Raw genomic sequence first — 57,671 nt, 5'->3', positions numbered from 1 at the left:
CCGCAGGTCAGGGGTCAGCACCAGTGGGTCCGGCGCCTGCTCGGGACGATGCAGCTCGCCGACGCGGCGCGGCAAATTGCGCGCGATAGCGGCGACAATTAGCAGCGCCAGCAGGCCGTAGGCAGCCCACGCCAGCGAGGCGGACGCCTGCGACGCATGCAGCTGCACCGCCAGCAGGCCGCTGATAAAGATGCCCGCGCCCGGCCCGGCGAACACCGCCGCCGACAGGCTGGGACGCCCGTAATGATGCAGCTGCTCGCTGCTCCAGGCGGCGACCAGCACCAGTGCCACGCCGCTCGCCCAGCCAATCAAAAAGCGCACCACCCCGTGCAGCCAGGGGCCGCTGACGCAGGCGGAAAGCAGCGTCAGGATGACTGCGCCCCATACGCCCAGCTGCAGGCGCAGCTCGACGCGGCGCCGCGCGCGCATTGCGTCAAAAGAGCCGCACAGGTAGCCGAGATAGTTGAGCGCCGCCACCAGACTGGCGCTGGTCAGCGTCAGCTGGCCGTCGTGTATCATCAGCGGCACCTGCGGCGTAAAGGCGAACCGTCCGATGCCCATCACCACCACCAGCGCCAGAAAGGCGCTGAGCGCCACGCGAAAAGCCATATTCCTGCTCCCGGGTATTTTTATGCTTGCTTATAAGATGCCAGCTTATTAAACTCACGAAAACTGAATAATTCATAGCAAGTTGTTTACGAGAAGAGAATATATGGATCTTGTCCAGCTACGCATGTTCTGTTCCGTGGCCGAAACTGGTTCGCTGGCGCGCGCTGCGGAACAGCTCCATCGCGTCCCCTCCAACCTCACCACGCGGCTGCGCCAGCTGGAAGAAGAGATGGGCGTCGATCTGTTTATACGCGAGAAACAGCGCATTCGCCTGTCGCCGATGGGCCATAATTTCCTTAACTACGCGCAGCGCATCCTGGCACTGAGCGACGAGGCACTGAGCATGGCGCGCGCGGGTGAACCGGCCGGCAACTTTGCGCTCGGCTCGATGGAGAGCACCGCCGCAACGCGCCTGCCAGGCCTGCTGGCGGCCTATCATCAGCGCTTCCCGAAGGTGTCGCTGTCGCTAATCACCGGCACCTCCGGCGAGATTATTGACAAGGTGCGCGAAGGCACGCTGGCCGCCGCGCTGGTAGACGGTCCCGCGCCTTATGACGATCTCAACGGCTGCATCGCCTTTCGCGAAACCCTGACGCTGATCACCAGCCTGGATCATGCGCCGGTCGAGAGCGCGCGCGACGCGCAAAATGACACCCTGTTCGCGTTTCGCAACAGCTGCTCCTACCGCGTGAAGCTGGAATCCTGGTACCGGGACAGCGGTGTCGCCCCCGGCAGCGTGATGGAGATCCAGTCCTACCACGCGATGATGGCCTGCGTGGCGGGCGGTGCGGGCGTGGCGATGATCCCCGACTCGGTGCTGAAGCAGATGCCTGAGCGCGCCCGCGTGCAGGCGCATCAGCTGCCGGCGGCTTACCGCGACACCGCCACCTGGCTGATGTGGCGCCGCGACGCCTTTACTCCCAACGTCGAAGCACTGAAGTATTTGATTATTGATATGTTCGACGACCGTCCGCAGGACGACCAGCTGCTGCATCCACTACAGATGGCAGAGTAGTGGCTGATTACGCGCTATTTTTATTGATATGACGACCATGGACGCGACCAGACCGGCGCGTCCCCATCTGACCGCAAGAGGGATTGCATGAACATGATTAAAACTCGCGCCGCCGTTGCCTGGGCCGCTGGCGAACCACTGAAAATCGAAGAAGTGGATTTGATGCCGCCGCAGAAAGGCGAAGTGCTGGTGCGCATCGTTGCTACCGGCGTGTGCCATACCGATGCCTATACCCTGTCCGGCAAAGATCCGGAAGGTGTATTCCCGGCCATCCTCGGCCATGAAGGCGGCGGCGTAGTAGAAGCGGTCGGCGAAGGCGTCACCAGCGTCGCAGTCGGCGATCACGTGATCCCGCTTTACACCCCGGAGTGCGGCAAGTGCAAATTCTGCCTGTCGGGTAAAACCAACCTCTGCCAGGCGATCCGCGCCACTCAGGGCAAAGGCCTGATGCCGGACGGCACCACGCGCTTCTTCAAAGACGGCAAGCCAATTTTCCACTATATGGGCACCTCGACCTTCTCCGAGTACACCGTGGTACCGGAAATTTCGCTGGCGAAAATCAGCAAAGAGGCGCCGCTGGAAGAGGTATGCCTTTTGGGCTGCGGCGTGACCACCGGCATGGGCGCGGTGATGAACACGGCGAAAGTGAAAGAAGGCGATACCGTGGCGATTTTCGGCCTCGGCGGCATCGGCCTGTCGGCGATTATCGGCGCGAAGATGGCGAAAGCGGGCCGCATCATCGCTATCGACATCAACACCAGTAAATTCGACCTGGCGCGCAAACTGGGCGCGACTGACCTGGTAAACCCGAAAGATCATGAGAAGCCGATTCAGGAAGTGATCGTCGAGATGACCGACGGCGGCGTCGATTTCTCTTTTGAGTGCATTGGCAACGTCAACGTAATGCGTTCCGCGCTCGAGTGCTGCCATAAGGGCTGGGGCGAATCGGTGATTATCGGCGTGGCTGGCGCGGGCGAAGAGATCTCAACCCGTCCGTTCCAGCTGGTGACCGGCCGCGTCTGGCGCGGTTCCGCCTTCGGTGGCGTGAAGGGCCGCTCACAGCTGCCGGGCATCGTGCAGGATTACCTCGACGGCAAGTTCGCGCTGAACGACTTTATTACCCACACCATGCCGCTGGAAGAGATCAACGACGCCTTCGATCTGATGCATGAAGGGAAATCGATCCGTTCAGTGGTGCACTTTAACAAGTAATCGGGAGGCGATATGGCATCCACGCTGGAACTGCTGGAAGAACACCGGATGTTCGGCGGCTGGCAGCAACGCTGGCGACATCAGTCAGCCGCGCTTAACTGCCCGATGACCTTCAGCATATTTTTGCCCAATCCGAAAGGCGACACGCCGCCGCCCGCGGTGTGGTTTCTGGCAGGCCTGACCTGCACGGATGAGAACTTCAGCACCAAATCCGGCGCGCAGCGCGTCGCGGCGGAGCTGGGTCTGGTGCTGATTATGCCGGACACCAGCCCGCGCGGCGAGGCGGTCGCCAACGACGAGGCTTACGATCTCGGCCAGGGCGCAGGGTTTTACCTTAACGCCACCCAGGCGCCCTGGTCGGCCCACTTTCGCATGTTCGACTACCTGAGTCAGGAGTTGCCAGCGCTAATCGCCAGCAACTTCAACATCAGCGAGCGGCAGTCGATTATGGGGCATTCGATGGGCGGCCACGGCGCGCTGATGCTGGCGCTGCGTCTCGGCAACCGCTTTGCATCGGCGTCCGCCTTTGCGCCTATCGTCAATCCAAGCGAGGTGCCCTGGGGGCAGAAAGCGTTCAGCGCCTATCTGGGCGAGGATCGCGCGGCCTGGCGTGAATATGACAGCTGCGCGCTGATGCGCGAGGTGCAGTCGCGCTTGCCGCTCCTGATCGATCAGGGCGACAGCGATCAGTTCCTGGCGGATCAGCTGCAGCCGGAGCGGCTGGATGTGGTGGCGAAAGAGGTTGGGTTTCCGCTGACGCTGCGCGTGCAGCCGGGCTATGACCACAGCTACTACTTTATTGCGACCTTCGTCGAGGATCATCTGCGCTTCCATGCGCAGCACCTGCTGGTGTAGGTCGTTCAGGGCCGCGATGCGGCCCTGAACGTTTGGCAAGGTGTGCAGCCGACAGGCATTGCGCACACGCGGTTGGCATGGCCCGATCGCAAAGACGCAAAAAACGGCATCCCTGCCAGCTCGTCCCGCGACATACGCACCTCATCCCTGAGGTGCGCCCGTCACCGGGCTAACGCGCTGCGTTGTGCAAAAACGCTCCCGGCGTTTTTGTCCCTGTCGCGGGACGCTTTGCTCTTCGGGCCATGCCAACCACCTTCTCAACTCCGCTGCGCGCGGTTTAAACCAGTTCCGCGCCGACCAGCCCGTCAATCATCACCTGCGGCATTCCCTGCGAGCAGTGTTCGATACGTCCTTTCACGCCGTATACCTGCGCCAGCGTCTCCGGCGTAATCACCTGCTCCGGCACGCCGTCCGCTATCAGCGCGCCCTCTTTCAGCATCAGCGCATGGTGCGCATGGCGTAAGGCAATATTGATATCGTGCACCACCACCACGGTGACGATATTGCGCTGGGCGGTTTCGCGCCGCACCAGGTCCATCACGTGGAACTGATAGTTCAGGTCCAGCGCGCTCAGCGGCTCATCCAGCAGCAGCAACTCCGGGCGACGGATCAGCGACTGCGCCAGGCCGACCAGCTGTTTCTGCCCGCCTGAGAGCTGATCGAGATAGCGCATCGCCAGATGCGAAATGCCAAGCTGCTCCAGCAGATACATCACTTCCGCTTCGCTGGCGGCGTTATGCAAACCGCCCGAGGCGCGCTGCGCCACGATAATCGACTCCAGCACGTGCAGATGCACGCCCGCCGGCAGCGTCTGCGGCAGATAGACCACGCGCTGGGCGCGGCGCGCGAACGGCTGCTGCATCAGCTCTTCGCCGTTCAGCCACAGCTCGCCCTGCCCTTTGTTCAGCCCGGCCAGCGCGCGCAGCAGCGTCGACTTGCCGCAGCCGTTCGGCCCCAGCAGCACGGTAATCTTGCCGCGCGGCAGCAGCGCCACGCTGAGGTCCTCAATCACTTTGCGTTTGGGATAGCCTGCGGTGAAGTGTTTTAACGTTAGCCCCTGGGTCATACATTCCCCCGGTGGCGCAGAATAATGCTCAGGAAGAACGGCACGCCCACCAGCGAGGTGACGATGCCAACCGGAATAATCACGCCGGGAATCAGGTTCCTGGAGGCGACCGACGCCATCGAGAGCACCAGCGCGCCGGTCAGGGCGCTGGCGGGGAGATAGTAACGATGATCTTCGCCGAAGATCATACGGGCGATATGCGGCGCCACCAGCCCGATAAAACCGATCGGGCCGACAAAGGCGACCGCCAGCGCGGAGAGAATACTGATGCGCAGCAGCGTCGCCAGGCGCAGGCGGCGCACGTCGATGCCGAAGCTGACGGCGCGATCTTCGCCGAGGCGCAGCGCGGTCAGCTTCCAGCTGCTGAGCAGCGAGAACGGCAGCAGCAGCGCGAAGGCGGCGCTCAGCACGCCGAGCTTCTCCCAGGAGGCGCGCGCCAGGCTGCCCATGGTCCAGAACACCAGCCCCTGCAGGGTATCTTCGCTGGCGATAAACTGCATCATCGACACCAGCGCGTTAAAGGTGAACACCAGCGCGATGCCGAACAGCACCACGCCCGAGGTGGAGACCCGCGTCCAGCGCGTAACGCCGTCGAGCATCAGCGCGGCGAACAGCGCGAACACAAAGGCGTTAGCGGAGATCAGCCACTGATCCGGCACGCCGGGAATGCCGATGCCGAGAATAATCGCCAGCGCCGCGCCGAACGCCGCCGCCGAGGAGACGCCGAGGGTAAAGGGGCTGGCCAGCGGATTATTGAGGATGGTTTGCATCTCGGCGCCCGCCAGTCCGAGACAGAAGCCGACCACCACCGCCATCAGCGCGTAGGGCAAACGAATATCCCAGACGATGACGCGCGTACCGGCGTCAACCGTGGCGGGATGGAGCAGCGATTGCCAGAGCGTCGGCAGTGAGAGGCCGGCCGGGCCAAGGGTAAAGTCCAGCACCAGCGAGGCGACAATCGCCAGCACCAGCACGGCAATCATCAGCATGCGGCGGCGCAGTACCTGATGATAGCGGCCCATAGCGCCCTGCGCGGGCAGAGTTGAGTCCGTCATAAAAAGCCTGTTTTAAAGGTTCGGTCGAAAACGCTGCCACAATAGAGCAGATGATAATAATTATCAATTCTTCGACCTAAACAAAACGGCACCTTAACGAAAAAAAGCGCGGCCAGGCCGCGCTTACTGTGATAGTGAAGGTTAACGTCACGCTTTATGGGTCGGGAATTCCATCTCGCTGTACTTCACGAAGCGCGTGCCGCGCGTCAGCTTATAGCCCATCCAGATCAGCAGAAACAGCGGCAGGCCAATATAGGTGGCGGCGACGCCGTACCAGTCGATGCTGTCGTTGAGGAACGCCTGATAGTTCTGACCCAGCGTGATGATTAGACAGAGCACAAAGGCGAAAATCGGACCGAGCGGGAAAAAGCCCGAGCGGTACGGCAGGTCGTCCAGGCTGCGGCCCTGCCTGATATAGCCGCGGCGGAAGCGATAGTGGCTAATGGCGATGCCCAGCCAGGCGATAAAGCCGGTCATGCCCGAGGTATTGAGCAGCCAGAGATAAACTTCCTGATTGCCGAACTTCGAGGTCAGGAAGCAGAGGCCCGCCACGACGGTGGTCGCCAGCAGCGCGTTACGCGGCACGCCGCCTTTCGACAGCTGCGCGAAAATGCGCGGCGCTTTGCCTTCGCTCGCCAGGTTATAGAGCATGCGCGTCGAGGCGTACATGCCGGAGTTGCCCGCCGACAGCACCGACGTCAGGATCACCGCGTTCATCACCGCCGCCGCAGAGAGCAGTCCCGCGTTCTGGAACACCAGGGTAAAGGGGCTGACGCTGATATCGGTCACGTCGTTGTGCAGCAGTTGCGGATCGGTGTAAGGCAGGATCAGGCTGATAATCAGAATCGCGAAGATATAAAACAGCAGAATACGCCAGAAGACCTGGCGCACCGCGCGCGGAATGTTTTTCGCCGGATCTTCTGATTCGCCCGCCGCGATGCCGATCAGTTCAGTCCCCTGAAAAGAGAAGCCGACAATCATCGCCACGCCGATCATGGCGGCGAATCCGCCCGCAAACGGCGCGTCGCCGACCTGCCAGTTATGCCAGCCAGCGTGCTCGCCGCCGCGCAGAATACCCACGATCATCAGTACGCCGACCAGGATAAAAATAATCACGGTGGCGACTTTAATTAATGAGAACCAGTACTCGGCTTCGCCGAAACCTTTTACCGAGATAACGTTAAGCAGGAACATCAGACCCAGGAACAGCGCACTCCAGATCCAGCCCGGCGTATCGGGAAACCAGTAAGTCATCACCAGCTGCGATGCGACCAGATCCACGGCGATGGTGACCGCCCAGTTGTACCAGTAGTTCCAGCCGAGAGCGAAACCAAAGCCCTCTTCCACATATTTTGCGCCGTAGGTGGCGAAGGAGCCGGAAACCGGCATAAAGGCCGCCAGCTCGCCGAGGCTGGTCATCAGAAAGTAGACCATCAGGCCAATCAGCGCGTAGGAGAGCAGCGCGCCGCCCGGCCCCGCCTGGGAGATGGTGGCGCCGGAGGCCACGAACAGGCCGGTGCCGATCGATCCGCCGATGGCGATCATCGTCAGGTGACGCGCCTTTAACTCACGTCGTAACGCAGGTTGTTGTGTTGTATTTGTGTCGTTATGCATGTGTAAACACTAGGCTCGCTAAAAATGAGGCGCGATTGTAGCAATTCACCCTGCTCTGTATAGCATTGACGCCGTGTTATTAGTTACCTTCATGATCGCCGCTGAATTATAAGCAAAAACCTTTTGTGGCTACTCGCGGCAGTAGGAGAGAAAGCGGTCAAGCGCTCTGGAAAGGTGCTTCTGACGATGATGGATGCGGTACAGCGTGCGCGTCAGGCGCGGCAGCGGAATGGTCAGCTCCACTAAGGTGCCCGCCTCCAGCAGATCGGCGATCACGCGCCGCGACAGGCAGCTGATGCCCATATTGTGCCGCACCGCATGCTTGATCGCCTCAGAGTTGCCCAGCTCCATGCCCAGCTGAAAGGCGGGCAGGTGCGAGAGCAGCAGATAGTCGACGATTTCGCGCGTGCCGGAGCCGTGCTCGCGCAGGATCCAGGGGGCGTTGCCGAGACTCTCCAGCGTCACCGGCTGGCGCAGGATTTCCGCATCAGGCGCGGCAAAGACCACCAGCTCATCCTCCAGCCAGGCATCGCTCACCAGCTCGGTCATATGGCACGGCCCTTCGATCAGGCCGACGTCGACGCGAAAATCGGCCACCGCGTTGATCACATCCTGGCTGTTGCCGACGCTCAGCTCCAGCGGCAGGCCGGGAAAGTCGCGGCGATAGGCGGCTATCATGCCCGGCAGCAGGTAATTGCCGATAGTGCTGCTGGCGTAGATGCGGATCGCGCCATTGTCCTCTTTAAACAGCTGTTCGATTTCGCTCGCCTGCTCCAGCAGGCCAATGGCGCGCGGATAGAGCAAGCGGCCATGTTCGTTGAGCACCAGCCGCTTGCCGACCCGATCGAACAGCTGAACCCCAAGCTGGCCCTCCAGATCCGCCAGCGCCGCGCTTACCGCCGACTGCGAGAGCGCCAGCACCTGCGACGCCTGCGTGGTTGAACCGCTTTTCAGCACTTCGGTAAAGACTTCTATCTGCCGCAGCGTGATATGCATGGCATCTCCTTACATCGCGTAGCGCTGCACAAGGTAGTACAGCACCGACAGCCAGATCAGCACCATCAAAAACAGGCCGAAGCCGCTGACCACTTTTTTGCCGCGCGCGCGCTGCACTTCGGCGCGCTCCGCGCTGCTGATACGAACGTCGCGCGGCAGCAGACGCAGCAGGATCAGCACGCCGAGCGGAATAATAATCGCATCGTCGAGCAGGCCGACGATCGGGATGAAATCGGGGATCAGATCGATGGGGCTAAGCGCATAGGCCACCAGCCCGAAGGCCAGCAGCTTGAACCACCAGGGCGTGCGCGGGTCGCGACAGGCGAACCACAGCGTCAGCACATCTTTTTTAATCAGGGCGGCCCAGCGGCGTAAACGTCCAAATAACATGTTTCGGCCTTATCGGTTTATCTGGTTAATTATAAATATATTATCAATTTCACTTTTAAGCCAGCGCGGCGCATGCTTTGCCCGACACAAGGAGCAGATTATGACAGAGCTGACTTTTCCCCGACTTCCCTTTTTTATGCAACACCGTTTTCCCGGCCTGCTGCTGACCGTCGCCATTGCCGGCGGCGCGGCCTGGCTGGCGCAGCGCCCGGCGATCGCTGGCCTGGGCCTCGGCGCGCTGACGCTGGCGATTATGCTCGGCATTCTGGTCGGCAACACGCTTTACCCTTCCCTCGCCCCGCACTGCGATGCGGGCGTGCTGATGGCGAAGCAGAAGCTGTTGCGCCTCGGCGTTATTCTGTTCGGTTTCCGCATTACGCTGCAGCAGATCGCTGACGTCGGCGCGAGCGGCGTGCTGATAGACGTGCTGACGCTGAGCTCAACCTTCTTTATTACCTGTCTGCTGGGCATCCGGCTGCTGAAGCTCGACCGCGAAACGGTCTGGCTGATCGGCGCGGGCAGCAGCATCTGCGGCGCGGCGGCGGTGCTCGCCACCGAACCCGTGGTGAGAGCGTCACCGACGAAAGTGGCGGTGGCCGTAGCGACCGTGGTGCTGTTCGGCACCCTGGCTATCTTGATCTATCCCCCGCTCTGGCTGCTGGCGCAACACCATTTCCCGCAGCTGAGCATCGCGCAGTTCGGCATCTTTACCGGTTCGACCATCCACGAGGTGGCGCAGGTGGTGGCGGCCGGTCATGCGGTCGGCCCGGAGGCGGAGAACAGCGCGGTGATCGCTAAAATGCTGCGCGTCATGATGCTGGCACCGTTTCTGCTCTGCCTGAGCGGCTGGCTGCGCCGCGCGCCGCAGCCAACGCAGCGCCAGGGCATCGCGTTTCCCTGGTTCGCGCTCGGTTTTGTCGGCGTGGCGCTGTTTAATTCTCTGCATCTGCTGCCGACCGCGTGGGTCGCCAATATTAATCAGGTCGCTAACCTGATGCTGGCGATGGCGATGGCGGCGCTCGGCCTCACCACGCGCTTCGGCGCGCTGCGTCAGGCAGGCGTGAAACCGCTGCTGCTGGGGCTGATGGTATTCGTCTGGCTGATCGTCGGCGGCGGCGCCATCAATCTGCTGGCGCAGCATTTCTTGCAGTAGACGCATCGGGTATGATGCGGGCTTCTTTTAGTCAGCCTTTTCAGGAGAAGCGGCATGAAATATATCGGCGCACACGTCAGCGCGTCTGGCGGCGTAGAGCAGGCAGTGATTCGTGCCCATGAACTGGAAGCCACCGCGTTTGCCCTGTTTACTAAGAATCAGCGGCAGTGGAAGGCGGCCCCGCTTTCGGCGGAGACCATCGACGCCTTTAAGGCCGCCTGCGAAAAATACTATTTCGGCCCGCAGCAGATCCTGCCGCATGACAGCTTCCTGATTAACCTTGGCCATCCGGAAGCAGAGCCGCTGGAGAAGTCGCGCGCCGCTTTTATCGACGAGATGCAACGCGCCGAGCAGCTGGGTCTGACGCTGCTTAACTTCCATCCCGGCAGCCATCTTAACAAGATCGACGAAGAGGCGTGCCTGAAGCGCATCGCCGAGTCGGTGAATATCGCGCTGGATAAGACCTCGCAGGTGGTGGCGGTCATCGAGAATACCGCCGGTCAGGGCAGCAACCTCGGCTTTCGCTTTGAACATCTGGCGACCATTATTGAGCACGTCGAGGATAAATCGCGCGTCGGCGTCTGCATTGATACCTGTCACGCCTTCGCGGGCGGCTACGATCTGCGTACCGAAGCGGCGTGCGAAGAGACCTTTGCCGAGTTCGAGCGTATCGTCGGCTTCCAGTATTTGCGCGGCATGCACCTTAACGACGCCAAGAGCGCCTTCGGCAGCCGCGTTGACCGCCATCACAGCCTGGGCGAAGGCAATATCGGCAAAACGCCGTTTAGCTGGCTGATGAAAGATGCGCGCTTCGATGGCATTCCGCTGATTCTGGAGACCATTAATCCGGATATCTGGAAAGATGAGATCGCCTGGCTGAAGGCAGAGCAGAAGAATTAACACCGCCTTGCTGCCTGCACACCGCACAAAAGTTAACAAGCGGGTGGCATGGGCCAAAGAGCAGAGCGTCCCGCGCTATGGGCAAAACGCCGGGGAGGCCGCAGAAGGAATTGTGGAGTAGCTATCGCTTTAAGGTAACAAGCTGATTATAAACTTAAATCCCAGTCAGCTTCGGCTGGGGTTGAATATTCAAGAGAGGGAAATTTTGACGGGTCGCGGATAACGATAGTGCCTTCACTCACCGCCGACGTCGTGGTGGAGTCCGCGCTGTCCGAGCCGTTCAGCCCCGCCAGCATCCCGTTCGCCATGTTTCCGGCGAACTGTCCGGCGAGGCCGCCGCCGGTGCTGATACCCGCGCTCTGATGCTCCACCTCATATTCCGCGTGATTGTGGATGTCGCCGAAGCCCAGCGTGCCGGTGTCGAGCGTATTCAGGCTGGCATCTGCTGTACTCGCAATGACCGCGCCGTTCAGCTGCGTGTGCTCACCCACCGTCACGTCAAAGCCGCCCTTGCCCGCAAAAATCCCGGTCTGCTCCGCCACGCTCTGCCAGGTGCTGTGCATCTTATCCCGGCTCACGTTCACGTTCGCCGAGCCGGGCGCTGAGCCGAAGGTGAAGCTGCCGCCCGCGCCGGCGCTCTGCTGTTTACTGTCGTAGCGGTCGCTGTCCTGCTCTGAGGTCAGCAGCAGGTTGCGGCCCGCGTCGACGGTGACCTTCTCACCGCTGGCCTGCACGCCCGTGAGCGTCGTATCACGCCCGCTGGTCAGGCTGAGCTGGCTGCCCGCGTCCAGCCTGGTTTCGCTGTGCGTCAGCCCGTTGCCTTTTTCACTGCCCTTCGCCGCGTTGACGCCCGCCGACACGCTGATGCCGTAGCCGCCCGACCCTGCGCCGATGCCCCCCCCGGCGCTGCCGCCCTTACTGCTGCTGGTGCTGTCGGTGCGCTGCGTGTTCTGCGCCGACTGCAGGTTAATGTCCCGCGCCGCGTCCAGACTCAGGTCGCCGCCCGCCTTCAGCTGGCTGCCGGTGATGCTGATGTCGCCACTTCCGTCCGTGCCGTTTTTGCCGGTCGCCGTAACGTTAAGGTTCCGGCCCGCCGTCAGCGTGCTGCCCTGCGACCGGCTGCTCTCGGTGCGCGTTTCGCTTTTCGACGACTGGCTGCCGTACGTGGCGCTGACGCCGACGGTGCTGGTCGCGCCCGTCTCATAGTCTTTATCGCCAGGACTCCGGCCTGCGGCGGCATTGCGCGCATCCGCTGAGGCCGTGTTCAGCCCCTCCATCTGCACCGCCTGCGCCGCCTGAGTGTTCTGCAGCGTGCTGCCGGTGCTGCTCTCGCTGTCCTGAGCGTGCAGGCTGAGCATTTTATCAGCACTGAAAATCCTGTTATTACCGGTTGCGGTAGAGATGTGATAGTGATTTTGCTGCCAGAGTAAAAACTGACTGATATGGATTCGCAGTATGAAAAACCTGCGTGTTTGCAGAGGGCATAAAAGAAGAAAAAGACACGAAGTATTAACCGAAAAAACAATCAATTTTCAGAGATGCTTCGCAGTTTATTACTTAGCTTTCAGCGGGTTTACACAGCATAGGGTGTATATTTGAACATGAGGAAAAAGGACAGGGAGAACGTAACGAGAGATTTTTTAGCGCGGGCTGAGGGTGATGCAACACTAACAGCCCGCTGACCATAAGCAACTAACGAGGAGTTGATCATGGCTGACACGCATCATAAGTCAGAGACACGCACACCCTGTCCCGCAGTTGAGCGGTAAAACCGTGCGCGGCCGTGGCAACCGCGCGGCAGACAATAGGCGAAAAAATCCCGGCGGCGGTGGCCGGGATTTGTCAATTAACTTTTCAGGCTCTTATAAAAATCTAAAACACTATCTAGATCCGTACTCCATTCAGATATTTTCATACCATCTTCATCATGAGTAGTTCGCTCATCAATAAATTCGTTTATCTTCTCCGGAGAAAAATTTTTGTGCTCCTCAAGAAAGATAATACTATTTTGCACATGAACTATTCCCGCCTTAAAGTATAAGGCCCAAACAAAAACAAAATTTGCTAGCTCAGGCTCATACATTGAGACAGCAAGAGCTGCATGGTTTTTCTTTGTTAATCCCTCGTCAAGTGACTTCAACCAACTTTTTTTATAATCATTAATATTCCAGTAAGTTAAGGGGATATTCATAGATTCTGTAAAGTCGCCAATAACGATTGACGCGGGCGCAAAAAGCGCACCCTCAATGTCAATCTGCTTATCCTCAGGGAAGATACCAAACATATATCAGTCCTTAATTTTGTTTAGCTCACTATCGTAAGTGCCAATTCGTTTACCTTTGCTGTTGAATAATTTCCAACCATTAGAAACATTATGACTATCAACATCAGGAGTGATGTAATTTTTTCCATTGTAAAACACAGGTTGACCATGTGAATCAAACGGTGCCTTTTGGGGTGGAATCCTACGATCAAAAGCCCTTGCTGCCGTTTTTGCTGTCGGTGACGGTGACGGTGATGATAAGATTTATTGAGTAGCGTCCATTATCAGGTAACTGGCTGGTTATAAAGTAAAACCCCAGCCGTGAAAACTGGGCGTTCTATTAACAAGATGTTATTGTTGGACTAACAGAAGACAGTACTTCAATAACATCATCTCCTGTAACTATTAAGTAATGATTTATATAACCCCCATCATGTATGTTGGCGCTTTGCTCATTAAACCATGATAAATAATGAGATCCTTCTACTGTATAAATTCCTGTAATCATCTGACCATTCAAATCATCTTGCATTTTTAGCAAGTCACCTTCATCTGTTACACGAAAGGAGTGTATCCATTCAAAAGTAACCAGAACATTACTTTTAACATACCCATCAGATAAGTTGAAAGTTAGCTCAAGTGTTCCAGAAAAATATTTAACATCCTTTAACTGACTATTTTTAAAGGAATTAAAACCGATATCAAGACTTAAAATTTTCTCAGTCATATGGCATCACTCATCATATCTAAATTTAACTCTATTCTTACCAGACTGTATTTCTAAAGTGGACCTACCATCTGTGCTACGCTCTCTGACAACTACAGTTCTTCCATTAGAAATTTTACCAACTCGGCCACCAGGAATATCTTTAATTTCAGTAAGTTTTAGCAGATCGAACTCTTTGTTAGCAGCTTCACTCCCACTTGTTCTTTCAAAAATTTTTAATCGACCTGTTGTTTCCTGACCTTTTGATGATGAAGACATCAGGTCATCAACAGTCGTCTTTTGTTCATTATTCCGCGCATTTTCTTCATCCTGCGGTTCCCATCCGCCCGGTGTTCCCGATCCAGCTCCCCCCAGTTCCGCTTTCTCCGCATCCGTCAGATCTTTGACCACATTCGGATCGCGTGAATTTGCAGCTTGGTCGCGTGCTTCAACAATTGAAGGGCCGTCAGTAATCTGCGGAGTATCCTCCTCAGTTCCTGACCCTTTCAGAGCCTTATCCAGCTCCGAGGCAATGTTGTTATTCGCACCCTGAACAACTTTATCACCCGGACTCATCGGCAGTCCCGGAAAAGGCACTGGCATGGGCCTCGGCAGTAAAAGGTTGTTGTTTTCCAGAGCGTTCTTACCTGCCCGTGCGCCCGCCACAGCATCCGCCGTGCTTTCTCCCACCACGCCGCCAGCCAGACCCGCCGCAAGCGTCCCCAGCGCGCTGATCGTCTGCCGCTGCTCTTCGCTCAGGTCGTCACGCTTGACGCCCGAATACAGCTGCTGCGCGATGTACTCGCCCATCACCGCGCCCGATGCGCCCGCCAGTGCTGAATTGCCCGCCGCATACGAGGTTACCGCACCCAGCACCGCGTGCGCCATCAGGTTCGCTTCGGTATTAACCTTACCGTTCGCGTCCGTCGTCAGCTCATGTATCTTTTCCGCCACATACGGCGCGGCCGCGCCGCTTATCGCCTGCGCCACGTTGCCGCCCGACAGGCCCTGCACCGCCGCCGTCACCGCGCTGATGGCCCGCTGCACCTTACCGCCCGTGCCCAACCCGCTGTCAACGAACGCCTGATTGTAAAAGTTGCTGTAAACCTGCTTACTGACGTCACTTTCGCTGTACTGCTTCGTCGGATCCTTTGCTTTCAGCTCCGCCAGCGCCCTGTCGCGGTCGGCCTGCGTGGCGCCGGACATCTTCTCGTTTGCGGTTTTCGTCGCGATTATCTGACCCTGCGTCCTGGCTATATCCCCTGCCTGTGTCCCTATCTCACCTATCAGACCAATCCCAACTCTATGGGTGAAGTTTTATCCTTTCTTCGATCTAAAAACCTTTAAGTTTAAATAGCCTGGCAATAACAAAAACCACACCAGCGAAAATGCCAATCACACAACCAATTTTAACAGTTTTAAGTACATTGGTTTTCGTCAAATCGAAAGTTCCTGTTAGCACCCAAACTAAAATGTCTATAGACAAAACTATACATAGGAAACTAACAACAATCCCTAACATACAGGCTAGAAATAGAATCAGAAGATTTAATAGCTTCTCATTTAAGGGTTTCATTTCAATTTATCCTCAATGATTGGCTCAAGTTTTTTTCCACCATACTCGGAAGAGAAAGATCCTCCTATGTCGCCAAAACTACCAGGAATGTTACTTGGCATTACTTCTTTTGAGATACCAAAATCACCTTTAATCTCTGTATACTTTTGCAAAACAGAATTAAACTGCGGATCCCAGCCATTTTTCCACCAGTTTGCTCCTGCACTAGTACCCCAAGAAATTCCTTTTCCTATACTGTAACCAATGCCTGCACCGATACCATTTGTTATTGCTCCAGTTAGTGGGTTTTTATCATCTATCCAGTTACCAAGCGCACCACCTGCGGCATTCCAGCCGACCGTACCAACCAGCCCATTGCCCATGGTGATAACGTTTACCCAGCCAGCAATTGCAGAATTCGCCGGGTCTATCGTGCCATCCGCCATATAACTGATACCTGCATTCGCACCGGCTCCGAGTCCCCACATAGCCTGAGCACCACCCGGTAATAGCGCTACACTCCCTGTTGCAAGTGCAAGCCCGACAGCATCACGCTCATTTATTGCCTTCTGGCATGCGTCTCCTCCGGGGTTATCAGAGCAACTAGCCATATCCACCCCATGCTGACGTATCCATGCAGCCTGACCCTCTTCCGTTCCGCCAAACAAGTTGTGATTAACTGCGTTCTGGCTCGCCTGCGCACCCGACACAGCATCAGCTGTACTGTCACCCACTACGCCGCCCGCAAGGCCCGCCGCCAGCGTCCCCAGCGCACCTATCGTCTGCTTCTCGGTTTCCGACAGGTCACCAACTGCTTTACCCGGATACAGCTGGTTCATAACCAGCTTCGCCATTACCTCACCGCTGACCGCACCCGCTGCGCCCGCCAGCGCTGAGTTACCGGATGCGTAAGACGCTACCGCACCAACAACCGCATGCGCCATCGCCTGAGCCTCCGGATTGCCTTCCGTCAGCTTATGTATCTGCTCCGCCAAATACGGACTGGCCGCGCCGCTCAGCGCTTGGCCGATATTCCCCCCTGACAGCCCCTGCACCGCCGCCGTTACCGCGCTGATGCCTTGCTGAAGTGCCGAACCCGTGCCGAACGGCTTCATCGCCGTGTCGTAAGCCTTCTTCGCTATCTCATCTGGCGTCGGGTTCAGATTCCCTTTTCCGGCCAGCTCTTCCCTCGCCGCCGCCAGCGCCGAAGGGTCCTGCTGCACCTTCATGCCCGCTATCTCACCCTGCGTCCGCGCGATATCCCCCACCTGACTGCCTATCTCCGCTATCAGCTGCGCCGCCTTCAGCCGGTTCTGCTCTTTCTCCTTGTCGAAGATGACGTCCAGAGCCGGATTGGCGTTCGCCACGTCGCGGCTTAAATCTGCAACGTCCTGCGCCTGCTTTTCCTTATCGCGGATAACGATAGTGCCTTCGCTCACCGCCGACTTCGTCACCGAAGAGGCGCTGTCGCCGCCGTTCAGCCCCGCCAGCATCCCGTTCGCCATGTTCCCGGCGAACTGACCGCCCACGCTGCCGCCGGTGCTTATCCCCGCGCTCTGATGCTCCACCTTATAGTCCGCGTGGTTCTCTGTGTCCCCGAACCCCAGCGTGCCGGTGTCGAGCCGGTTCTTACCGGCGGTGGCGGTGGAGCTGATGACCGTGCCGTTCAGCTGCGTGTGCTCACCAACCGTCACGTCAAAGCCGCCCTTGCCCGCAAAAATCCCGGTCTGCTCCGCCACGCTCTGCCAGGTGCTGTGCATCTTATCCCGGCTCACGTTCACGTTCGCCGACCCGGTCATCGAGCCGAAGGTGAAGCTGCCGCCCGCGCCGGCGCTCTGCTGTTTACTGTCGTAGCGGTCGCTGTCCTGCTCCGAGGTCAGCGTCAGGTTGCGGCCCGCGTCCACCTTCACGCTGCTGCCGCTCGCCTGCGCGCCCTGCAGCGTGGTGTCGCGCCCGCTGGTCAGGCTGAGCTGACTGCCCGCATCCAGCGTGGTTTCGTTGTGCGTCAGCCCGTTGCCCTTTTCGCTGCCCTTCGCGCCGTTGACGCTGGCCGATACGCTGATGCCGTAGCCGCCTGAACCCACGCCGATGCCGACCCCGGCGCTGCGGCCCCTGCTGCTGTTGTTGCTGTCGGTGCTCTGGGTGTTCTGCGCCGACAGCTTAAGCGTAGTGCCCATCAACCGGAAAAAGGTGGCACAGTGGCTGACGAATTTTCCCGGCGCGATGCACAGCACCAGCGATACGCCGAAGTTTAAGCGTGATAACGGGCATTTTGCGTGGGGGCTGGTAAAGCAATCCCGGCGATGAGGCCGGGATATGATATTTAAAAACCATTTAATACAACTTCACCATAATCAAAAGATTTTAATAGCTGATTATGAACTCTAAATTTACATAAATTATAATTACTTATCATAAGGTTACACCCTTCATCAACTACATCAGGCTCACCTGTATAAAACAAGGACAACCCATCGCTGAACTTAATTTCCAATCCTCGATCAGTTAGATTAACGGTCTTAACCAAGTACTGATTATCGAATGGACTTCCATAAGGTCCATCAGGCAAGAACAAGTAAAATGAATTTCTTTTTGATACCCATTCCTTAACTTCTTCTAAAGGCTTCATTTTTTATGATCCATTCATTATTTGGGTTTGGTAAAAATATTTGTGTCCCACCAACCAGTAATGTTGACTGAGTTCCTTCTGTACCAGTTTGTGCTGCCGCAGGACCTTCATAATATTTGGTTCCTTTAGGTATTTTTATAATAGCCTGACTCTGAAAAGTATTTCCCCACTCAGGCAACACAGCACTATCCATTTGTGACTGTAGTGGACCTTTAGATGGTTCAGGTGTCCAGAAGCGACCATCAGCTTTTGCTTTTCCTCCGTAATCCCTATAAAGATATATATCAGTTTCTGCAACTTCCTCTGTATATGTTCCACTCCTAAACGTTGAAGCCGGTGCTCGTGAATCGCTGGGATTTCCTAATGGCCCTGATTCATGTGGGCCATAAGAATTAATAATCTGCGAGGATTGACCGGTTTCAGCAGAAACGAGTTTATTCGCTAAAGAGCCTAATTTATCTGCTGCTGCATTACCTAATATAGGGGTTACTGAAGCAGCAACGATCTTCATTCCATTATACGTTGATACGTACTGCTCTGCCGTCGCCTTATCGACCCCAAGCTGAACCATGGCATAGTTCACCATCGCATCTTTCACCTGCTGCTGATTTTGCGCATCAACGCTGGTGATATTCAGCAGATTTAAGATTTTACCGTAAGCGTCTGCATACTGCTGGCTGATTTTCGAGTTGTAGGAGCCGGTTTCGTACTCGCCTTTTACTGCAATGACTTCCAGCCTTGCACTCGCACAGGCAGCGCTTCCTGCATTGCCGTTACCACACGCGTTCACGACTTTCACATCGCGGCTGATATCCAGCTCGTTCAGCTCATTTATCTTCTGCTGCGCCTGTTCGCGCTCTGTCGGATCTTTGCTGTTCTGAAGTTTCTGCTTCGCCAGCTCCAGCTCGGTCTTCTCCGATACATGCAGATGATTATTCTCAGCCTCATTCTCTGGAATTTATTTTATTGAAGACTTACCAAAAACGTAATAACACTATTTAAATCAGTAGTCCACTCTGAAACCATCACACCATCGTCATTGTGAGTTTCACGCTCACCAATAAAGTCATTTATGGTTTCAGGACTGAAATTTTGGCATTCATCCAAAAAAATAATTTTATTCTGAATATAGGCCATATCGCCATGGTAATACACCACCCAAACAAATATAAAATTAGTGAAATCAGGCTCATACATTGTCACTGCCAAGGCGGAGTGTTTTTTGTTATTAATACCTTGAGTAAGAGAAGAGATCCAGCTCATTTTATAATCCTTAAGTGACCAATAAGATATTGGGATATGCAACCGCTCAGTAAAGTCACCTATAATTATTGAAGAAGGAATAACTAACTCTCCATTCGCTTTAATTGGTTTACCTTCGGGAAAAATACCGAACATTTTCAATCCTTAATCCTGTTTAAACTGCTATCATAAGTTCCCAATCGGTTACCTTTACGGTCAAACATTTTCCAACCGTTAGTGACATTATGGCTATCGATATCAGGTGTGATGTAAACTTTACCATTATAAAATGCTGGTTGACCATGTGAATTAAATGGCACTTTAGGTGCTGGGATTTTTGTACCGAATCCCAAATCACTTGCAGCCTTCTGCGCTTCTTTCCCTTTTAATGCAAGATAAGCTAAATCATCCTTACTCGGCCCATCTGGAATTGGTGTAACCGTGGTATTGCTGTCCGTATCCGTTGCACCACTAGTATTCCCGGTATGGCTACTGCCGTTCTGATCACGTTGATTTGGTGAGGTTAGCGTTGTGGCTTTGTTCTGCCCCAGGATGGGGTTAGTCAGTGTATTGTCAACTAAAGGCCGGTCAAGCACCGGTAATGGAAGCAGAGTGCCTTTCTGAATCTCGACCATTTCCTTATATACTGCCTGTTGTGCCGGGGTCAGTCGCTCTATTTCGTCGGCTTTCCCAGTTATTGCCGCTGCCAGTATCACAGTACGATCGGTCTCGGAGAGATTGTCCATAACCGTTATTGTCACACGGATACCCAGCAGTGCGCCTAATCCTTTCTCCACTACCATATTACGGCACGAGGTGACCTCCGCGCATGCTGTGGCTCCAAGACGCACCATGGCTGCCAGGTTGTTATTCTCAACCGCATTTTTACCCGCCTGCGCGCCCGCAACAGCATCCGCCGTGCTGTCACCCACAACGTCGCTCGCCAGACCCGCCGCTAACGTCCCCAGCGCGCTTATCGTCTGACGCTGCTCCTCAGACAGGTCACTACGCTTAACGCCCGGATACAGCTGCTGCGCGATGTACTCACCCATCACCGCGCCCGATGCGCCGGCCAGCGCCGAGTTGCCCGCCGCATATGAGGTTACCGCACCCAGTACCGCGTGCGCCATCAGGTTCGCCTCGGTATTCACCTTACCGTTCGCGTCCGTGGTCAGCTTGTGTATCTGCTCCGCCAGGTACGGTGCCGCCGCCCCGCTTACCGCCTGCGCAACGTTCCCGCCCGACAGCCCCTGCACCGCCGCCGTTACCGCGCTGATGGCCTGCTGCACCTTACCGCCCGTTCCGAACCCGGTCTCCGCAAACGCCTGCTTATAAAGGTTGATGTAAACCTGGTTATTAACGTCACTTTTGCTGTACTGCTTCGTCGGATCTTTCGCTTTCAGCTCCGCCAGCGCCCTGTCGCGGTCGGCCTGCGTGGCGCCGGACATCTTATCGTTTGCGGCCTTCGTCGCGATGATCTGGCCCTGCGTCCGCGCAATATCCCCCGCCTGCGCGCCGATTTCGCCAATGAGCTGCGCCGCCTTCAGCCGGTTCTGCTCCTTCTCCTTGTCAAAGATGACGTCCAGCCCCGGGTTCGCGTTCGCCACGTCCCGGCTGAGGTCCGTCACATCCTGCTTCTGCTTCGAGGTATCGCGGATAACGATAGTGCCTTCGCTCACCGCCGACTTCGTGGTGCTGTCCGCGCTGCCGCTGCCGTTCAGCCCCGCCAGCATCCCGTTCGCCATGTTCCCGGCGAACTGTCCGGCGAGGCCGCCGCCGGTGCTGATACCCGCGCTCTGATGCTCCACCTCATATTCCGCGTGATTGTGGATGTCGCCGAAGCCCAGCGTGCCGGTGTCGAGCGTATTCAAGCTGGCATCTGCTGTACTCGCAATGACCGCGCCGTTCAGCTGCGTGTGCTCACCAACCGTCACGTTAAAGCCGCCCTTGCCCGCAAAAATCCCGGTCTGCTCGGCCACGCTTTGCCAGGTGCTGTGCATCTTATCCCGGCTCACGTTCACGTTCCCCGACCCGGTCATCAAGCCGAACGTGAAGCTGCCGCCCGCGCTGGCGCTCTGCTGCTTCGAGTCATAGCGGTCGCTGTCCTGCTCCGACGTCAGCGTCAGGTTGCGGCCCGCGTCCACCTTCACGCTGCTGCCGTTTGCCTGCGCGCCCGTGAGCGTGGTGTCGCGCCCGCCGGTCAGGCTGAGCCGGTTGCCCGCGTCCAGCGTGGTTTCGTTGTGCGTCAGCCCGTTGCCCTTTTCGCTGCCCTTCGCCGCATTGACGCTCGCCGACACGCTGATGCCGTAGCCGCCTGAACCCACGCCGATGCCGACCCCGGCGCTGCGGCCCCTGCTGCTGTTGTTGCTGTCGGTGCTCTGGGTGTTCTGCGCCGACCGCAGCAGGATGTCCCGTGACGCATCCAGGCTCAGGTCGCCGCCCGCCTTCAGCTGGCTGCCGGTGATGCTGATGTCGCCGCTCTGCGCCGTGCCGTTTTTGCCGGTCGCCGTAACGTTAAGGTTCCGGCCCGCCGTCAGCGTGCTGCCCTGCGACTGACTGCTCTCAGTACGCGTTTCGCTTTTCGACGACTGGCTGCCAAACGAGGCGCTGACGCCGACGGTGCTGGTCGCGCCCGTCTCATAGTCTTTATCGCCAGGACTCCGGCCTGCGGCGGCATTGCGCGCATCCGCCGCGGCCGTGTTCAGCCCGTCCATCTGAACCGCCTGCGCCGCCTGCACCCCGTTCAGCGCCGCTTGGGTGTTCTGCAGCGTGTTGACCCGACTGTCGCCCGACTTCCTGGCCTGCTGCGCGGTGCTCACCGCCGTGTTGAGCGCACTGCCCGCCGTGCCTGACAGGGCGATGCTCAGACCGCTCTGCTTCGTCTCGGTTTTCTCGGTGCGCGTCCGCTGGTCATAGCCCGGGTCGATGCTGACGCTGTCGCCCGTCAGGTTCATATCCTGACCCGCCACCAGGTCCGCGCCACCGACGTGCAGCCGGTTGCCCGCCGTAACGCTCACATTACCCTGGCTGCTGCCGACGGTGCTGACGCTCTGGCTCTGCGTGGTGCCCTTCTCATCGATTTCATGGCGGGTTGACTGCTTCCCGACCGTAAAGCCGATGCCGCCGCTGCTCATCAGCCCGCTCTTTTTCTTCTCCTCCAGCTGATAGTGGCTGTCGGTCTCGGTCGCCGCGCCGATCTCCACGTCCCGCCCGGCCCGCAGATTTACGTCCCGGTCGGCCGCCACCGCCGAGCCGGTCACCGTCAGGTCACGTCCGGCGATGACCGTGACGCTTTCGCCGCTCAGCAGGCTGCCGTTCTCACGCGTGGTAACGTCCTGCGTTACGCTGTGGCCGCTGCTTTTTTTCAGCAGACCTTTATTCTCTGAGCGCTCCTCGCTGTAGAACGACTCCCGTTCGGTGCCTGTATTCAGCACGACGTCCTGCTTCGCCTGCAGCCCGACCGCGCCCTGTTCGCTGTGCAGCGTGCTGCCGGTCACCGTGACGTCGCCCTCGCGCCCGATTACCGTTACGCCCTGCTGTCCGCTGAAGGTACTGCCGGTGCTGCTCTCGCGTGAGCTTTCCTCTTCGCGGTGGCTGCGGGTCTTGCCCTCGCGCTTGTTCTCGCTGTCCTGATCAAGCACGCTGGCGCGTGCATCCCTGATGGTAACGTTCTTCGCGCTGACGCCAGTTTGGCCCTGTGAACTGTCAACCTGCGCGCCTTCGGCCAGCAGATTATTGCCCGCTAGCAGCGTCACGCCCTGATCGCCGCTCAGGGTGCTGAGCAGCAGACGATCCTCCTGACGGCTGTTGCTGACCGATGAAGTCCGGCTGTTGGCCTCAAGATGGGTGGTGTTGGTGGTGGTTTCAGCGCCGATGCGAATGTCTCCCCCGGCCTCAACCCGCGCAGAGCCGGAGGCGCTTGCCTGGCTGCCGGTCAGCGTCAGGTCACGTCCGGCCAAAAGCCGGAGGTTGCCACCGGCTTTAAGCTCACTGCCCTGCGCCTGCTGCCACTCGCCGCTGACCTGCGCCATGCGCTTGCCCGCCTCTTCCATGCCGTCGCTGGTACGGTTGCCCATCGCACCGGCGATCACGTCCAGGCTGCCGCTGTGGCTGCTTTTCGCCGCACCAATATCAAGGTTGTTGCGTGCGCTCAGGCTAAGGTTATCGGTGGCATTAAGCTTCGCGCCCTGCAGCCGGATATCGGTGCCGCTGAGGCTGATATCGTCAGCGCTCATGGTTGCCTGGCGCAGGGCGTTCTGCAGATCGGTGCTGATCGTCAGCGTCTCCGCCCGCACGTCTATACTGCCCGCTTTGATGTCGCCGCCCAGGTGCAGGAACTGATTGCTGTCGAACGACAGTGCCTTGTCCGCAAACAGATTTCCGGCATTGGTCACGCTGTCGGCTGAGAGCTGCAGATTACCGCCGCCAATCACCGCGCCCGCGCCGGTCAGGCGCAGCGTAGTCTGCGCCAGATAGACTTTCGGCACCCAGACGGTCTGCGGGCCCGCTGCCGTATCAACGGTTTCGCCGACCAGCCAGACGATATCCTGCTGCAGCGCCGCAATCTGTTGCGGCGTCAGCGCCACACCCGGCATCAGATGGAAATCCTGCGCCACTTTTGAGCCATTGTTCATCAGCGCCTGATACTGCTCCATTGCATCCCAGCCGTTAACGGAAGGCCTGCCGGTCAGTTTCAGAACCTGTTCGCGCACCAGGCGCTGCTCATAAAAACCGTCGCCCAGGCGCTTATGCACCTGTGAAGGGTCATAGCCAACCCGTTCGAGCAGATAGTCACTGCTGATAAATTTATTACGACTGGTAAAGCGCTCGTCAGTCACGACCAGGAACGGACTGCCTGCCGCAGTATGCTGACTGAACAGGCCATTATTGGGGATCATCGTGGCGACTTTCTCCAGCTGTTGCAGCGCCGTCAGCGCCAGCTCAGCCGGTAACAGCGGGCGAACGTCGTCACCCGCCGCAAGCTCTGTGTCGCCGTCATGGTGAGCAACGCTGTCCACAGCAAAGGCCAGCGGGTTGCGTACATACTCCGCGCGCTCGGCGTCCACCGCCTGCAGCGCTGCCTCAAGCTGGCTTATCTGCGCCTGATTAACGGTGGTGTTATTGATGCTCGCTCCGCTGATACTGACGTTACCATTGCCAGTTATGATGCCGTCAATGGTGGCCAGGGCGGCGGTTTCGTCGAGACTGAAGGACGGATACCAGTGGCGCGTACTTCTGTCGTAATGATCAACGATAACCTCCTGACGTCTTTCGTTGACCGAATAGCCTCGGTTATCAACGCTGCCCCCGCCGTCCACGGTCAGATTGCCATTAGTCGTGATCACGCTCGCATCGTTAATTAACGCGCCAGTGATGCGCACCACCATGTCACCGCCCGCCAGAATACGCGCACCAATACCTTCACTGACAAGCCTGTCACGTGTGACTGTGCCGGTAGCACTGCGTTCACGTAATGCACTGTAGTCACTGATAAAAGGAGCACTGTCGATATCGATATGCTGCTCGGGGTTCCATTGTTCCAGACGACCACGATCATGCTCACGCCACACGGTATTCTGATAGGGTGTCGGCACATTTTTCTGCTTAAATCCGCGCGTTTCATAGAACGTCATGGCATAGCTGCCATCGGAATTAGGTTGAAGCGCCAGATAATTGACCCACAGATCGGTCAGCACGCCCTGATTATTCATGACACGTACCTGGGCACGTTTGCCCGCCGCGTCAATCGCCAGCAGCGTGCCGTAAGGATTACTCTGTGCCGCAGTCTCATCCTGAAAAGTCAGTTGCTGAGTGGTCGGAGCCATACTGCTCTTATCGGGCATTATCGTCGTACCAAACGAGCGCCAGTAGTAGTTATAACGATGCCAGCTGTAGTCGCTGCTCTCCGCCTCTCGCTCAATCACCAGCCCTTCACGCAGGTTGTCGAGCTGCCTCGCCTCCAGCGTCATATCACCGTCTGCTTCAATAAAGCTCGCCCGGTTCTCGATCAGGTCATCGCTGTGCAGGGACAGACGATCGCCGCTGTAAAGCAATGCGCCATCTTTGTTGCTCAGCCGCTCGCGGACCTGCAGCGTCAGGCTTTGGGTGGCCGCGATGACCGCAGGCTGTCCGTGGTTGTCGATAAACCGACCCAGCACGCTGATCTCATCGCCCATCACGGTCGCGCTGTTATCCAGCGAGTCGACATTCAGCGTCAGGTTGTCGGCTTCAAGCCGCCCGCTGTTCAGCAGTGCACCGGTCATGAGCTGAACGGTTTTACCCACCAGTATCGCCGGGTTGTTAATAGCCGTAGCATTCAGCACCAGATTCCCCGGCAGCAGCCAGTCGGCCAGATTAGTAAACGCCCCGCCAAGAGAGAACGTCACCGTGCCGTTGCTGCTGATGGTTTCACCCGTCTGGCGGATGTAATCCTGTTGCGCAGTCAGCGTCAGAGCCTGCAGGCCCAGCAGCGTGCCGCCCTGATTGTCGAAGGACTGTGCATGCACGGTCAATGCATCTGCACTCTCCAGCCGTCCGCTCTGATTGAGCAGCACCAGCGGTGAATCAGTCGGTGAGAGATCGGCGTTGAGGGTGAGATCGCCATTCGCCAACATCCGTCCCTGCCGGTTATCCAGCTGTGCAACACCCCGAAGCAGGAGCATTCCGGCGCTCTGCAGCCGTCCGCTGCTGTTATCGATGTCACGGGCAGCTATGTCGGTAAAAGTCGTGCCGAGTAACAGGCCGCCGTCGCGGTTACTCAGACGATCAGTTTGCAGAGAGAGTCCCGCCTGGCTGCTGAGCACCCCCTGTGTGCTGTTATCGAGCGCCGTGGCCTTCAGCATGAGATTCTGGGTCGCAACCAGCTGTCCGCCCTGGTTATTCAGCTGCGCGGCCACCAGCGTCAGCGCCGCGCCGCTGTGGACTTTGCCCTGCTGGTTGTTAAGCAGATTGATGGTGTAGAGACCCGCCCCCTGGCTGATCAGCGTGCCGCTGGCATTCTCCAGTTGCCCTGTTGTCAGATTAATCGCCTCACGGCTGCTGAACACGCCCTGACGGTTATCGATCGTCGAGGCATTAACCTGCTGTCCACCGTTGCTGCGCACCGCACCGCCGCTGTTATCTAACGAACCTGGCAGGTTTAGCGTGAGCTGTTGCTGGCTGTCGATGTTGCCGCCTGCGTTGTTCAGCGTCTTCGCATCCAGCTGGAGCGCGTCGCCGCTCTGCACTTTACCGGCCCGGTTATCCAGATCCCCGGCCAGGTTCAGCCTTAACTGCCGCTGGCTGTAGAGCAGACCGCCCTGGGTGTTGTCGAGATGGGCAGCGGTGATGGTCAGCCCCTCACCAGCCAGCCACTGGCCGCCCGCATTGTTAATGTTACCGGTGCGGCTGCCTCTGGTCTGACCCTGAACGGTCAGCAGCTGCTGAGCAGAGGCTTTACCGGCCAGGTTATTGATATCCTGTGCAACCCGCAACACCAGCCCGGCGGCTGACTGCAACACGCCGCTGGCGTTACTGAGCCAGGTTGCCGAGAGCTCAGCCTGCTGCTGACTTTGCACGCTGCCCGCCGTGTTATCGAAACCGGCAGTCGTGGCAGCCCAGCGCCCCTGACTACCCATCCAGCCCTGGGCGTTGCCAATTTCCTGCGACTGGAGCGTCTGGCTTAGCCGACTGAAGATGCGGCCATTACTGTTATCCAGACGGCCCGTGAACTGCATATCCAGCGTGTCCAGCGCATTGATCGCCCCCTGGGTATTAAACAGATTTGCAGCGCTGGCCTGCGTTCTGGCGTTGCCGGTCAGGGTGCCGCCCTGATTGTCCCAGTCGCCTGCCAGACTGAGCGTCAGCGACTGCTGGCTAAGAATCTGTCCTGACTGACGATTGTTTAGCGCGCCACCCTGCAGGAGCAGATCGCCGCCGCTTTGCAGCGACCCGCCATCGTTGTCAAACAGCGTCGCGGAGGTGCCATTGATCGCGAGGGCGTTTTGCGCCGTGAGTTTGCCACCCTGGTTAAGGATATCGCCACGGCTGGTCAGAGCCAGATCACCACCAGATTGTAACCGGCCGCTGGCGTTATTAAGTTGATCTGCCGTCGCCGTGACCCGCTCCCCACCCTGCGCCGTCCCACCGCTGTTCTGCCAGAATCCGCCGCTGTTGAGCGAAAGATGATGACCCGCTTCGATCCAGCCGCCGCTATTGTTCAGGTCCTGTGTCGTCGTCAGGCTCAGATCCTGCAGCGCAATCACTTTGCCCTCTGTGTTATCCAGCCCGCTTGCCGTCAGGCTCAGGTCGTCGCGTTGGCTGATAATCTCGCCCTGCGCATTGTTCAGATGCTGCGCGGTCAACGACAGCCGACCGCCGTTCAGGGTGCCCACGTGATTATCCAGATCGCCGCCCGCGCTAAGCGTCAGCGCATTACCGGCCAGCAGATTACCCTGCCTGTTATTAACCGCGTCGCGGGCAGTGATAGCCAGTGCGGACTGGGTTTTGACGGTGCCGCCCTGGTTATTCAGACTGCCTGCCTCAAGCGTCAGATCGCCGTTGCTACCCAGTTCACCCGTGGTGTTGTCGAGCAGTCCATCAACCCGCCAGTGCTGCGCCGCGTTATCGAGTGCAACCATCCGGCCACGCTGGTTGTTCAGCGAGACGGCCTGCAAACTGAGCTGCTGGCTCTCAATCGTGCCGTCACTGTTATCCAGCCCGCCAGACAACGTAAAGCGGCTTTCGCCACTGCCGGTCTGCGACCAGCCAGCCTGCTGGCTGAACAGGCTGCGTCCATCAATCTGCCAGCGTCCGACGCTAATTTGTGCCTGCTGCGCGTCAATATCACCTGAGGTGTTAATCACCAGCTCCGTGCCATCAATCATCGCCTGACGTACGGCAACACCGCCTTCCTGAGCTGTAAGGGTTGCACGGCTGGCGGCGACCTGAGCGCCACTGAGATCCAACCGGCGTCCGCTTGCACTGACCTCTTTTTTACTCAGCAGGCTGCCGCTGGCGCGAATGGCATCCTGGCTCTCCAGCTGCAGACTGGCTTCCTGCACAATCTGGCTGCTGGCGTCGCTGCCCGCCAGCAGGTGCCCCCTGCTTTGAATGCTGCCGGCTGCCGTCAGCCGTACATCCGCTGCCGCCGCCAGGGTGCCGGACTGGGTAATCCCACCTTTACGGCTCTGAACCGTCAGCTGACCGCCACTGTGGAGTTTGCCCTGATAGTCAATGCTGTCTCTGGCCGCCAGGCTGATGTCGCCTCCAGCCAGGGTGACGCCATCCTGTACCGCCGATTGCCAGACGAGCTTGCCTTCGCTGCTCACCACCAGCGATTTACCCGCCTGCACCTGGGCGTTCTGATTACGCACGCCAACGCCCGCTTCGGTGCCGATCATACGGATCTGGCCGCTGTACATGCCGCCCATCTCACCCATGTCGATCGCCAGTTCAGGTCTGGCGCTGCCATCATCAGCCAGCGATGTGACCCTCTGCGTGTCAGCACTTACGCGGTTACGACCGGCCACCACCGCCAGCTCTTTTTTAGCCCAGACGCCCGCGTTAATTTCTACCGCACGGGCCAGCACGTCGACGTACTCCGTATCATGACGGACATCGCCGTTGAGACCGCCGCCTTCAATGCGCACTACGCCGCGTTCGACCTGATAACCCGCCAGGCTGCCGTCAGCGTTAAGCTGTGGTTTGCCGGTGGTGAGCGTCATGCGCCCGGCGTTGATGGTGCCGCAGCCGTTGCAGACAATTCCGGCCGGGTTGGCCACGATCACCTGCGCCCGTCCGCCTGCCACTTCCATATAACCACGCAGCTGGCTGGGGTTGTTGCTGTTTACCTCATTAAGGATTACCCGCGCCGCTGGGGCGTTCGGCTTGAGGTTAGGGTTGCCCTGAATCATTCCGGCCAGCTGCGTGGAGGTCATTACCGCGGAGTTGTTCAGGATGGCGCCGTTCTGCGCCACGTCGAACTGCTGATACTGGTTATGCGAGATGCCCGCCTGATTGGGCGCGGTAATATTGACCTGCGGCAGCCCATTCTGGGTAGCGATGACCTCCGGCCGCTGACCTGGCGTCGCGTTATGATCGGCCACGATGCCGTTAGCCATTGCCGGCCCGGCAAACAGGGCCACTGCCAGCAGCCACGTTGCGCGACGTAAAGTGACCCAGAGACGCGGCGCGCTGTTGCCACGGCTCTGGCCCGGTTCAGCGCTGCAACTGCGAGCCAGTTCCGACACCACACGGCGTTCTCCATGGGTGCGGCTGAAGATAATGCGATAGCAATGTTTATTCATGGTTCACATCCGTGTGAAAGTCAGTGGTTCAGAAAGCTGGATTTCCCGCTTTGATGGTCAGATGTCCAGGTTAATGCTGAAACCCGCCGTCGCGCCTGAAGTATGAAAACCAGCGGGTTTATAGAGCGGTACACCCGCAAACAGGTCGTAGCTGAACCGGCCCAGGAGTGAGCCACGCACGCCTAGTGCACTGCCTGCCAGCTGATGCCCGACCAGATAGCGCGTGCCCGGCCCGGCTACCCGACCATAATCGGCGGCCAGATAGAGCTCATGTCCGCGCGAGAAAAGATTCCAGCCAATTTCGTTGCGCCAAAGCAGGCCTTTTTCCCCCGACAGCATCTGCTCACCGTCGAAGCCGCGCACCGTATAACGCCCGGCAATCGCCATGCGCTCCTGCGGCGTCAGGGCATTCGGACTCCATTGTCCCCGCAGGCTGCTGTAAATCCGCCAGGGCTGCTCGCCCACTGCCAAAGGATGGATGATGCCGAGATCGCCCAGCAGTATGCCGGTACGCGCGCTGCCCTGATGACGCGACTCTTCCGGTGCAGGTAATGCATTGAACGCACCGGTACCGCGCCGCCAGGCGATATTTGCGTCCAGCGTACTGCTGCCGAAATAACTGTGCTGATTCAGGCCCAGCTCCCAGCCCGCGGTGCGCCGCTTTTGCTGCTCAATATCGATATCGTTGACGGCGTTGGTCGAGTGTTTGCGGTAGCCTCGCAGATTAAGCGTGGTTTTGATCGACTGGTCGCGGTAGAGCAAGCGGGAGACCGTCAGCTGAACGTTGTCGCTCTTGCCGCTGTAGCGCAGCACCTCGTTGGCATTAGGGATGTTCTGGTGATAGGTATAGTCGTTGTAGTTGGCGGAAACAGCCCAGTAACCGATGGGGAAAAAGTAATTCAGGGTATGGGAACGGTTGCCGAACGGACCCTGCTCAAACAGATTTTTGCCGATGCTGGCGTAAAACAGATCGTTCTGGGCAAAAGGCGCGTCCACGGCCAGCGTGGCTGAACCGAGGTAGCGTCCGGTGCTTTTAGATCCGCTGTCATCCAGCCCCATACTGAGCCGCACCGGCCGACCTGCGTGCCAGCTGACCAGCAGATCGCTGGTGGCCTCCTGCTGGCCCGGTACGATGCTGATGTCGGCGCTGGCGCTCGGCACCCGCTTGATGTTCTCCAGCCCCTGCTCAATATCCCGCAGGTTGAGAATGTCGCCTGATGAGGCGGGAATGGCATTCCACAGCCGGCCGCGCCAGGAGACCGGCTCACGGAAAGCGATTCGATCGATGCGCCCCGGCTGCAGGGTCAGGGTCAAGACGCCGGTGGTCAGGTCCTGTTCCTGCGCCATCACGCGGGTGGTGACATACCCTCTGGCGAGAATAACGTTCTGCACCTTGTTTATCGCCAGTACGATGCCCTGACCGCCCAGACAGCGGCCCATCGCATCGGCAGCAGCGTCAAGCGCCCATTGAAACTGGCTGGCGGACTCGCCGGTCAGAACGAGCCGGTTGATGGTAAAGCAGGGGCGCTCGCTAGCTGGATAATCAGGCAGGAGCCTGTCGGGGCGCGGCAGCCACTCACTTGCCTGCGGCGCATTCTGCTGCTGCAGCTCGCGTTCGCGTGCCTGCTGGCGTAGTTGCTCGCGGGTATCGATCACTTGACCCACCTCGCGTAGATCGCTGCCCGCCGTGGCCGCCAGCAGCGGGCAGGTGCTGATGAGTAAAAGCCCGACGATCATAGATCGCCGGCATATCGCCGACCTCTGCCTGTGTAAAAACAGCATCCCTGTCATGAAAAATCCATTTCACCAAATGTAACTACATGTAAATTTATGGCGAATTATCCAGCGGGAAGAGAAAAAAACAAGCGAGCAGCCCGTTTTTCAGGCGGTTTCTTAAATCAGATGGCGTGGCAGCGATCGGGAATATCTCCCTGAGACTGTTACCAGAGAGCGCGGATGAAGAGGGTCAACGGCATACCTAAAAATGGACTGCCGCTCACTCATCTGGCAGAGCCTGAGCAGGCGGTAAAGAGGGTGAAGGATCTATAACGGTCAGCGCCCGCCTCTGTCGCTGAAATACAAAACGCCTGATGCGGTGCATCAGGCGTTTTGAAGGCTGATAAAGGTCAACCTGTATCAGGGGGAGTCAGACAAGGATCAGGCTTTCGCCAGCTCCTCTTCCGGGCGTTTCAGGATAGCGTAGCCCAGTCCCGCCACCGCCGTGCCGACAAGAATCGATACCAGATAGCCCAGCACCGGCGTAATCGCGCCAGGAATCAGCAGCACGAACAGGCCGCCGTGCGGCGCCATCAGCTTCGCGCCGATATACATCGAGATAGCGCCGGTCAGTGCGCCGCCGACGATACAGCACGGCAGGACGCGCATCGGATCGCGTGCCGCAAACGGAATCGCGCCCTCGGAGATAAAGCAGAGCCCCAGCACCAGCGCCGCTTTACCGCCCTCCTGCTGCCCCTTATTAAACTTACGGCGCGCCACCAGCGTCGCAACGCCCATCGCCAGCGGTGGCACCATGCCCGCCGCCATAATCGCCGCCATCGGCGCGTAGGTCTGCGAACTCAGCAGGCCGACGCCGAAGGCATAGGCCACTTTATTCACCGGCCCGCCCATATCGGTACACATCATGCCGCCCAGGATCGCGCCCAGCAGCACCGCGTTCGCCGTGCCCATGTTCGCCAGCCAGGCGGTCAGGCCGGTCATGATCGCCGCAACCGGTTTGCCCACCACGTAGATCATCAGCAGGCCGGTAATCAGGCTGGCCACCAGCGGAATGATCAGAATAGGCTTCAGCGCTTCCATGCTCTGCGGCAGCCTGAGCTTGCCGCTGATCAGCTTCGCCGCATAGCCAGCGATGAAACCGGCAATAATGCCGCCGAGGAAGCCAGCGTTAATGCTGGTGGCGATCATGCCGCCAATCAGGCCCGGCGTCAGACCTGGGCGATCGGCGATAGAGAAGGCGATAAAGCCCGCCAGCACCGGCACCATCAGCGCAAAGGCGCTGCCGCCGCCGATCTGCATCAGCGCCGCCGCCAGCGTGCCCGGCTCTTTAAAGGCGGTAATGCCGAAGGCGAAAGAGAGCGCAATGCTCAGGCCGCCCGCTACCACCATCGGCAGCATATAGGAGACGCCTGTCAGCAGATGGCGGTAAGCGCCCGCTTTCTCTTTTTTCTCTTCCTGTGGCTCGCCGCTCTGCGCGCCAGCCGCTTTGTAAGGTCTGGCCTCGGCCACCGCCTTATCCAGCTCCTGCGCGGTCTTCTTCAGCGCCAGGCCGGTTGAGGTGCGGTACATCGGCTTACCGGCGAACTTCGCCAGGTCGACTTCGATATCCGCCGCCACGATCACCAGGTCGGCTGCCGCCACCTCTTCCGGCGTAATCGCATTGCCTGCGCCAACAGAGCCGCGGGTTTCCACTTTCACCCACCAGCCGCGTTTAGTCGCTTCTGCCTGGATCGCTTCGGCAGCCATAAAGGTATGCGCCACGCCGGTCGGACAGGCGGTAACCGCAACAATGCGTTTCTGCGCGCCAGCCTGCGCGGGAGCAGCAGCAGGCGCCGCGACGGCCGCAGCTGGCTGCCAGGGTTTGGCTTCTGCCTTCGCCTGGGCAAGGAACTGCTCTGGCGCGCGCACCGCCTGCTGCGCATCGCCCAGCCAGACGGATTTGCCGTTTAGCGCAGCGTCATTCGGCAGCTCGCGTCCGAGGACGATCGCCAGTTCCGCTTCCGCCGGGTTATCCGTGAAGGTGAACCCCGCCTGCGCGGCGGCGGCGGTCAGACGCTGTTGCGCCATCCAGGCCGAAGCCTGGCCAATAGAAGGATCTTTTATCAGCAGCGTTTTCATTATCGCTCTCCTGCTGTCAGTTAACGGGTTGTAAGTCGACGCGCGCCATCATCGCGGCCAACTGGGTACGATCGGTCACGCCGACGTTGCTCTGGCTGACGGCCATGGCCGCCACCGCCGTCGCAAGACGCAGCGTATGTTCGCTGGATTCGCGCATCAGCAGGCCGTAAATCAGGCCGCCGACCATTGAGTCGCCCGCGCCCACGGTGCTGACCACTTCGCACACCGGCGGTTTGGCGATCCATTCGCCTGAGGCGTTGACCCAGAGCGCGCCTTCCGCGCCCAGCGAAATCACCACATGGGCGATGCCCTGCTCGCGCAGCTCATGCGCCGCGCCAATCACATCCTGCAGCGTCGGCAGCTTGCGTCCGGCCCAGATTTCCAGCTCGCGGCGGTTAGGCTTCACCAGCCAGGGCGCGGCTTTCAGGCCCGCTACCAGCGCTTCGCGGCTGCTGTCGAAAATAATGCACGGGCAGTGGGTGCGCAGATCGCTCATCCAGCGGGTAAAGGCTTCCGGCTGCACGCCAGACGGCAGGCTGCCGCTGACGCACACCATATCGAACTGGCCAAGCCAGGTCAGTGAATCGCTGGTAAAGCGCTCCCAGTCCTGCGGGCTGACGTCAAAGCCGGAGAAGTTAAGATCGGTCACGTCGTTGTTCTGCTCGGTGAGCTTGACGTTGATGCGCGTGCGGCCCGGCACCACCTGAAAACGGTTGGCGATGCCCAGCTCGCTGAAGAGCTGCTGAAAGCCGTCCTGATTCTCTTTGCCGAGGAAGCCGCCTACCGTGACGTCGATGCCGAGATCTTTCAGCACCTTCGCCACGTTAATGCCTTTGCCGGCCGCGTGCAGGCCGGTGGTTTTCACCAGGTTGACCTCGCCTCGCTCAATCTCCGGGACAAAGCCCACCAGATCGTAAGCGGGATTCAGCGTAATGGTTGCGACGCGTCTGCTCATGCTGCCCCCTCGCCCAGGCCGGAGTTGATCGCCTCTTCAATGGCGTTCAGCGCCTGCTGCGCATCTTCGCCGCTGGCGGTAAAGCGCAGGCGATGGCCTTTCTTCACGCCCAGCGCCACCACTTTCATCAGGCTGCGGCCGTTAGCCGGTTTGCCGCTGCCGTCGAGGTTGGTGACGGTAATCTCGCTGTTGAACTGTTTGATGACGCTGACCAGCGCTGTGCCGGGACGCGCGTGCAGCCCGTGCTCGTTGCGAATGGTGAACTCTGCGCTCAGCACTTCAGCCTGCTCGTCGACTTCGCTGGTCAGCAGGGCGTAGACGCCCGCCGCGTCCGCTTTTAGCAGGCGATCCGCCTTGCCGTTCTGCAGCAGCGTGCTGAGATAGCCCAGCACCTCCAGCGGTCGCTCATCGACGGCGGATACCGTAACCAGCAGCGCCACGCTCTCGCCCTGATGTTCGCCCGGTGCGGCGGCGCGGCTGACCGCGACCGCGCTGCGCAAGTTGCCGCGGCTGCTGTCGCTGAGCCAGATGCCCTGCCCCAGACTCAGCGGCGTCGCGGCCATGACGTCGGCAACAAAGCTGGCGTCTACCGCGCCTGCGGCCTGCAGGCGACCGGCATTCAACGCCTGCAGCGTAATCAGGTCGCTGGCGGCGACGTCTAAGGTAATCAGCGAGGTGTCAAAGCTGAATTCGGCCGCCTGTTTTTCGCCCATCAGCAGCGCGCGCAGATCGTCCGCCGAAGCGGTTTTGAGCTGTTCGGCGACGCTGTCATCGCTCAGCACGTGCGTCAGCTGACGCAGCAGCGCCAGGTGTTCGTCAGATTTCGCCGCGATGCCGATCGCCACATAGGCGGTCTGATCTTCGCCCCAGGCGACGCCCTGCGGAAACTGAAACACCTGCACGCCGGTTTTCTGCACCAGGTCGCGCGTATCGGTGGTGCCGTGCGGAATGGCGATGCCGTTGCCCAGAAAAGTGGAGGTCTGCTGCTCGCGCGCCAGCATGCCGTTGACATAGCCTTCCGCTACGTTGCCCGCAGCGGTCAGCGCCGCCGCGACCTGACGGATCGCCTCTTCTTTATTTTGTGCGCTGGCTCCGGTGTGGATGGCCTGCAATTCGAGCTGGAACATATTTCTCCTCGCTTACTGAAATTGAATCGTTTCAGCCTGACGGCCGTTTAAAGCGCGGCGGCGTCACGTAAAGCGCGTCTCTGCCGCGCTGAAACGTTTCAAGGAGTCTGGTACAGCCCATCATGCCATGCAAGAAAATGCGTAAAATGCGTAGCAGATTTTTGACGTTACGCACACTTCATAATGCAGCAAGTAAGAATAACCTCAGGAGGCTGAACGCGCGCTGTAACGCTCTGCGCGCTTCGGCGCACGCGTCAGCAACGTCAGCCCGGTCAGGGCGCGGTGTCCGCTTCCAGCTGCAGCAGATAGACCATGGCGTCATGGCGCGTGGTGCCGCACATATCGCGCGACGGCTGCAAACCGGCGCAAACGGCGGGCCGCAGCGGCGAACCGAACAGTTTGCAGCGCAGATCGGCGTCAAGCTGAACGCAAGGGGTATTGGCGGGTTTGCCCTGAGGCATACCGGGAATGGGTGAAGAGATGGAAGGCGCGGTGCAGCAGGCGCCGCACTGACTACGGCATTGCATGATGCGCTCCAGCGAGAGTTGAGCGGCGACAATAGCAGCCCGCGCGCGCGAAAGCCATGGCTGTGTTATCGCGCGCATTTTTTCCGACGCCATATTGCCTGTTTACCCCGGCGCGAGTAACGTGGCGCGCATCGGAATCCTTCTTTAAGCGAGAGTTGCAATGCCAAGAGCGAATGAGATCAAAAAAGGAATGGCGGTAAGCTGGAACGGCAAGCTGCTGATGGTTAAAGATATCGATATTCAGAGTCCGAGCGCGCGCGGCGCCGTGACGCTGTATAAGATGCGCTTCACCGATATCCGTACCGGGCTGAAGGTGGAAGAGCGCTTTAAAGGCGACGATATTCTCGACGTCATTCAGCTCAGCCGCCGCAGCGTCACCTTCTCTTATATTGACGGCGACGAATACGTTTTTATGGATGACGAGGACTACACGCCCTACTCGTTCAAAAAAGATCAGATTGAAGAAGAGCTGCTGTTTATCCCTGAAGGCGGCATGCCGGGCATTCAGGTGCTGACGATGGACGGCCAGGTGCTGGCGCTCGAACTGCCCCAGACCGTGGATATGGAAATTGTCGATACCGCGCCGGGCATCAAAGGCGCTTCCGCCAGCGCGCGCACCAAACCGGCCGGCATGAGCACCGGTCTGAGCATTCAGGTGCCGGAATACCTGAGCAACGGCGACCGCATCCGCATTCATATCGCCGAGCGCCGCTATATGGGCCGCGCTGACTAACCGACGCTGATTGTGTTATAAAGTAACATTATGGCCGCTTTCGCGGCCATTCTCGTTTAAGGAGGCAGGCACATGACGCGCGTTAATCTTATTACCGGCTTTCTCGGCAGCGGCAAAACCACCCTGCTGCGCCATCTGCTGGCCCATAAGCCAGCGCAGGAAAACTGGGCGATTCTGGTGAATGAGTTTGGTGAAATCGGCATCGACGGCGCGCTGCTGCGCGACAGCGGCGCGGCGCTAAAAGAGATCCCCGGCGGCTGCATGTGCTGCGTCAACGGCCTGCCGATGCAGGTGGGGCTGAATATGCTGCTGAAGCAGAACCGCCCGGATCGCCTGCTGATCGAACCCACCGGTCTCGGCCACCCGCGCCAGCTGCTGGAGATGCTGAGCGCGCCGGTTTATCAGCCGCTTCTGCAGCTGAACGCCACGCTGACGCTGCTCGACGCCCGCCAGCTCGCTGATGCGCGGGTGACGGCCAATGAAAATTTTCGCGATCAGCTGGCAGCGGCGGACGCGATTATCGGCAATAAAAGCGATCGCTGGGACGACAACGATCGCCAGCGGCTGCAGCAGTGGCGGGAGGCGATGCTTAACGGCCGCGCTTTTATCGAAACGCGCTTCGGCGCTGTCGACGCGGCGCTGCTCGATCTGCCGCGCACAAACCGTCAAACGCTGCCGCAGCCTGCGCATCATCATGCCCCTCTTCAACGCGATAGCGGCCTCGCCGCGCTGCGTCTCGATGGCGGGACGCGCTGGCGCCGGGCGCTAAATGAAGGCCAGGGCTACGTTGCCTGCGGCTGGATCTTTGACGGCGCGACGCAATTCGACGGTGCCGCACTGCTGGCATGGGCGCGCCTCGCCCCGGTCGAGCGCCTTAAAGGGGTGCTGCGCACGCCGGACGGCACGCTGCGCCTCAATGGTCAGGGTGGCGATGTGCAGGTCGACATCCTCAATGCCGACGCGCCCGACAGCCGTATTGAACTGATCCACTCGCAGCCTGTGGACTGGAATCTTTTGCAGTCTCAGCTGTTGAGGCTTCGTTTAAACTAGCCAGGTTAGTTTCTGCCGTTAATTTTTATTTGAGTGAATACGATGCGCGCAACTCGTTTTGTCACAATCATGCTGCTCAACGCGCTTGGCGTTGTTCTTTTTCTCTCCTGGTATCTGCCGCCCGATCACGGTTTCTGGGCGGGCGTCGATAAGGGGATCTTCTTCAGCTTCAATAACCAGATGGTCGATCATCCTGGTTTTGCCCTGCTGGTGGCGATCACCAACTTCCGCGGCTTCGATCTGGTGTCGCTGCTGGCGATGGGCGCGCTCTATCTTTTCTACTGGCGTCGCGAAACGCCGCCGGGCCGCCGCCGCATGCTGGCAATTGGCGTCACCATGCTGCTCAGCGCGGTTATTCTCAACCAGCTCGGCCACCAGCTGCCGGTGCAGCATAAAAGTCCGACGCTGTTTTTTGACAATGCCCATCGCGTCAGCGAGCTGACCGGTATTCCGGCCAAGGATGCCTCGGCTAACAGCTTCCCGGGCGATCACGGCATGATGCTGATGATTTTCGCCTGTTTTATGTGGCGCTATTTCGGCTTCCGCGCCTTTCTTACCGGCGCGGCTATCGTGGTGATTTTCGCCCTGCCGCGCGTGATGGCGGGCGCGCACTGGTTTACCGATATTGCCGTCGGCTCGCTTTCGGTGCTGCTGGTGGGACTGAGCTGGGTGCTGTTGACGCCGCTGAGTGACGCGATTGTCAGCTTCTTTTACCGCAAACTGCCCGGCAAATATAAGCCTGAATAGCCGCAGGTAAATAACGCTCAACTCTATTGATAAGCGCGGAGTGAAGAATAGCCCTATTCTTATCTCTCCGCGCTTATTAAAATCTCGCAATGATTATTAGCAAGCTAACCATGTTGCGATATATAGAAAATAATATGATGTTTTCTGCTGATAAAGGCGCTTTCTCCCGCGCTGTCCAGCGCTAAAGCTCCTAAAAACCCGCCTACCCGATGAATTGACCCCATTTGATGTCCTTATTTTAAGGATAATTTCCTAAAATTGCCGATAAAGTAACCAGTGTGTTAAAGACTGATTTCACATCAAAAAAAGCTATTAGAAATTGCGTAAAACCACTCGCCACGGCGTCTGGAATCGGTTAACCTCCAATGCGTTGAGGGTACGGCAGCAGAAAATGCGGCTCCTTTTTATACGAAAACGTGTTCGTTAACACATTTTAGTAATTAAGGAATTGTCTTAGAGAGCAACGCTTATTAATCTCAATCCGTTTTGTCATCTGGCTGGCGACATTCTGTCGTAAGGACATCGAAGGAATATACGAACAATGGTCAAGTCTCAACCAATACTGAGATATATCTGGCGGATTGTGCCTGCAGTAGCACTGGCAACACTCCTCTCGGCATGCAGCAGTACCGGTCAACACGTAAAAAACGAGAATCATGAAGTTAACAACCAGAATGGTTTTTTACTTCAGGCGTCTCAGGATGAGTTTGAAGAGATGGTGCGGAGCGTGGATGTTAAGTCCCGCATCATGGAACAGTACGCCGACTGGAAAGGTGTACGTTACCGCCTCGGCGGCGACACCAAACGCGGTATCGACTGTTCAGCTTTCGTTCAGCGCACTTTTCGCGACCAGTTCGGTTTAGACCTGCCGCGTTCAACCTCTGAACAGCAGGATACCGGCAGAGAAATTTCACGCGGCAAACTGCGTCCTGGCGATCTGGTCCTGTTCCGCGCTGGCTCAACCGGTCGTCACGTGGGGATTTACCTCGGCAACGATAACTTTGTCCACGCCTCCACCAGCAGTGGCGTCATGATTTCCAGTCTGAACGACAGCTACTGGAAAAAACGCTACCGCGAAGGGCGTCGGGTATTAAGCCGTAATCCCAGCTGATCCCTGACCTTCGATCGTTTCTCAGCCAGAGAAAACAGAACGCTGCTTCGGCAGCGTTTTTTTTCGCCCTGCCACCGGATAAGTGCATAATAATCACGTAAAAGTGATTGTTTATCAGAATAATAACGAGACATTTCCTGCCTCCTCGTTATATTCTCAGGGCCTTCACCAGAGAGCAGTCGTGCAGAGTCAATAATAAAAGCTAAGACAAGGGGAAAGCACTTCATGCCATTGTCCAGGGCGCTGATGCGCCAGGCCACCTATCCTCGCCGCATCGCCTGGAGCAGCGCGATTTTCGGTAGCCTGTTCTTTATTCTGTTTATCCTGATTTTACTGACATTTACCTGGCATAAGCGACAGCAGCAGCATCAACAGCTGCTGCACGACAGCCGCGATACGCTACAGCAGTCGCTGGACAGACTCGTCACCCATACCCTGAATCCCCTTCTCTCTTTTAGCCGTTTCGACTGTCACGCCATCAGCCAGGAGCTGACCACTCGCGCCGCCTTCGCTGGCGATCTGCGGGCGATTTTACTGGTGCGCGAGGGCTACGCTTTTTGCTCCTCGGCGACCGGCGCCTTTCATCTGCCGCTCAACGCTATTTCTGACCAGACCGATCTCAGCCGCGATCGCGATCTTCGCCTGCTGAGCGGCACGCCGTTACAGCCCGGCAAGCCGGTTTTTGCTCTCTGGCTGCGCAATCCGCAAAGCGTGCAGTCTGGCGTGCTCGCTACCATCAACCTGGACCTGACGCCCTATCAGCTGCTCGCCTCTTACCATCCGGAAATTTCTGGTATGGCGCTGGTGGTGCAGAACAGCGCGCTGACCAGCTGGCAGCCTGTCACCATCGCGAAGAGCGACCTGCCGCCGCAGCCGCTGATGCAGCTGGCGTTTGACGGCTATCCGCTGCAGTTTGTTCTTTATGGTGATACGGTATCGATGCGCGATATTCAGATGATCCTGTTGAGCGGCGTTTTGCTGTCGCTGCTGGTAGGCGGCGGCTGCTGGCTGCTGCTGTCGATGAACCAGCGCCCCGGCAAAGAGATCCTGCTCGGCATCAAACGCGGCGAGTTTCACGTTGAGTACCAGCCGCTGATCAGCACCCTTAGCGGTCGCGCCTACGGACTGGAAGCGCTGCTGCGCTGGAATCACCCCAGCGAAGGCCTTATTCCGCCGGATATGTTTATCAGCTACGCCGAGTCGCTCAACCTGATTATTCCGCTGACGCGGCATCTGTTCGAGCTGGTGGCGCGCGACGCGCACCGGCTCAACCCCTACGTTCCCGCCGGCACCCATATGAGCCTGAACCTGTCGCCGCTGCACCTGGCGTCGGAGAGTTTTCAACAGGACGTTAAGCGCTGGATCGCCGCCATGCCGGACGACCATTTCAACTACGTGTTTGAAGTGACCGAACGCACCATGGTGCGCGATAAAAACGCCGGAGAAGTTTTCGCCTGGCTGCATCAGAACGATATTCAGATTGCGATAGACGATTTCGGTACCGGCCACAGCGCGCTGATCTATCTGGAAAAATATCCCTTCGACTATATCAAGATCGATCGCGGCTTCGTGCAGAGCATCGGCACGCAAACCCTTAACTCGCCGGTGCTGGACGCGGTGCTCCATCTGGCGAAGAAGCTGAACCTGAAAACCGTCGCCGAAGGCGTGGAAACCGGCGAGCAGGCGGCATGGCTGGTGAAGCACGGCGTTAGCCATATGCAGGGCTATCTTTTTAGCCGGCCGCTGAAGCCGGAGCGGCTTATTGACTATTACCGCAGCCGCAGCCTGGCGACGCTGACGGGATAGCTGGCCGCCCCGCCTCGGATGCTGCTACGCTAGCCTGCGCATAATCACGGGAGAATCTGGATCCTATGCTGTTTCGCCTGATATCGCTGCTGCTGTTAATCGCCCTTAGCGCGCCGCTGCGCGCGGAAGTCGTGCGCGAAAGTCGCGCCTTCGCCACGCTGGGCGAACCAAAATATGCGCCCGGCTTCAGCCACTTCGACTATGCGGACCCCGCTGCGCCAAAAGGCGGCCAGCTGACTCAGGCGGTAGTAGGCACTTACGATAACTTTAACCGTTACGCCTCGCGCGGCAATCCCGGCGCGGGCACCGAGACGCTTTACGATCGCCTGTTTACCTCTTCCGACGACGAGCCGGGCAGCTACTATCCGCTTGTCGCCGAGTCGGCGCGCTATGCCGATGACTTCCGCTGGATGGAGATTCGCCTCAATCCACGCGCGCGCTTTCACGACAACACGCCCATCACCGCGCCGGACGTCGCCTTTACCTTCGATAAATTTATGCGCGAAGGCGTGCCGCAGTTTCGCGTTATTTATCGCGGCGTAACGGTAAAAGCGCTGGACGGCCAGCGCGTGCGCATCGACCTGCCGAAGCCGGATCGGGATTTAATGCTGGGGCTGCTGACGCTGCCGGTGCTGTCGCAGCGCTTCTGGCAGGATAAAAAATTCAACGAGCCGCTGAGCGCTCCGCCGCTCTCCAGCGGCCCCTACCGCATCAGCCGCTATAAGCTGGGTCAGTATATCGAGTACAGCCGGGTAAAAGACTACTGGGCGGCGGATCTGCCGGTAAACCGCGGGCGGTTCAATTTCGATACGCTGCGCTACGACTACTATCTTGACGATAACGTCGCCTTCGAAGCCTTTAAGGCGGGCGCGTTCGATCTGCGTCCGGAAGGCTCCGCCAAAAAGTGGGCGACCCAGTATCGCGGCCGCAATTTTGACAATCAGCATATCGTTAAAGAGATCACGCCCAACCAGGCGTCGACCAATACCACCTGGCTGGCCATCAACAATGAAAAGGCGCCGTTCCGCGACCGCCGGGTGCGCCAGGCGCTCACGCTGGCCTTCGACTTCGAGTGGATGAATAAGGCGCTGTTCTACGGCGCCTATCAGCGGGTCAACAGCTATTTTCAGAATACCGAATACGCCGCGCGCGGCCTGCCGGACGCCGCGCAGCGGGCGCTGCTGACGCCGTTTAAAGATCGGCTGCCGCCGGAGATCTTCACCACGCCCTACGCGCCGCCGCACACCGACGGCAGCGGCTACGATCGCGCGAATCTGCTGAAAGCGCTGGATCTGCTGCGACAGGCGGGCTGGCAGGTAAAAAACCAGCAGCTGGTGAACGCGCAGACCGGTCAGCCGCTGCGCATCGAGCTGCTGCTGCGCAGCGGCGCCAGCAATGACTGGGCGCTGCCGCTCCAGCACAGCCTGTCGCGCCTCGGCATCAGCCTGACGCTGCGCGTGGTGGACGCTTCCCAGTATCTTCGCCGGCTGCGCGAAGGCGATTACGATATGACCGCCAGGGTCTATCTGGCGATGCCCATCCCCAGCTCCGATTTGCAGGTTAGCTGGCAGTCCGACTATATCGACTCCTCCTGGAACAGCGCGCGGCTGAAAGATCCGCTGGTCGATCACTTTGTCAAAGCGATCGTGGCGCATCAGGGCGACAAAGCGGCGCTGCTGCCGCTCGGCCAGGCGCTGGATCGTATCCTGTTATGGAATGCGTATATGATCCCGATGTGGTACAACGCGGAAGATCGCACAGCTTACTGGAATAAATTCTCCCATCCCGCCGTCAAGCCCGCCTTCGCGAGCGGGCTGGAAAGCTGGTGGTATGACGTGAACAAAGCCGCGCGTTTGCCGGCCGAACGACGCTGAGGAGCCTGAGTTGGCCGCCTATTTCTTGCGCAGAGTGCTGTTAATTATCCCCACGCTGTGGGCGATTATCACGCTGAACTTCTTTATCGTGCAGATCGCGCCCGGCGGTCCGGTCGATCAGGCGCTGGCTAACATTCAGTTCGGCCAGACCACCGGCCTGCCGGGCGGCGGCGAAAGCGGCGCGCGCGGCGCCCTCAACCGCGTCAGTCCCGGCGACAGCGAGTACCGCGGCGCGCGCGGGCTCGATCCGGAGGTGATCGCGGAAATCAAAAAGCGTTACGGCTTCGACAAGCCGATGTGGCAGCGCTACGTCGAGATGCTGTGGAACTATCTGCGCTTCGACTTCGGCGACAGCCTGTTCCGCAGCGCATCGGTGCTGCAGCTGATCAAAGAGAGCCTGCCGGTTTCTATTAGCCTGGGGCTATGGAGCACGCTGATTATCTATATGGTGTCGATCCCGCTGGGTATTAAAAAAGCGGTGCGCAACGGCAGCGCCTTCGACGTCTGGAGCAGCACCTTTATTATCATCGGCTACTCAGTGCCCGCCTTTCTGTTCGGCATCATGCTGATCGTGCTGTTCGCCGGCGGCAGCTATTTTGACTGGTTTCCGCTGCGCGGCCTCACCTCACCGCAGTTTGACTCGCTCTCCTGGTACGGCAAAGTGGGCGACTACCTGTGGCACATCAGCCTGCCGGTGCTGGCGACGGTGATTGGCGGCTTCGCCACCCTGACCATGCTGACTAAAAACAGCTTTCTGGATGAGATCCGCAAGCAGTATGTGGTGACGGCGCGCGCCAAAGGGGTTAGCGAGCGGCGCATTCTCTATCGTCACGTTTTTCGCAACGCCATGCTGCTGGTGATCGCCAGCTTTCCCGCCACCTTTATCGGCATGTTTTTTACCAGCTCGGTGCTGATCGAGGTGATGTTCTCGCTGAACGGTCTGGGCCTGCTGGGCTACGACGCCACTATTCAGCGCGACTATCCGGTGATGTTCGGCACGCTCTATATTTTCACCCTGATCGGCCTGCTGATGAATATCCTCAGCGACCTGACCTATACGCTGGTCGATCCCCGTATCGATTTCGAGGGCCGCTGATGCGCTTGTCTCCTGTTAATCAGCAGCGCTGGCTGCGCTTCCGCCACAACCGACGCGGCTACTGGTCGCTGTGGATTTTTCTGGTGATTTTCGCCCTGTCGCTCGGCGCCGATCTGCTGGCCAACGAGAAGCCGCTGCTGGTGCGCTACCAGCAGCGCTGGTTCGTGCCGCTGCTGGTGAGCTACAGCGAAAGCGACTTCGGCGGCGCGCTGCCCACCGCCGCCGATTACCAGGATCCCTGGCTGCAAAAACGGCTGGAGCAGCAGGGCTGGGCGCTGTGGGCGCCGATCCGCTTTAGCGACAGCACCATCAACTTTGCCACGTCGGTCCCCTTCCCTTCGCCCCCCTCAGCGCAGAACTGGCTGGGCACCGACGCCAGCGGCGGCGACGTACTGGCGCGCCTGCTCTACGGCACGCGCATTTCGCTGCTGTTCGGCCTCCTGCTGACGCTGTTTTCCAGCGTTATCGGCATTATCGTCGGCGCCGTTCAGGGCTATTTCGGCGGCCGCGTCGATCTGATCGGCCAGCGCGTGATTGAGGTCTGGTCCGGCATGCCCGCGCTGTTTTTACTGATCCTGCTCTCCAGCGTGATTCAGCCCAACTTCTGGTGGCTGCTGCTGGTCACGGTAATTTTCGGCTGGATGGGGCTGGTCAGCGTGGTGCGCGCCGAGTTTCTGCGCACGCGCAATTTCGACTATATCCGCGCCGCGCGGGCGCTGGGCGTCAGCGACGGGCGCATTATGCTGCGGCATATGCTGCCCAATGCGATGGTCGCCACCCTGACCTTTCTGCCTTTTATCCTGTGCGGATCGATCGCCACCCTGACCTCGCTTGATTTTCTCGGCTTCGGTCTGCCGGTGGGCTCGCCGTCGCTTGGCGAGCTTCTGTTGCAGGGCAAAAATAACCTGCAGGCGCCTTGGCTGGGCCTGGCGGGCTTCTTCACGCTGGCGATACTGCTGTCGCTGCTGATCTTTATTGGCGAGGCGGTACGCGACGCCTTCGATCCGGCCAGAGGAGTCTGACGATGTCGCTGCTTGCCATTCATCATCTTTCCGTCGCCTTTTCCCGCGGCGGCGTGACGCGCAACGTGGTAGAGGACGTTTCCCTTAACGTCGAGGCGGGCGAAACCCTGGCGCTGGTCGGCGAGTCGGGCTCGGGCAAGAGCGTGACGGCGCTAGCGGCGATGCAGCTGCTGCCCGCGCCGCCAGCGAGCTACCCCGCCGGCGAGATTCTCTTTAACGGCGAAGATCTGCTGCGCGCTGGCGAGCGGCGGCTGCGCGCGCTGCGCGGCAACCAGATAGCGATGATCTTTCAGGAGCCGATGGTTTCTCTTAACCCACTGCACACCATTGAGAAGCAGCTTTACGAAGTGCTCTCTTTGCATCGCGGCATGCGGCGCGAGGCGGCGCGCGGGGAGATCCTTAGCGCGCTTGATCGAGTCGGCATCCGCAACGCCGCCGCACGCCTGAATGATTTTCCTCATCAACTTTCCGGCGGCGAGCGCCAGCGCGTGATGATCGCCATGGCGCTGCTGACCGAGCCAGCGCTGCTGATTGCCGATGAGCCGACCACCGCGCTCGACGTGACCGTTCAGGCGCAAATCCTGCGGCTGCTGCGCGATCTGCAGCGCGAACGTAATATGGCCATGCTGTTTATTACCCATGATTTGGGCATCGTGCGCCAGCTGGCGGACAGGGTCAGCGTGATGCGCCAGGGCAGAATCGTCGAGCACGGCGGCAGCGCGCAGCTCTTCAGCCAGCCGCAGCATCCCTATACGCAACAGCTGCTGGCGGCGGAGCCGGAAGGACGCGCCGTGCCGCTGCGCGACGACGCGCCGCCGCTGCTGCAGGTGAGTAACCTGCGCGTCGGCTTTCCGGTACGGCGCGGCCTTTTCAGGCGGCAGGTGGCGGAAAACGTCGCCGTCAGCAACCTCAGCTTTACCCTTCGGCGCGGCGAGAGCCTGGGGCTGGTGGGCGAATCCGGCTCCGGCAAAAGCACCACCGGACTGGCGCTGCTAAGGCTGATCGCCGCGCAGGGGGAAATCTGGTTTGACGGCCAGCCGCTGCACGCGCTGTCGCGCAAGGCGCTGCTGCCGCTGCGCCGCCGCATTCAGGTGGTGTTTCAGGATCCAAACTCGTCGCTCAATCCGCGTATGACGGTGCAGCAGATTATCGCCGAGGGTCTGGCGGTGCATCAGCCCGATCTCAGCGCTGCCGCGCAGCAGGCGCGCGTTATCGCGGCGATGGAGGAAGTGGGATTAGAAGCAGAGAGCCGTCACCGCTATGCGGCAGAGTTTTCCGGCGGTCAGCGGCAGCGAATTGCCATCGCCCGCGCGCTGGTGCTGGAGCCGCAGTTGCTGGTGCTGGATGAACCGACCTCGTCGCTGGATCGCTCGGTGCAGAAACAGATCCTCACGCTGCTACGCAGCCTGCAGCAGCAGCGCCAGCTGACCTATCTTTTTATCAGTCACGATCTGCAGGTGGTGCGCTCGCTGTGTCATCAGGTGATGGTGCTGCGCCAGGGCGAAGTGGTCGAGCATGGCGACTGCGAGAAGCTGTTCGCCGCGCCCGCGGCAGATTATACGCGCGAGCTGCTGGCCTCGGCGCAGCTCAGTGACCGTTAAAGGTCTCTGCAATCGCTACGCCCTGGTTTTTCAGGCAGCAGCTGGTGGCGCTTTCGTCGCTGCGCAGGATAAAGAGACAGGGCGAGCCCTCACACTCCGCGACTCTGCACTCGACCTGAATTGACGCCAGCGCGTCCTGCAGCTGATGCATAATCTCCCAGCCGGGGTGCCCGTCATGGCTGATCAGGCGCAGCGCAATGAGATCCTGCTCATCGGCGACGCCCTCTTCCGCCACGATGGCGCTGTGAAGCTCGCTAGCCCAGCGGTAGCGCTGCGGCAGGCGATGCACGATGGAAAGTTGCAGCATAGTTAATTGGTATCCCCAGAACGATTAACTTCAGTCACGATGAACAGCGCTTGCTGTTGCTGCTGAACGGCAGGAACGGCAGGAACGGACGTCAAGGCTTGCTCTCTCGTTTCCCAACATACGATGTGTGGAAAGATTATTCTTTGCGAGTCGGCTCGCATTTTGGCCTATTAGTACCGCGTTCATCGACAGTTAACAATCAGTTTAGACGCATTCTGGTTACTTTCTTAATCATTAATATTCACAACTAAGAAACATACTGGACTGAATATAGCAAATACGCACCTTATCCCTGAGGTGCGCCCGTTACCCGGCCAACGCTGCGCGTTGTTCAAAAGCACTGCCGGCGCTTTTGTCCATGGCGCGGGGCGCTTTGCGCTTCAGGCCACGCCGCCCTGATTTCTGGCTTTGTCAGCTGTCTGAAAGAACGATCGGGTTAGCGTCTGATGGCGCGCGGGCGCGACGCGTAGAGGAAAAACAGCACAGAGAGCGTGGCGCACGCCGCGATGGTGCCCACCATCGGCCAGGCGCTGTTAAAACTGGCCGTTGACAGCAGTGCACCCACCAGCCCGCCGACGCCAAACCGCAGCGTGCCCGCCAGCGACGAGGCAGTGCCCGCCATATGGGGAAACTCGTCGAGGATCACCGCCATCGCGTTGGAGGAGACCACCGACACGCAGCCGATAAACATCGCGACGCCCAGCACCAGCGGCATAAATCCCATATGCAGCGCGCTCACCGCCACCAGCCAGATGCCCATCGTAAACTGGATCACCAGCCCGGCGCGGAACATCGCCAGCGGACCAAAGCGGCGCACCGCACGGCTGTTGATCAACGTCATCACAAACAGAAACACCACGTTCAGCGCGAAGTAGTAGCCAAAATTCTGCGGTGAAACGTGGTTGACCTCGATATAGACGAAGGGACCCGCGTTGAGAAAGGTAAACAGCCCGGCAAACGAGAAGCCGCTCGCCAGCATATAGCTAAAGGCGCGCTTGTGGCGAAACAGCGTAATGAAATTGCCCAGCATGGTACGCAGGTGAAAACGCTGGCGCTGCTCCGGCCTGAGCGTCTCGCGGATCTGCGTCATCACCATCACGGTGGTGATCAGCGCGGCGATCGATAACGCCCAGAAAATGGCGTGCCAGCTCCATGCCAGCAGCAGCCAGCCGCCGATGATCGGCGCCAGCAGCGGCGCGATGGTGGTGATCAGCATCACAAACGACATCATGCGCGAGAAGTCCTCTTTCGAGTAGCTGTCGCGCATCAGGGCGTTGATCACCACGCTGGCCGCCGCCGCGGAAAGGCCGTGCAGAAAGCGCATCAGAATCAGCTGGTCGATGGTCTGCGCCAGCGCACAGGCGGCCGCCGCGCAGGCGAAGATCAGCGTGCCGAGCACGATCACCGGCTTGCGACCGTAGCTGTCCGCCAGCGGGCCGTAAACCAGCTGGCCGATGGCGAACCCCAGGATATAGAGGTTAAGCGTCATCTGTACGCTGCCTGCCGACACGCCAAATTCGCGAGCGATCTGCGGCATCGCGGGCAGGTACATATCGATGGAGAGCGGCATCAGCATCGCCAGCAATCCCAGAATCACCACCAGTCCCGCAGCTGAATTTTTATCCTTGCGCACGGCCGCTCCGCTATTTCTGTTTTAACTCGTCGGGCAGCCCGACGCTGTTAATTTCATCTTCCGTCAGCGGACGATATTCGCCCGGCTCAAGATCGTCATCCAGCACAATGCCGCCAATACGTTCGCGATGCAGCCCGACTACGCGGTTGCCGACCGCGGCAAACATGCGTTTCACCTGATGATAGCGCCCTTCGCTGAGGGTCAGCAGCACCTCGGTCGGCGTAATTTCTTCCATTTGCGCTGGCTGGGTCAGCGATTTTTCGCCGTGCAGCTGGATGCCCTCGGCGAACTGCTGCGCGACATCCGTAGCGACAGGATGTTCCAGCGTCACGCGGTAGGTTTTCTCGCAGTGGTGGCGCGGCGAGGTAATGCGGTGCGACCACTGGCCGTCATCGGTCAGCAGCACCAGCCCGGTAGTGTCGATATCGAGGCGTCCCGCGGCGTGTAGCTTCCATGCGGTCGGCTCTTCAATAAAGTAGAGGATGGTTGGGTGATCGGGGTCGTCGGTGGAACAGACATAGCCCTGCGGCTTGTTCAGCATAAAGTAGCGCGGCCCTACCTGCAGCTGCAGCGGATTGCCGTCATATTCCACCTCATGCTCAGGCTGGATTTTAAAGGCGGTGTCGCGCACCACTTCGCCATTAACGGTAACTTTTTGCGCCCGGATTTCACGGCCGGCGATAGCCCGGCTGACTTCCAGTTGCTGAGAGATGAATTTATCGAGTCGCATGAATTCGCTTTGCCTGTACTGCGGAGGGAAACTGAAACGGGGTTTTACCCGTTGAAAAAGTGCGGGAAGTATAGCCTGAACCAGCGCCGCCGCCCAGAGCCGTTCCTGCGTTTCATCCATTTTCATGGCATAATCTCGCTCAGTTTCGCAAAAGTGATCGGCCATGGCTTTTACTCTACGTCCTTATCAGCAAGACGCGGTTAACGCGACCCTCAATCATTTTCGTCGTCACGCCGAACCGGCGGTGATCGTGCTGCCCACCGGCGCAGGGAAAAGCCTGGTGATCGCCGAGCTGGCGCGGCTGGCGCGCGGGCGCGTGCTGGTGCTGGCGCACGTCAAAGAGCTGGTGGAGCAGAACCACGGCAAATATCAGGCTTACGGGCTGGAAGCGGATATCTTCGCCGCTGGCCTGCAGCGCAAAGAGAGCCAGCGCAAGGTGGTGTTCGGCAGCGTGCAGTCGGTGGCGCGCAATCTGGCGCAGTTCGACAGCGCCTTTTCGCTGGTGATCGTCGACGAGTGCCACCGAATTAGCGATGACGACAGCAGTCAGTATCAGCAGATCTTCAGCCATCTGCGTCAGCATAATCCGCAGCTGCGTCTGCTGGGCCTGACCGCGACGCCGTTTCGACTCGGCAAAGGCTGGATCTATCACTTCCACTATCACGGCATGGTGCGCGGCGACGAGAAGGCGCTGTTCCGCGACTGCATCTATGAACTGCCGCTGCGCTATATGATTAAGCACGGCTTTCTGGTGACGCCGGAGCGGCTCGATATGCCGGTAGTGCAGTATGATTTCAGCCGTCTGACGGCGCAGGCCAACGGACTGTTCAGCGAGGCGGATCTCAATCGCGAGCTAAAACAGCAGCAGCGCGTGACGCCGCATATCATCAGCCAGATCGTGGAATTCGCCGAGGAGCGCCGCGGCGTGATGGTGTTTGCCTCGACGGTAGAGCATGCACGCGAGATCCTGTCGCTGCTGCCCGCCAATAGCGCGCTGATTTCGGCAGAAACGCCAGCGAAAGCGCGCGACGCCACCATCGCTGCCTTTAAGGCGCAGCAGCTGAAGTTTCTGGTCAACGTCGCGGTGCTGACCACCGGCTTTGATGCGCCCCACGTCGATCTGATCGCCATTTTGCGCCCTACCGAGTCGGTCAGCCTCTATCAGCAGATTGTCGGACGCGGGCTGCGCCTGTCGCCCGGCAAGACCGACTGCCTGATTCTGGACTACGCAGGCAACCCGCACGATCTCTTTACCCCGGAAGTGGGTGCGCCGAAAGGCGCCAGCGACAATGAGCCTGTGCAGGTGTTCTGTCCCGCCTGCGGTTTCGCCAATACCTTCTGGGGCAAAACCACTGCGGACGGCATGATTATCGAGCACTTCGGCCGCCGCTGCCAGGGGGTGCTGGAGGATGACGAAGGCCACCGCGAGCAGTGCGATTTTCGCTTTCGCTTTAAAAGCTGCCCCGACTGCGGCGCGGAAAACGATATCGCGGCGCGGCGCTGTCACCAGTGCGATAAAATACTGGTGGATCCCGACGATATGCTGAAGGCGGCGCTAAAGCTCAAGGACGCGCTGGTACTGCGCTGCGGCGGCATGACGCTGACGCACGGCCGTGATGACAAGGGCGAGTGGCTGAAGGCGACCTATTTCGACGAAGACGGCACCAGCGTCGATGAACGCTTTCGCCTGCGCACGTCCGCACAGCGCAAGGCGTTTGAGCAGCTCTTTATGCGGCCGCATCAGCGCGCGCCTGGCGTGCCGCTCGGCTGGCAAACCGCCGCCGACGTGGTGGCGCTGCAGCCGCTGCTGCGCCATCCTGATTTCGTGGTGGCGCGCGCGAAAGGCCAGTTCTGGCAGGTGCGCGAGAAAGTTTTCGACTATCAGGGACGCTTTCGCCGCGCCAATGAGCTGCGCTAAGCGGCGGAATCATTTGCCCGCCTCGCCCATTACCGCTATACTGCCGCCCGCTTTTGCATTCGCAATCGCCTTTGAACAACCTGCCTGCTGCTGGGTCGCCTGTAGCAGGCATTATTGAAGAGACATAACCATGTTGACCATCAACGCAGAAGTACGTAAAGAGCAGGGTAAGGGTGCGAGCCGCCGCCTGCGCACAGCGAACAAATTCCCGGCCATCATCTATGGTGGCAGCGAAGCCGCTGTTTCTATTGAACTGGATCACGACGCCGTGATGAACATGCAGGCCAAGCCAGGCTTCTACACCGACGTGCTGACCCTGGTTGTCGACGGTAAAGAAACCAACGTTAAAGTGCAGGCCGTTCAGCGTCACCCGTTCAAGCCTAAACTGCACCACATCGACTTCGTACGCGCCTAATCGCCTGCGAATCGACATAAAAAACGCCGCGTATGCGGCGTTTTTTTTGGCCTGGCTGAAGGCCTACTTGCCGCTGGTGCGGCGCTGCAGCTGATCGCGCAGGTTCGGCGGCGTCCCTTTGATCGTTAAGGTATCGGTAGCCGGATCCCAGAAAACGCGCTCGCCCAGTAGGCCGGCGTCAAAATTGAGCGTCAGACCGCCGCCGCTGCCGGCGAATTTGGTCAGCTGACGCAGCGTGCTGCGATCCGCCGGGAAATGCTCCTCCAGCTCGTAGCCCTGCTCCTGCGTAAAAGCCTGAAAGGATTTCTCGCCGAGCGGCGGCAGCTCCTTCGACAGATCCTCCAGCGCAATCTCTTCGCCCGCCTGCAGCTGTTCGTTGCAGTAGCTGTAAACCTGCTGGCGATAGTTCTGCCGCTCGCTTTTATCGAGCTCTGACTCCGCGCAGTAATCGTCTACCGCCTGCAGCAGCCCGCGGTTTTGCGCTTTCGTATCCAGACCGACGCTGGCGCCGAGGAAATCCATAAAGAAATCGGCGACCTTGCGCCCTACGCGCCCGCGTAGAAAAGTGAGATAGCGCGTAGATTCTGGCGTCAGCTCCCATTCGGTCAGATCGATGCGCGCCACGATGTCGGCGTGGTTGATGTCGAGATAGTGCGTGCTGCTGATGTCGAGCTGCTCGTTGACGCGCATGCTGCGCTGGCTGTTGAGCACCGCGATCAGCAGATATTCCACTGCCAGATAGCGATAGTGCACAAACAGCACTACCCCGCCTTCGGCAAAAGGATATTTCGCCAGCTCGTCGCGCAGACGACCGGTCGCCGCGCGGCTGAACGCCAGGAAGTCGTCATTGCCTTTGCGGCAGTTGCGCAGCGCCTCCGCCAGTTCGCTCTCCTGGTTGAACAGGCCATAGGCTTTGTTTTTCGCGCTGTAGACGCGGTGCAGCTCTTCTACCATCGCTTCCACGGTGGCGTTAGCGGGCAGCAGCGTATCGCGCAGTACCAGCTCAAGCTGATTCTCGTCGCGCTTGATCAGCTGATGCAGGGCAATCTGGTCGATATCCAGACTCATGGTAGACTCTCCTTTTAGTTCAGGCGCGTATTCAAACACCGCCCGCATCGGCTTTCAACTCCATGCTTTAACCGATCGATGCGCTTTCGATAAAATTGCGGTAAAAACCCTGTCGTTACGGTACTATACCGCCTTTTGAAACGAGATTAGCCGACGATATGCCACAATCATCCCGTTACAGCGACGAACGCGTGGAAAAACTCCTCGCGCAACTGGCCCAGGTGCTGCAGAAAGACAATGCGCCGACCGACCTTTCCCTGATGGTGCTGGGAAATATGGTGACCAACGTAATCAACAGCGACGTTGCGCCGGCGCAGCGCCGTTCGCTGGCACGTTCTTTCGCGGAAGCTCTGCAGGCCTCCGTACGCGACGACAACGCCCATTAATCGCTGATTTGATCGCATAATATGGTAACCAACCGGCAGCGCTACCGCGAAAAAGTCTCCCAGATGATCAGCTGGGGGCACTGGTTTGCTCTGTTTAATATTTTATTCGCGTTGATTTTAGGCAGCCGCTATCTGGTGGTCGCCGACTGGCCCGCGTCGCTCGCGGGGCGTATTTACGCCTTCAGCAGCTGGATCGGCCACTTCAGCTTTATCGTGTTCGCCGTCTATCTGCTGGCGATATTCCCGCTCACCTTCCTGGTGATGTCGCAGCGGCTGCTGCGCGTCCTGTCGGCGATTATCGCCACCGTCGGGCTGACGCTGATTATGGTCGACAGCGCGGTGTTCAACCGCTTCCATCTTCACCTGAATCCGGTGGTGTGGGAGCTGGTGATCAACCCTGACCAGAGCGAGATGGCGCGCGACTGGCAGCTGATGTTTATCAGCGTGCCGCTGATCTTCCTCGTGGAGATGCTGTTCGCCACCTGGAGCTGGCAGAAGCTGCGCAGCCTGAACCGGCGCTCGTTCGGCAAGCCGCTGGCGGCACTGTTTATCACCGCCTTTTTCGCCAGCCATCTGCTCTATATCTGGGCCGACGCCAATTTCTACCGCCCGATTACCATGCAGCGCGCCAATCTGCCGCTCTCCTATCCGATGACCGCGCGACGCTTCCTTGAGCGCCACGGTCTGCTGGACGCGCAGGCTTACCAGCAGCGCCTGATTCAGCAGGGCGATCCGGAAGCGGTGTCGGTACAGTATCCGCTCAGCGATATCACCTTCCGCGACGGCGGCACGCGCAATAACCTGCTGGTGATCACCGTGAAATCGCTGAACGCCGGTGATATGGCGAAAGCGCTGCCGCAGCTCAATCAGTTCGCCGGCAATAATCTGCGCTTTACCCAGCACTTCAGCGCGGGCGACCTGCCGGAAAAAGGGCTGTTTGGCCTGTTCTACGGTATTTCCGCCAGCTACATGGACGGCGTGCTAGCGGCGCGCATGCCCTCGGCCTTGCTCGGCGCATTAAGTTCACAGGGCTATCAGTTCGGGCTTTTCTCCTCTGAAGGCTTCAATCAGCCGCTCTATCGCCAGGCGCTGCTGACGGACTACACCCTGCCCGCCACCGACAGTCAGCCTAACGCCAGCACCGTTACCCAGTGGCAGAACTGGCTTAACGGGCAGAAAGGCGACGGCAATCCATGGTTCTCCTGGCTGGCGCTGGACGGCGTCGACCTAAGCAGCGCCCCGGCGAAATCGCGTCAGCGTAGCTACCTGCGTCAAACTGCCGCCATCGATGAGCAAATTCATACGGTGCTCACCACGCTGGAGCAGCGCGATCTGCTGAAAAATACCGTGGTGGTGATTACCGCGCAGCAGGGCGTAGCGCTGGACGGCAACCTTGACAGCGTGGGCAATCGTGCGAACCTGCAGGTTCCGCTGGTGATCCACTGGCCGGACACCCCTGCGCAGACCATCGATCGCCTCACCGACCATCAGGATGTCATGGCGACGCTGATGCAGCGCCTGCTGCACGTGCGCACCAACCCGGTGAACTATTCGCAAGGGGAAGATCTCTTCGCCGCGCAGCGCCGCCACGACTGGGTCGCCAGCAGCGAAGATAATCGTCTGGTGGTGACGACGCCGCAGGTGACGCTGGTGCTCAACAATAACGGCAGCTATCGCGCTTACGATGCTAAGGGCAACGCCCTGAAAGATCATAAGCCTCAGCTGGCGTTGCTGCTGCAGGTGCTGACGGAAGAGAAGCGTTTTATCGCTAACTGATTATTTATGAGGCAGTTAGACGGCTGCTGCTTGCATTCCGCCAGAGAAACAGTAGACTAGGCCCCACTGTTCGGCACGTAGCGCAGCCTGGTAGCGCACTGTCATGGGGTGTCAGGGGTCGGAGGTTCAAATCCTCTCGTGCCGACCAAAATTCCCAACTAAAGCAGCCTGTTAAGGCTGCTTTTTTTATGCCTGCCGTAAGCCTTTTCTCTCTTTGCCCCGGACACACAGGCGCCGCCTCCTGCGGCTTCCGCACGCTGTGCGCAGCAACATGGTCTATACTGACTTCTGTGTGGGTAATGAAGAGGAGAGTTTATGCATTCTATTGAAAAAGACGATCCAAACAACGCGCCCGAGTCAGGCGACAAACGTCCTGAACCGGATCAAAAGCAGTAACCCACAAAGGTCGCCACGCGCGGCCTTTTTGCTGCCTGTAGCGGCTCAGGATCTATAAGCTTTTGCCTCAACAGATAAGCCGTTACACTTTCATTCAGCCGCTTACGCCAGGCAATTAACGCTGATCTTCCTCACAAAAACCGCAAGCCGCCGCGCTTTTTAATCTTAGTGAAACAAAACTGTCATAAATATTCCTTAATCTTAATGCCTCTGAATTTCGGATGGATATCATTATGGTTATCAAAGCGAAGAGCCTGCAGGATGCGGAAGAACTGCTTCATTCAGGCGTGAGTAAAGTGGAACTGGCTTACAATATCGGCAGCGACGATTTTTTTCGCCTGGCCTCGCGCTGGTGCGATCGCGGTGCGCGCATCACTAAAGGTCACCATCACTTCGTGGTTTCCGTAAAGGGCTTTGCCATTCCGCCTAACGACTAAGCGGTTGCCCCGACCATGGCGGGCTGCTTTAATGCCCTTTTGCGCGCCGCCGTGGAATCCTATGCATTCTCAGATCGTTTCTCTGCCGCCTCCTGAAGGCGGCTTTATTCGCTCCGCGCATCTGCGCCGTGGCGATGTGCTGCTGGCGCAGGCGCGCTTTGACCTGACTCTTTATGACGACAGCTTCAGCGCGCGCTGGAATCTGCCCTTTCCATCTGCTGTGCAGCAGGCGGTAAAAAAGCGTCGCGCCGAATACCTGGCCAGCCGCTGGCTGGCGCGTGAGGTGACAGGCGAGATTGGCATCCCCGACTTTCTGCTGAAAAACCATAGCGACCGGTCGCCCGTCTGGCCGCCCGGCGTGCAGGCGTCGCTGTCGCACACCGACGGCGCGGTGGCGCTGGCCATGACCCGTCAGCCGCTCTGCATCGGCGTCGATATTGAAAGCGTGATGAGCCTGCACACTGCAGAGGAAACCGCCGCCCTGCTGATGAGCGGCCAGGAAGAGGCGCGGCTGCGCGCGCTGCCGCTGCCGTTTTCGCAGGCCGCAACGCTGCTGTTTTCGCTGAAAGAGAGTCTGTATAAAGCGCTGTGGCCGCAGCTGCATCAGCCGATGGATTTTCCTCAGGCCAGCCTGCTGGAGGCAGATATCACCACAGGCAAAGCGGTGATCGTGCTAAACCACAGCTTTAGCGCGGCGTTTGCCGCCGGTATGCGGCTCGAGGCGGAATTTCAGCTGGAGGCGAATCGGGTGCTGACGCTGCTGACCTGTCCTGCGGCAGGCAATAAAACACCGGCCCTCCCCCCATTGCGCTAAGCTTTTTCTTCCTGCTGAAAAGTGAGGTCGGTGCGCTGCACCGCATCCAGCGTCGCCATGTCACGCTCGCGTCCGGTCAGCTCGCTGAGTTTGCCTTCGCGCATCTCCAGCAGACGGTCGGCGTGCATAAAATAGTGGTCGTCATGGCTGATGGCGAACACGGTTTTGCCCGACGCCTGCAGCCAGGGCAGCAGCTCACGATAAAAGACGCGGCGGAAGTGGGGATCCTGATCCGCCGCCCACTCGTCCAGCAGCAGCACGTCGCGCTCTTCCGCCGCCGCCAGCAGCAGCGCGACCCGCTTGCTCTGCCCTTTCGACAGCTGCAGGTTGAGGATTTTATTGCCTTCGATTTTCAGCTTGTCCTGCATTTTCAGGCGCTCAAGCCAGGCCTGCACCAGCTCAGGATTCGCGGGGGCGCCCTCGCGCCCGATCAGCCGATCGAAGAGATGCACGTCGGTAAACACGGCGGAGAAGTGCTTGCGCCAGCGATCCAGATCTTGCGTGCCAATCGGTTTGCCGTCCAGCAGCAGCGTGCCGCTGTGCGGCTGGTAGAGGCCGGTCAGCAGCATCGCCAGCGTCGACTTACCGCTGCCGTTGCCACCAATCAAAAACAGCAGCTCGCCGCGTCGCAGCGTCAGGTTAATGGGGCCGACCTCGAAACCGTTTTGTCCGTAGTGGAAGCAGACGTCGCGCAGCTCCAGCGTGTGCCACTCCGCCAGCGGCGGCAGCGTATAAAAGCCC

Annotated in this window: 42 protein-coding genes, 1 tRNA gene and 5 pseudogenes (2 of these 48 cut by a window edge); 22 read left to right on the top strand and 26 right to left on the bottom strand. The window is 58.9% G+C overall.

Annotation, left to right across the window (positions count from 1 at the left end; genetic code table 11):
* A protein-coding gene (locus tag ACR6A7_RS00770) for a YbfB/YjiJ family MFS transporter (RefSeq protein ID WP_434122837.1) crosses the window boundary here: on the bottom strand, positions 1-609 show its 5' portion. It extends 522 nt beyond the left edge of the window; only the first 609 of its 1,131 coding nucleotides appear in the window; the start codon lies at positions 607-609; its stop codon lies beyond the left edge, outside the window.
* 103 nt (positions 610-712) lie between these two features.
* On the opposite strand from ACR6A7_RS00770, the gene ptrR reads away from it, so the two are divergent.
* The 3 genes from ptrR to fghA all read left to right on the top strand — a co-directional run bounded on the left by ptrR (position 713) and on the right by fghA (position 3,691).
* Positions 713-1,624 (top strand): putrescine utilization regulator PtrR, encoded by a 912-nt coding sequence (gene ptrR / locus ACR6A7_RS00765; RefSeq protein ID WP_434122836.1) that lies wholly within the window; start codon positions 713-715, stop codon positions 1,622-1,624.
* Positions 1,625-1,711: 87 nt separating this feature from the next.
* Positions 1,712-2,836: an S-(hydroxymethyl)glutathione dehydrogenase/class III alcohol dehydrogenase gene (locus ACR6A7_RS00760; RefSeq protein ID WP_434122835.1), complete on the top strand. Its 1,125-nt coding sequence runs from the start codon at positions 1,712-1,714 to the stop codon at positions 2,834-2,836.
* A gap of 12 nt (positions 2,837-2,848) precedes the next feature.
* Positions 2,849-3,691, top strand: a complete 843-nt coding sequence (gene fghA, locus ACR6A7_RS00755; protein WP_434122833.1) for an S-formylglutathione hydrolase — start codon at positions 2,849-2,851, stop codon at positions 3,689-3,691.
* Between the two features lie 277 nt (positions 3,692-3,968).
* Here fghA and ACR6A7_RS00750 read toward each other — a convergent pair whose 3' ends face one another.
* The 5 genes from ACR6A7_RS00750 to ACR6A7_RS00730 form a co-directional block, all read right to left on the bottom strand.
* Entirely contained in the window at positions 3,969-4,757 is a 789-nt protein-coding gene (locus ACR6A7_RS00750; protein WP_434122832.1) for an ABC transporter ATP-binding protein, read from the bottom strand.
* Positions 4,754-5,812, bottom strand: a complete 1,059-nt coding sequence (locus ACR6A7_RS00745) for a FecCD family ABC transporter permease (RefSeq protein WP_434122830.1) — start codon at positions 5,810-5,812, stop codon at positions 4,754-4,756. The genes ACR6A7_RS00750 and ACR6A7_RS00745 overlap by 4 nt, the downstream gene beginning before the upstream one ends.
* A gap of 147 nt (positions 5,813-5,959) precedes the next feature.
* On the bottom strand, positions 5,960-7,426 hold the full coding sequence (locus ACR6A7_RS00740) for an amino acid permease (protein WP_434122829.1): 1,467 nt from the start codon (positions 7,424-7,426) through the stop codon (positions 5,960-5,962).
* 129 nt (positions 7,427-7,555) lie between these two features.
* A complete protein-coding gene (gene yieE, locus ACR6A7_RS00735) occupies positions 7,556-8,422 on the bottom strand; it encodes a DNA-binding transcriptional regulator YeiE (protein ID WP_434122827.1) in 867 nt (288 codons plus the stop codon).
* 9 nt (positions 8,423-8,431) lie between these two features.
* Complete coding sequence (locus tag ACR6A7_RS00730; protein ID WP_434122826.1) at positions 8,432-8,812, bottom strand: YkvA family protein; 381 nt, start codon at positions 8,810-8,812, stop codon at positions 8,432-8,434.
* A gap of 100 nt (positions 8,813-8,912) precedes the next feature.
* Between ACR6A7_RS00730 and ACR6A7_RS00725 the strand changes: the two genes are divergently transcribed.
* Positions 8,913-9,965, top strand: a complete 1,053-nt coding sequence (locus ACR6A7_RS00725; RefSeq protein WP_434122825.1) for a YeiH family protein — start codon at positions 8,913-8,915, stop codon at positions 9,963-9,965.
* A gap of 54 nt (positions 9,966-10,019) precedes the next feature.
* A complete protein-coding gene (nfo, locus tag ACR6A7_RS00720) occupies positions 10,020-10,865 on the top strand; it encodes a deoxyribonuclease IV (protein WP_434122824.1) in 846 nt (281 codons plus the stop codon).
* Between the two features lie 212 nt (positions 10,866-11,077).
* Here nfo and ACR6A7_RS00715 read toward each other — a convergent pair.
* The 11 genes and pseudogenes from ACR6A7_RS00715 to ACR6A7_RS00665 form a co-directional block, all read right to left on the bottom strand.
* Positions 11,078-12,142, bottom strand: a pseudogene (locus ACR6A7_RS00715) (hemagglutinin repeat-containing protein); the annotation flags it as partial.
* Between the two features lie 569 nt (positions 12,143-12,711).
* A complete protein-coding gene (locus tag ACR6A7_RS00710) occupies positions 12,712-13,149 on the bottom strand; it encodes a hypothetical protein (RefSeq protein WP_434122823.1) in 438 nt (145 codons plus the stop codon).
* 3 nt (positions 13,150-13,152) lie between these two features.
* Positions 13,153-13,341: pseudogene (locus ACR6A7_RS00705) on the bottom strand (toxin C-terminal domain-containing protein); the annotation flags it as partial.
* Positions 13,342-13,468: 127 nt separating this feature from the next.
* Complete coding sequence (locus ACR6A7_RS00700) at positions 13,469-13,855, bottom strand: hypothetical protein (protein WP_434122822.1); 387 nt, start codon at positions 13,853-13,855, stop codon at positions 13,469-13,471.
* Positions 13,856-14,452: 597 nt separating this feature from the next.
* Positions 14,453-15,121: pseudogene (locus tag ACR6A7_RS00695) on the bottom strand (VENN motif pre-toxin domain-containing protein); the annotation flags it as partial.
* A gap of 285 nt (positions 15,122-15,406) precedes the next feature.
* Positions 15,407-17,623, bottom strand: a complete 2,217-nt coding sequence (locus tag ACR6A7_RS00690) for a hemagglutinin repeat-containing protein (protein WP_434122821.1) — start codon at positions 17,621-17,623, stop codon at positions 15,407-15,409.
* An 89-nt stretch (positions 17,624-17,712) separates the two neighbouring features.
* Complete coding sequence (locus tag ACR6A7_RS00685) at positions 17,713-18,018, bottom strand: hypothetical protein (RefSeq protein ID WP_434122820.1); 306 nt, start codon at positions 18,016-18,018, stop codon at positions 17,713-17,715.
* Positions 17,996-18,967: pseudogene (locus ACR6A7_RS00680) on the bottom strand (DUF6862 domain-containing protein); the annotation flags it as partial. The pseudogene ACR6A7_RS00680 and the gene ACR6A7_RS00685, both read right to left, overlap by 23 nt.
* Before the next feature lie 14 nt (positions 18,968-18,981).
* On the bottom strand, positions 18,982-19,416 hold the full coding sequence (locus ACR6A7_RS00675; protein WP_434122819.1) for a hypothetical protein: 435 nt from the start codon (positions 19,414-19,416) through the stop codon (positions 18,982-18,984).
* Positions 19,417-19,418: 2 nt separating this feature from the next.
* On the bottom strand, positions 19,419-29,546 hold the full coding sequence (locus ACR6A7_RS00670) for a hemagglutinin repeat-containing protein (RefSeq protein ID WP_434122818.1): 10,128 nt from the start codon (positions 29,544-29,546) through the stop codon (positions 19,419-19,421).
* 57 nt (positions 29,547-29,603) lie between these two features.
* A complete protein-coding gene (locus ACR6A7_RS00665) occupies positions 29,604-31,283 on the bottom strand; it encodes a ShlB/FhaC/HecB family hemolysin secretion/activation protein (protein WP_434122816.1) in 1,680 nt (559 codons plus the stop codon).
* A gap of 198 nt (positions 31,284-31,481) precedes the next feature.
* On the opposite strand from ACR6A7_RS00665, the pseudogene ACR6A7_RS00660 reads away from it, so the two are divergent.
* A pseudogene (locus ACR6A7_RS00660) lies at positions 31,482-31,659 on the top strand (IS3 family transposase); the annotation flags it as partial.
* Between the two features lie 44 nt (positions 31,660-31,703).
* Here ACR6A7_RS00660 and fruA read toward each other — a convergent pair.
* The 4 genes from fruA to ACR6A7_RS00640 form a co-directional block, all read right to left on the bottom strand.
* Positions 31,704-33,401, bottom strand: coding sequence for a PTS fructose transporter subunit IIBC (fruA, locus tag ACR6A7_RS00655; RefSeq protein ID WP_434122815.1), 1,698 nt, complete (start codon positions 33,399-33,401; stop codon positions 31,704-31,706).
* Between the two features lie 16 nt (positions 33,402-33,417).
* Positions 33,418-34,356 (bottom strand): 1-phosphofructokinase, encoded by a 939-nt coding sequence (gene fruK, locus ACR6A7_RS00650; RefSeq protein WP_434122813.1) that lies wholly within the window; start codon positions 34,354-34,356, stop codon positions 33,418-33,420.
* Positions 34,353-35,483 (bottom strand): fused PTS fructose transporter subunit IIA/HPr protein, encoded by a 1,131-nt coding sequence (gene fruB, locus ACR6A7_RS00645; protein WP_434122811.1) that lies wholly within the window; start codon positions 35,481-35,483, stop codon positions 34,353-34,355. Before fruB ends, fruK begins: the two co-directional genes overlap by 4 nt.
* 272 nt (positions 35,484-35,755) lie before the next feature.
* A complete protein-coding gene (locus tag ACR6A7_RS00640) occupies positions 35,756-36,010 on the bottom strand; it encodes a YkgJ family cysteine cluster protein (protein ID WP_276742507.1) in 255 nt (84 codons plus the stop codon).
* 160 nt (positions 36,011-36,170) lie between these two features.
* Between ACR6A7_RS00640 and yeiP the strand changes: the two genes are divergently transcribed.
* From yeiP to yejF, 9 genes are all read left to right on the top strand, one after another.
* Positions 36,171-36,743, top strand: coding sequence for an elongation factor P-like protein YeiP (yeiP, locus tag ACR6A7_RS00635; protein ID WP_434122810.1), 573 nt, complete (start codon positions 36,171-36,173; stop codon positions 36,741-36,743).
* A 72-nt stretch (positions 36,744-36,815) separates the two neighbouring features.
* Positions 36,816-37,793 carry a CobW family GTP-binding protein gene (locus ACR6A7_RS00630; protein WP_434122809.1) on the top strand — a complete coding sequence of 326 codons (978 nt, stop codon included), beginning with the start codon at positions 36,816-36,818 and terminating at the stop codon, positions 37,791-37,793.
* A gap of 42 nt (positions 37,794-37,835) precedes the next feature.
* Positions 37,836-38,540 (top strand): phosphatase PAP2 family protein, encoded by a 705-nt coding sequence (locus tag ACR6A7_RS00625; RefSeq protein ID WP_434122808.1) that lies wholly within the window; start codon positions 37,836-37,838, stop codon positions 38,538-38,540.
* 541 nt (positions 38,541-39,081) lie between these two features.
* A complete protein-coding gene (gene mepS / locus ACR6A7_RS00620; protein WP_434122807.1) occupies positions 39,082-39,651 on the top strand; it encodes a bifunctional murein DD-endopeptidase/murein LD-carboxypeptidase in 570 nt (189 codons plus the stop codon).
* Between the two features lie 225 nt (positions 39,652-39,876).
* Complete coding sequence (locus tag ACR6A7_RS00615) at positions 39,877-41,457, top strand: cyclic di-GMP phosphodiesterase (RefSeq protein ID WP_434122806.1); 1,581 nt, start codon at positions 39,877-39,879, stop codon at positions 41,455-41,457.
* Between the two features lie 65 nt (positions 41,458-41,522).
* The gene (locus ACR6A7_RS00610; RefSeq protein ID WP_434122805.1) at positions 41,523-43,331 is read left to right on the top strand and encodes an extracellular solute-binding protein; all 1,809 of its coding nucleotides are present in this window, start codon (positions 41,523-41,525) and stop codon (positions 43,329-43,331) included.
* Between the two features lie 10 nt (positions 43,332-43,341).
* On the top strand, positions 43,342-44,427 hold the full coding sequence (locus ACR6A7_RS00605; RefSeq protein ID WP_434122804.1) for a microcin C ABC transporter permease YejB: 1,086 nt from the start codon (positions 43,342-43,344) through the stop codon (positions 44,425-44,427).
* Positions 44,427-45,449 (top strand): ABC transporter permease, encoded by a 1,023-nt coding sequence (locus ACR6A7_RS00600; RefSeq protein ID WP_434122803.1) that lies wholly within the window; start codon positions 44,427-44,429, stop codon positions 45,447-45,449. The genes ACR6A7_RS00605 and ACR6A7_RS00600 overlap by 1 nt, the downstream gene beginning before the upstream one ends.
* Positions 45,446-47,050, top strand: a complete 1,605-nt coding sequence (gene yejF, locus ACR6A7_RS00595) for a microcin C ABC transporter ATP-binding protein YejF (protein WP_434123315.1) — start codon at positions 45,446-45,448, stop codon at positions 47,048-47,050. The genes ACR6A7_RS00600 and yejF overlap by 4 nt, the downstream gene beginning before the upstream one ends.
* Here yejF and ACR6A7_RS00590 read toward each other — a convergent pair.
* The 3 genes from ACR6A7_RS00590 to rsuA all read right to left on the bottom strand — a co-directional run bounded on the left by ACR6A7_RS00590 (position 47,037) and on the right by rsuA (position 49,720).
* Entirely contained in the window at positions 47,037-47,357 is a 321-nt protein-coding gene (locus ACR6A7_RS00590; RefSeq protein ID WP_434122802.1) for a YejG family protein, read from the bottom strand. The genes yejF and ACR6A7_RS00590 overlap by 14 nt on opposite strands.
* A gap of 436 nt (positions 47,358-47,793) precedes the next feature.
* Positions 47,794-48,990 (bottom strand): Bcr/CflA family multidrug efflux MFS transporter, encoded by a 1,197-nt coding sequence (locus tag ACR6A7_RS00585; RefSeq protein WP_434122801.1) that lies wholly within the window; start codon positions 48,988-48,990, stop codon positions 47,794-47,796.
* 10 nt (positions 48,991-49,000) lie between these two features.
* Positions 49,001-49,720: a 16S rRNA pseudouridine(516) synthase RsuA gene (gene rsuA, locus ACR6A7_RS00580; RefSeq protein ID WP_434122800.1), complete on the bottom strand. Its 720-nt coding sequence runs from the start codon at positions 49,718-49,720 to the stop codon at positions 49,001-49,003.
* Positions 49,721-49,883: 163 nt separating this feature from the next.
* Here rsuA and radD point away from each other — a divergent pair, with 163 nt between their 5' ends.
* The gene (radD, locus tag ACR6A7_RS00575; protein ID WP_434122799.1) at positions 49,884-51,638 is read left to right on the top strand and encodes a DNA repair helicase RadD; all 1,755 of its coding nucleotides are present in this window, start codon (positions 49,884-49,886) and stop codon (positions 51,636-51,638) included.
* A 130-nt stretch (positions 51,639-51,768) separates the two neighbouring features.
* Positions 51,769-52,053, top strand: coding sequence for a 50S ribosomal protein L25 (gene rplY / locus ACR6A7_RS00570; protein ID WP_103794130.1), 285 nt, complete (start codon positions 51,769-51,771; stop codon positions 52,051-52,053).
* A 63-nt stretch (positions 52,054-52,116) separates the two neighbouring features.
* Here the strand turns inward: rplY and yejK are convergent, their stop codons facing one another.
* On the bottom strand, positions 52,117-53,121 hold the full coding sequence (yejK, locus tag ACR6A7_RS00565; protein ID WP_434122798.1) for a nucleoid-associated protein YejK: 1,005 nt from the start codon (positions 53,119-53,121) through the stop codon (positions 52,117-52,119).
* A gap of 158 nt (positions 53,122-53,279) precedes the next feature.
* On the opposite strand from yejK, the gene ACR6A7_RS00560 reads away from it, so the two are divergent.
* The 5 genes from ACR6A7_RS00560 to ACR6A7_RS00540 all read left to right on the top strand — a co-directional run bounded on the left by ACR6A7_RS00560 (position 53,280) and on the right by ACR6A7_RS00540 (position 56,930).
* On the top strand, positions 53,280-53,507 hold the full coding sequence (locus ACR6A7_RS00560; RefSeq protein WP_033750387.1) for a YejL family protein: 228 nt from the start codon (positions 53,280-53,282) through the stop codon (positions 53,505-53,507).
* 21 nt (positions 53,508-53,528) lie between these two features.
* Positions 53,529-55,283 (top strand): LPS biosynthesis-modulating metalloenzyme YejM, encoded by a 1,755-nt coding sequence (yejM, locus tag ACR6A7_RS00555; RefSeq protein ID WP_434122797.1) that lies wholly within the window; start codon positions 53,529-53,531, stop codon positions 55,281-55,283.
* Positions 55,284-55,354: 71 nt separating this feature from the next.
* A tRNA-Pro gene (locus tag ACR6A7_RS00550) sits at positions 55,355-55,431 on the top strand.
* A gap of 481 nt (positions 55,432-55,912) precedes the next feature.
* Positions 55,913-56,116 carry a hypothetical protein gene (locus ACR6A7_RS00545; RefSeq protein WP_033750392.1) on the top strand — a complete coding sequence of 68 codons (204 nt, stop codon included), beginning with the start codon at positions 55,913-55,915 and terminating at the stop codon, positions 56,114-56,116.
* A 61-nt stretch (positions 56,117-56,177) separates the two neighbouring features.
* Positions 56,178-56,930 carry a 4'-phosphopantetheinyl transferase family protein gene (locus ACR6A7_RS00540; RefSeq protein ID WP_434122796.1) on the top strand — a complete coding sequence of 251 codons (753 nt, stop codon included), beginning with the start codon at positions 56,178-56,180 and terminating at the stop codon, positions 56,928-56,930.
* On the opposite strand, the gene ACR6A7_RS00535 is transcribed toward ACR6A7_RS00540, so the two are convergent.
* Positions 56,927-57,671, bottom strand: partial view of a multidrug ABC transporter permease/ATP-binding protein gene (locus ACR6A7_RS00535; RefSeq protein WP_434122795.1) — the 3' end only. Its footprint extends 926 nt past the window's final position; the window shows 745 of its 1,671 coding nt (coding positions 927-1,671); the start codon falls outside the window, past its right edge — the gene reads right to left on this strand; it ends in the stop codon at positions 56,927-56,929. The genes ACR6A7_RS00540 and ACR6A7_RS00535 overlap by 4 nt on opposite strands.

The organism is Pantoea phyllosphaerae, from assembly GCF_051025595.1.
Lineage (GTDB): Bacteria > Pseudomonadota > Gammaproteobacteria > Enterobacterales > Enterobacteriaceae > Pantoea.
This window is presented reverse-complemented; position numbering and strand designations above follow the sequence as displayed.

What these genes read in the sequence shown, in the direction of transcription:
- ACR6A7_RS00590 (WP_434122802.1), bottom strand. Translation starts at nt 47,357, where the DNA reads ATGCTGCAACTTTCCATCGTGCATCGCCTGCCGCAGCGCTACCGCTGG.
- yieE (WP_434122827.1), bottom strand. Translation starts at nt 8,422, where the DNA reads ATGCATATCACGCTGCGGCAGATAGAAGTCTTTACCGAAGTGCTGAAA.
- ACR6A7_RS00545 (WP_033750392.1), top strand. Translation starts at nt 55,913, where the DNA reads ATGGTTATCAAAGCGAAGAGCCTGCAGGATGCGGAAGAACTGCTTCAT.
- ACR6A7_RS00740 (WP_434122829.1), bottom strand. Translation starts at nt 7,426, where the DNA reads ATGCATAACGACACAAATACAACACAACAACCTGCGTTACGACGTGAG.
- ACR6A7_RS00600 (WP_434122803.1), top strand. Translation starts at nt 44,427, where the DNA reads ATGCGCTTGTCTCCTGTTAATCAGCAGCGCTGGCTGCGCTTCCGCCAC.
- ACR6A7_RS00685 (WP_434122820.1), bottom strand. Translation starts at nt 18,018, where the DNA reads ATGAAGCCTTTAGAAGAAGTTAAGGAATGGGTATCAAAAAGAAATTCA.
- mepS (WP_434122807.1), top strand. Translation starts at nt 39,082, where the DNA reads ATGGTCAAGTCTCAACCAATACTGAGATATATCTGGCGGATTGTGCCT.
- ACR6A7_RS00640 (WP_276742507.1), bottom strand. Translation starts at nt 36,010, where the DNA reads ATGCAATGCCGTAGTCAGTGCGGCGCCTGCTGCACCGCGCCTTCCATC.
- ACR6A7_RS00710 (WP_434122823.1), bottom strand. Translation starts at nt 13,149, where the DNA reads ATGTTTGGTATCTTCCCTGAGGATAAGCAGATTGACATTGAGGGTGCG.
- yejM (WP_434122797.1), top strand. Translation starts at nt 53,529, where the DNA reads ATGGTAACCAACCGGCAGCGCTACCGCGAAAAAGTCTCCCAGATGATC.
- ACR6A7_RS00560 (WP_033750387.1), top strand. Translation starts at nt 53,280, where the DNA reads ATGCCACAATCATCCCGTTACAGCGACGAACGCGTGGAAAAACTCCTC.
- ACR6A7_RS00745 (WP_434122830.1), bottom strand. Translation starts at nt 5,812, where the DNA reads ATGACGGACTCAACTCTGCCCGCGCAGGGCGCTATGGGCCGCTATCAT.
- yeiP (WP_434122810.1), top strand. Translation starts at nt 36,171, where the DNA reads ATGCCAAGAGCGAATGAGATCAAAAAAGGAATGGCGGTAAGCTGGAAC.
- ACR6A7_RS00670 (WP_434122818.1), bottom strand. Translation starts at nt 29,546, where the DNA reads ATGAATAAACATTGCTATCGCATTATCTTCAGCCGCACCCATGGAGAA.
- ACR6A7_RS00730 (WP_434122826.1), bottom strand. Translation starts at nt 8,812, where the DNA reads ATGTTATTTGGACGTTTACGCCGCTGGGCCGCCCTGATTAAAAAAGAT.
- fruA (WP_434122815.1), bottom strand. Translation starts at nt 33,401, where the DNA reads ATGAAAACGCTGCTGATAAAAGATCCTTCTATTGGCCAGGCTTCGGCC.
- ACR6A7_RS00725 (WP_434122825.1), top strand. Translation starts at nt 8,913, where the DNA reads ATGACAGAGCTGACTTTTCCCCGACTTCCCTTTTTTATGCAACACCGT.
- ptrR (WP_434122836.1), top strand. Translation starts at nt 713, where the DNA reads ATGGATCTTGTCCAGCTACGCATGTTCTGTTCCGTGGCCGAAACTGGT.
- rplY (WP_103794130.1), top strand. Translation starts at nt 51,769, where the DNA reads ATGTTGACCATCAACGCAGAAGTACGTAAAGAGCAGGGTAAGGGTGCG.
- ACR6A7_RS00540 (WP_434122796.1), top strand. Translation starts at nt 56,178, where the DNA reads ATGCATTCTCAGATCGTTTCTCTGCCGCCTCCTGAAGGCGGCTTTATT.
- fruB (WP_434122811.1), bottom strand. Translation starts at nt 35,483, where the DNA reads ATGTTCCAGCTCGAATTGCAGGCCATCCACACCGGAGCCAGCGCACAA.
- ACR6A7_RS00610 (WP_434122805.1), top strand. Translation starts at nt 41,523, where the DNA reads ATGCTGTTTCGCCTGATATCGCTGCTGCTGTTAATCGCCCTTAGCGCG.
- radD (WP_434122799.1), top strand. Translation starts at nt 49,884, where the DNA reads ATGGCTTTTACTCTACGTCCTTATCAGCAAGACGCGGTTAACGCGACC.
- yejK (WP_434122798.1), bottom strand. Translation starts at nt 53,121, where the DNA reads ATGAGTCTGGATATCGACCAGATTGCCCTGCATCAGCTGATCAAGCGC.
- ACR6A7_RS00625 (WP_434122808.1), top strand. Translation starts at nt 37,836, where the DNA reads ATGCGCGCAACTCGTTTTGTCACAATCATGCTGCTCAACGCGCTTGGC.
- ACR6A7_RS00760 (WP_434122835.1), top strand. Translation starts at nt 1,712, where the DNA reads ATGAACATGATTAAAACTCGCGCCGCCGTTGCCTGGGCCGCTGGCGAA.
- rsuA (WP_434122800.1), bottom strand. Translation starts at nt 49,720, where the DNA reads ATGCGACTCGATAAATTCATCTCTCAGCAACTGGAAGTCAGCCGGGCT.
- nfo (WP_434122824.1), top strand. Translation starts at nt 10,020, where the DNA reads ATGAAATATATCGGCGCACACGTCAGCGCGTCTGGCGGCGTAGAGCAG.
- ACR6A7_RS00750 (WP_434122832.1), bottom strand. Translation starts at nt 4,757, where the DNA reads ATGACCCAGGGGCTAACGTTAAAACACTTCACCGCAGGCTATCCCAAA.
- fghA (WP_434122833.1), top strand. Translation starts at nt 2,849, where the DNA reads ATGGCATCCACGCTGGAACTGCTGGAAGAACACCGGATGTTCGGCGGC.
- ACR6A7_RS00665 (WP_434122816.1), bottom strand. Translation starts at nt 31,283, where the DNA reads ATGATCGTCGGGCTTTTACTCATCAGCACCTGCCCGCTGCTGGCGGCC.
- ACR6A7_RS00630 (WP_434122809.1), top strand. Translation starts at nt 36,816, where the DNA reads ATGACGCGCGTTAATCTTATTACCGGCTTTCTCGGCAGCGGCAAAACC.
- ACR6A7_RS00615 (WP_434122806.1), top strand. Translation starts at nt 39,877, where the DNA reads ATGCCATTGTCCAGGGCGCTGATGCGCCAGGCCACCTATCCTCGCCGC.
- ACR6A7_RS00700 (WP_434122822.1), bottom strand. Translation starts at nt 13,855, where the DNA reads ATGACTGAGAAAATTTTAAGTCTTGATATCGGTTTTAATTCCTTTAAA.
- fruK (WP_434122813.1), bottom strand. Translation starts at nt 34,356, where the DNA reads ATGAGCAGACGCGTCGCAACCATTACGCTGAATCCCGCTTACGATCTG.
- ACR6A7_RS00675 (WP_434122819.1), bottom strand. Translation starts at nt 19,416, where the DNA reads ATGTTCGGTATTTTTCCCGAAGGTAAACCAATTAAAGCGAATGGAGAG.